The following is a 55,399-nucleotide window of genomic DNA, read 5'->3' as shown; positions in this document are numbered from 1 at the left end:
ATACAACATCTCTCGATTTATTACCAGTTAACAATAAATGCTAACTAGCTAAAAGAGCAATAATTAAAGAATGTCTTAACTTTGGTTCCAAGTTACTCAGATAATCACTGGCTTTTATTGGTTGATGACTTAATTGTTGTAGTCCTCGCATTCCGAGAGCAATTTCTTGAGGATGCTGCCAAATCCAGTGACGTAAGTTATCTTTTTGAGCAAGGGCTTGTTCAACTACTTCCTGTCCAAACCAGGAACATAACCAATCTGATTCACCCTGAATGTAAATCATGACTATCATTATCTGTTGTTGTAATAATAGAAGTGTAATCGTTAATTTGGGAACGAACTGTATTTTTTTCTACATTTATTTAGATTTAGGTGCGATCGCGTAGAGATTAAGCGCTAAAACCTCCTTGCTGACTGTGTTTTCCACAAGCCTATATTTTTGTATCTTTTGTTACTCAGGTTTACAAAAAGGGCGGCGATCGCTTGAAGATTAAGTTAGATTAAATTTAGTTATGTAGAGACGTTGCTGGTAACATCTCCACAAATTTCGCGAATTTCGCTAACTTGTTGCTTGTAGCTATTTTCATCAATAACTGGGACAAGATTTGCCAGAGAAATAGGTTCAACGAGATCGATCCAAGATTTACAACCACCATATTCTGGACGATAATCGATCGTTACAGATTGAGGTAATTTATAAGTTCGTAAAAGCAAAATGTAAAGCGGTTGACGGGGCTTCCAATTGTAGCGAGATAGCACAAATTCTTCCTTCCAAATGTGATATGCTAATAAGGCTTCAACTGTTACAGCGTCGCTAATTGGCAAAATATCAGTAATTTCCGCCCAACTACCAATTCTAACTTTTTCTGGATGCCAACCAGAAGCAACTGGTGTTACTTCGACTGCGTAATCTGGTTTCAATAAATGGGGTTTTTGATGTTCGTATGTCGGGTAAAGCAAGACTTGCCGATTTTTTACTTCAAAGCGATTTCCTACTTCGCGAATTCCCCCTTTACGCAAGAGCATAATTGTTTTACCTTGTTCTAAGGCGTTAACGGCACTTGCCCATTCTTTGAGAGCATGAGTAGTATGAGATAGCATAGTTTTGCTATTTATTTTAACCACAGATAAATAGGGATAAACACAGATATGTAACTATTGTAAGTCATCAAGATGGAAGATGAATAAATAAATTGTCGAGATTTCGCTATCTGAATTGTGGAGACGTAGCATTGCTAATTGTAGAGTAAAGACGTAGCATTGCTACGTCTCTACAGATTAATCGTAGTTAAGTCAAAATTGAATATTAGATAGACTAGAATACACACCGATTAATAAATCAGCGTTTATCTGTGTTAATCTGTGGTTAAATTAACCAAAAAAAACAACATCCTCATGATAGATTCGTATTAATCCTAAAGATGGCAAAATCAATTAGGAATGTAAGCTAAAGACACGCAATGCAAACAAGACAACTTGGGAATTCTGATGTCCAAATTACACCTATTATCCTCGGTACTTGGCAAGCAGGTAAAGCTTATTGGGTGGGAATCGAAGATGATGAGATAATTAAAGCGATTCGTGCAGCTTGTGATGCAGGAATTACGACGATTGATACTGCGGAAGTCTATGGTGATGGTTATTCTGAGAAAATTGTAGCAAAAGCCATTGAAGATAGACGATCGCGCGTCGTAATTGCGTCGAAGGTATTTGCGAATCATCTTAAGTATGACCAAGTGTTGGCGGCTTGCGAGCGATCGCTAAAAAATCTTCATACTGATTATCTCGATTTATACCAGATTCATTGGCCCTCTGGCTCTTTTAATTCGGAAGTTGTCCCGATTGAGGAAACCATGAGCGCATTGAATAAGTTGCTCGAACAAGGTAAAATTAGAGCGATCGGCGTGTCGAATTTCTCTTGCGAGCAAATTGCAGAAGCAGCGCAATATGGACGCATTGATAGTTTACAACCTCCTTATTCGCTTTTCTGGCGACAAGTAGAAGACGATGCTATGCCTTATTGTATCGAAAATAAGATCTCGATTTTAGCTTATTCTTCTCTGGCTCAAGGACTACTCACAGGTAAATTTACAGCCGAGCAAACTTTCCCTGATGAAGATGTAAGATCGAAAAATAAGCTCTTTCAAGGGGAAAATTATCAAAGAGCATTAGCCGCAGTTGAGAAGTTGCGTGCGATCGCCGAACGTCATAATTGTACTTTAGCGCAATTATCCCTAGCTTGGTTAATCGCTCAACCTCAGAGTAACGCGATCGCGGGTGCAAGAAATGCTAGTCAAGCTACTGATAATGCTCAAGCGGCTCAGGTACAATTATCTGATGAGGAATTACAAGAAATGGATCGGATATCTCGTGATGTTACCCAACATCTTGACAAAAATCCCGTAATGTGGAATTTTTAGGAATTAGGCACTGGGGATTGGGGACTGGTAAGTGGGTAATTAGGGATTGGGAGAATTAGGAAAATTGGGAATGTGAGATTTAACTTAGAGACAAGTAGCGACCAAGATGGTCGCACTACAACAATTTCCCAATTGCTGATATTTTGATTAAAATGCCGAATAGTTTACCCACTCCCCAGTCACCAATCACCAATCACCAATCCCTAAAGAGGAATTTTCATCACAAACTCAGTTTTTTCTCTAGGTAGAGAATGACATTCAAGTTGACCTTGATGTTTTTCTACCACAATTTGATGGCAAATTGAAAGCCCCAAACCAGTACCTTTACCAGTAGGTTTAGTAGTAAAGAAAGGCTGAAATATTTGTTGTTTTATCTCGGCTGGAATTCCCACACCGTTATCAATTATACGGACAACTGCCCACTTATCTGCTTCAATTTCAGTATTAATACAAATTAGTGGTGGATTTGCTGCTGATAAGTAACCTTGAGCAAATGATTCTTCTAACACATCAATTGCATTAGAAAGCAAATTCATGAATACTTGACTAATCAGACCAGGATAACATTCTACCAAAGGTAACTTGCTATATTCTTTAATTACCTTAATACCTGAATTATCTCCTCTAGGTTTAATCCGATGATGGAGAATTAGCAAAGTCGAGTCAATACTTTCATGAAGATCGTAAGCTCTCATTTTATCTTCTTCGCTGCGAGAAAAGTTACGCAAACTACGCACAATCTCGCGAATTCTTTCAGCCCCTACTTTCATAGAGTCGAGAGTTTTCGGAAAATCTTCAATAAGAAAATCGAGTTCAATTGCTTCAGCTTCAGCTTGAATTTCAGCTACTGGTTCGGGATAATATTGGGCATAAAGTTGGAGTAAATTAAGTAAATCTTGAGCGTATTGACGAGCGGGATGAAGATTGCAGCAGACAAAGTTAACTGGGTTATTAATTTCGTGAGCAACACCAGCAAGTAATTGTCCTAAACTTGACAATTTTTCGCTTTGTAAAAGCTGAGATTGACTGCGTTGGAGTTGTTCGAGTGTAGCTTTAAATTCGCGAGCTTGTGCTTTATATTTTGCTTCAGAAATCCGCAAAGCTGACTCAGTTTCTTTACGTTGAGTAATATCGCTAACAAAACCTTCGTAGTAAAGAATATTTCCAGCTTCATCTTTCACCGCCGTCGCATTTTCACTAATCCAAATAATACTACCATCGCGACGATAAATTTGCGACTCAAAATCAGAAACTTTACCTTGAGATTGGAGAATTTCAATAAACTCCTGACGACGTTGGGGGTCTACATATAATTGAGAAGCAATATCAGTGAGATTGTCAAGCAGTTGTTGCGGAGAAGAGTAACCGTAAATTTTTGCTAAAGCACGATTAGCAATCAAATAGCGTCCATTGGGAGTAGTTTGAAAAATTCCCACTACTGCATTGTCAAACAAACTGCAATATTGTTGTTGAACGTCTGGTAATTGTTGTGGTGCGATCGCTTGCTCTGCTTTTGATTTTACTCGTTCGCTAAATTTATTCTCCACAGCTTTTTCCTGTTTCATCCAACTGCTAGGAGCAGCAGGAGGCAAATTTTTTTGAATATACATCTCACATCTGCTCTCTTTAACACTCGTCGGCTACTAACAGTTTTGCTAATTTACAACTAATTTTCCGTGATTCAACTTCTCCTATTGTGGTGATATTTATAACCATATTTCGTGATATATGTCAAGACAGTTAGTGAGAGAAAACCAAAAACTTAGTGATTTAGATCGCAGCAAAAATTGTCATAATATCATCAACAGCAAACACAGTAGTGCAAGCAAATGTCAAAATGGCAATAATTGTGAAATCAATCAGAGCGGAATGTGGCGAACAAAACGAGCGCAGAAGAAAAAAGCAAGACCAAGACTAGGAGTAGGTACCCGACAGTGGGGTATTTCCTGCATAGTAGCGATCGCGATCGGACAAACAATTTACCACCGAGTCGAAGCAGCCACCCTAAAAAAGTGGGAATTCGATCCCCAGACAAGTCAACTAGAAATCATGATTGAAGAAGGGACAACACCCAACTATTTTCTTTTAGCCGATCCCCTACGCTTAGTCATCGATCTCCCCAACACTCAGTTAGGTAGAGTACCAACCACAGCCAATTACCCTGGTTTAGTCTATCGAGTGCGAGTTTCTCAGTTCAGTGAAGATGTCACCCGCATCGTTTTAGATTTCTTTCCAGAAGAAACATTTAAAGTCGAACAAATAGAGTTAAAACAGTCCAGCAGCGAATTAGACAACACCCAGTGGATCTTACGTCCCTTGGTTAGCCAAACCATTGAAAACCCCAGCCCAGTTTTTTCCACAATCTTACCACCAGCGAAATTTCCCCGCACCGGAGAACCAACAGTGGTCGTTCCACCCCTACATAGCAATACTCAGCCATCAACAACACCAACACCACCTCAGAATTCCTCTTCACCCGAACGAGGATTGCCAACCATCGAATTTGGTCAACCACTACCCAAAAAACTGCCCACCAAGTAATCTTAAATTGCGTCAATGAGTAGCGATCGCACCTGACAAGATAGATTATTCAGTCTCAGTTATGCTGGTTAAACAGCCAGATCCTGCTTGCTTCGGAGAAACTAAAAAAGGAGGTATTTTTGCCAGAGGTGAGATTTTTTTAGCTGACCAAGGATTAAGCTGACTCAATTTATGGTTTGAGACTCATGAGCGAACTCAAGCTACGCTTAAACATGGAGGGAAATCCCGAAAGCACAGTCAGGGTAGATCGAGACGAATTTATCGTCGGTCGTTTGCCAGAGTGCGATCTATGTTTGCCATTTTCTGAAATTTCCCGCGCTCATGCTCGTTTTATCAAACGATCTGGCGAGTGGCAACTGGAAGACTTAGGTAGCACCAATGGCACCATGTTGAATAGGTTTCAGATTAACTCTCCCCAAAAACTAAGTCACGGAGACGTGATCCAAATGGGGAATGTATTTTTGTTTGTAGTTTTGCCACCCCATTACGAAAGCCCATCTCCACCAGGGTCAGCAAAAACCGAATTAAAAACTATTCTCCGTTCTGCTGAAGAACTACAACGTCAATGGATTGAAGCCGAAGCATTTGACGACAGACAACAAGTACAACAAAAAGCGATCGCGCGCCTCAAAGATTTGGTCGAAATTGCCAAAAATCTTAATTCTGCTGAATCAATCGAAGCGATTTTTCGCCAAGTCCAGAAAGTTGTTTTTCGCGAACTTAACAGTATCGAGCGATTAGCATTATTAATCGATGTTGACGGCGATGGGAAACTAAAATTACTCAACGCGGCGACGAAAAATTCTACTAGTCGTTCGTCCTCTTCCAACAAAGAAAGTAGTTGGATTAGCCGCACGATCTGTCAAACAGTCTTTACCGAAAAAGTAGCGATCAAAACTGTTGACGCGCAATCTGACGAGCGCTTTACTGGAGAACATAGTATTCTCGCTCAAGGAATTCGGGGTGCTTTAGCAGTTCCCCTCTGGAATGAAAGTCAAGTAGTAGGGGTACTGTACGCCGATGCTCAATTAACTTGGAACGATTCGCAAGTCTTAGAAGACGAGGATCTTAGCTTTTTTTCTGCTCTCGCCAATCTCGTCGCTTCTAGCGTACAGCGTTGGCTGTTAACCCGCAAACTCCAAGGACAAGAAAAAATTCGCCAACAACTAGAACGCTATCACTCACCCGCCGTCGTCCAACAACTCATCGCAGTTGGAGCGCTGGAAAATGGTCGTATTCAACCACAAGAATCAGAAATTACGGTTCTCTTCGCAGATTTAGTCGGGTTTAGCTCGCTTTCCGAACGTTTATCTCCCTCACAAATTGCCGATTTGCTCAATCGTTTCTTTGAAGAAATGCTCAAATTTGTTTTTGACGCAGGCGGTACTCTCGATAAATTTATTGGCGATTGTATCATGGCATTTTTTGGCGCACCCGAACCCCAAGCCGATCACGCCGATCGCGCGATCGCTGCTGCTTTGGGAATGCTCGAACATCTCGATCGTCTTAACGCTGATGGAGTCTGGCCCGAACCTTTGGAATTACATATTGCTATCAACAGTGGTAAAGCTGTCGTCGGAGATGTGGGTAGCTCTCTACGAGTAGATTATACAGTCTTGGGGGGAACAGTTAATTTGGCTTCTCGCATGGAAGCTATCTGTCCTCCTGGTGAATGCGTTATTAGCGAAGCTACTTATCGACGTTTGAAAAACCGAGATCCATTTGTCAAAATGGGCGATTGTCGTTTTAAAGGTATTGACCGACCTATTCGCGTTTATCGGACGATACGTCGAGGGACTAGGGACTAGGAATTGGGGACTGGGGACACCGGAAGACGGGGGAGACAAGGGAAATAAGGAGGAATTAGGGGATAAACTGATAACTGGTAACTAGGAACTGTTCACTGTTCACTGGTAACTGATAACTGTTCGCTGAACCCAATCCCTCTTTCGCCAATTCTAGAAACTATCAGATTCAGGTCTAGCACCGGGCGCTCCGGGAGTATTCAGGAAGAGATTTCCGGCAGCATCATTTTGATAAATACAACTAATTTTGGGATCGCTTTCTAAAGCACCTGTATAACCGAAAGTATTCATGCGGTTTTTACAATCGCGTACTTGTTCAGAAGTTACCAAATTTTGTCGCTCTAAAATTGACCAGTTGTTGCGACGCAGTACGCAACCCGGACGCATCGAAGGTTGACTTATAAAGACGTTAAACGGGTCTAAGGTAACAAAAACCCGCATATTAGTAACGATCGCGCTGGCACCAAAGTCTCGACAAAGCTCTGGATTGGGGGCTTGTTGGTCGATCTCGATGCTGGAGTGAATGCTTTCGGGAGTGAAGTTTGTTGCCGAACTAAAAACAATGCCAATACCAATACCGAGAATAAATATGCCTCCTAAAATCGCCATTGTCAAGTAATTTAAATCAAAGCCAGAGTTATTACTGGCAGAAGATGTTCTGGGAGATTCGGGTCTGGGGGGAGTGTATCTGGGTGGTTTAGTACGTCTCATTTTGCTAGGGTGATACTTCTGTTGTTTGCTCTTTTTTTAGTATGCCTATATATTTTCCTCTTTGACTGGTCGGTTATGCTTACTCATCAAATTTCTATTTGTACGTCTTTGGACAAATGCGATCGCACCTACAAGACAAATTATAATTAAGATTATTGCCCACACTACAAAAACTCCCTTTCTCGAGATTAGCTCTCAGCGAGATCGGTTTCAAACTCCTCTCCACCGATGAAAGTTACGCAATATTCAGTAAAATAGCAAGGTTAGAAAGACCTTCGCCTATTAATTAGTTTAAGTTAGTGAAATCTCAATCATCATTCTTACTGGGTAAAAACTTTAAACCCAGACAATTACAGACTATTGTGGCAGACACCCTGACGGTTTTCTGGGGAGAGTGGTTAGATTTGCGAGTGCGACTGGTACAGATTGCTGCTACTGGCTTGGTTTCTCCGATCGTTTATATTATTGGTTTTGGTTTGGGTTTGGGTAGTGCGCTCGATCGCGCGATCGAGCCTGTAGCGGGAGATACCTATTTAGAGTTTATCTTACCGGGGATGGTCGCGTTATCTTCGATGACGATTAGCTTTGCGGGAACAACTTTTTCTATTTGCGGGGAAAGGTTGTACGCGAAAACGTTTGAAGAGTTATTGTTGTTACCAGTACATCCGTTAGCGCTACACTTAGGTAAAATGTTTGCCGGAATCCTCAGGGGTTTAATGACTGCGGGTTCGGTGATTTTAGTAGCAATTTTATTTACTGGTAAAATTGGCAGTTTTCTCAATCCCTTATTTTTGCTGTTGCTGGTGTTAAATTGTGCAGTTTTCGCTGGTTTGGGGATACTTATCGGCTTGCAAGTAAAGTCTTTGGAAAGTGTAGGCTTGTATAATAATTTCCTAATTGTACCTATGTCTTTTTTAGGGGCAACATTCTTCGATCCAGCAACTCTACCAGTGGTTTTGAAGGTAATTGTTTATTGCTTACCCTTAACTTATACTAGCGTTGGCTTGCGAGCGGCGGCATATTTACCCTTATCAGAATTTCCCTGGTATTCAATCCCGATTTTATTCGCTGCGGCGATCGCTCTTTCCCTTGCTGGTGCTTATCAATTTTCTCACCAACAAGATTAGCTTGTCTTATTTGAAGAAGGTTTCATGACTTTAATTAATCAGAAACAAGAATGGTATGAATATCCGATCAAGGTACAACCTCACCACACTGATTATGCAGGAGTAGTTTGGCATGGTGCTTATCTTACTTGGATGGAAGAAGCGCGAGTAGAATGTTTGCATTCGATCGGTATTGACTTTGCCGATCTTGTCGCTTTGGGTTGCAATTTACCTGTAGTTGAACTTTCCTTGCGCTATCACCTACCTTTACAACTAGGCACGATCGCTCTTGTCAGGACGCGAATGGGAAAAATGGAAGGTGTGAGAATTCACTGGGACTATCAAATTCAATCGCGCGATCGCCAACAATTATATCTTACTGGACGAGTAACTTTAGTCGCGGTTGACCGAGAGAAAGGCAAAATTATGCGACAATTACCTTCAGTAGTAAAAAATGCTTTGGTGAAACTTTCTCTGTAAATAATTGATTTGTCAACTCAGATTGAGAGTAGCACCGAGAGCGAATTAATTTAATCGGGCGCTTTTGCTGTTTTTCCCAAGCCAGCTTTTCCCTAATTATAATCCTCGCCATGAATGCGCGAGGATTATCTTAATTTAAGACGATTATCTGCCCGGATAAAGAGGAAATTTACGATAACGGTAGACTAATCTAGAAGTATATTCCCCCATTGCTGTAGAGATGGGCAAAATAAGTTTGGAGTAGTAACTATGTTTAACTTTAAATTAAGTAATCTTTCTGGCAGTTTTGCTGGGGTAAGTTTAGCTACGGTGCTAGGTTTAACTGGAGTTAGCTGGATCGGGATCGAGGCGATCGCGCCCCAAGTCGCTCAAGCTTATACTGCTCGCTTGGATGTAGAATTAAATCGTCAAGAAGGCGAAACTTATCAAACTATGTTACGTCGAGCCGAGGCGGTGGCTAGAGCGGCAGCACAGCGAGCTTTCGATAGCGATATCTTAGTTAATGATGTAGCGGTAACGATCCTCGGAGAAAACGAAGGCGCGATCGCTCCTATTTTACGTCTCGATGTCTCTCGTCAGTCTTGGCGCAGGCAACCCGATCCTCAAGTTTGGGCGACTTATTTTCCTAATGTTGAGTCTTTACTTGATTTTGAAAGTGTCGCTGTTAATGAAGAAAATGAAGCCGTCGATGGGGATGTTTCAGAAACCGAAGCTACTGACACTGAAAACAATCAGCCGGGTTTACCCAACTCGCCATTACAACCAGAGCTTTTTGACCCACCTAATGCTACCACAGGAGACAATCCCACTTCACCAGAATTACGCGATCGCCCGACAACTACTACAGGTAACAGCGATTCAACTCCAGAGGGCTTTACCAATCAACCAAATACAACCGATTCTGTAAACCCTAATCCACCCACTCTGAGGGATGTACCCACTACTACTACCAACAACCCTTAAGTTAATCAAGTAGATCGCGTAAAATAGAAAGGTTGCCTATTTACAATCATTAATCATGGCTGTTCCGAAGAAGAAAACTTCAAAATCTAAACGCGACAAACGCAAAGCTAATTGGAAGCGCAAAGCCGCTTTGGAAGCCCAAAAAGCTTTATCCCTCGGTAAATCTGTCCTTACAAAACGCTCAAACAGCTTTGTCTATAGGGGTGAAGAGGAAGAAAGCGACGAAGAATAACCTTATTCAGGAGCCAAATGAGGCTCCTTTTGCTTTATCTTTTCACTTTTATGTCGGTAGAAGTCCCAAATTAAACAAGCACTAGACGTCAACCATCAACAAAAGACTAGATCATGCTAGGTAAATTTTTTCAGAAGCCAGACCCAGAATACAGCGATCGCGTTCCTCCCGGTCAATATTTAACTAAAGGTTTTCCTGTGCTTACCTATGGTACAGTTCCCCGAATTAGCACTGATGAATGGAAATTACGAATCTGGGGTTTAGTTCAACCAAAAACTTTCAGTTGGGCAGAAATTATGAATATGCCCCAAAGTGAGTTTACTAAAGATTTTCACTGTGTAACTCGCTGGTCGAAACTTGATGTTAAATGGAGGGGAATTAAAGTAACTGATTTCATGAAAAATGTTGAGCTTGACTCCAAAGCAACTCACGTTTTACAACATTGCTACGGTGGCTATACTACTAATTTAACCCGAGAAGAATTCATTAGAGAAGATAACTTTTTTGCTCATACTTTATTTGACGAACCTTTACCAGCAGAACATGGCGGTCCTATGCGAACAGTAGTCCCTCATTTATATGCTTGGAAAAGTGCTAAATGGATCGAGGGTTTAGAGTTTCTCGACCGCGAGGAGTTAGGTTTTTGGGAACGCAATGGCTATCATCGACGTGGCGAACCTTGGGCTGAAGAACGCTATAGTTTTTAAGTTGATAATCTGAAATACTTGACTATTTACTATTTCTTAGGAAACCTAGTTAGCCAGGCGAGTTAACTTCAAAATATTTAGTGGGTTTCCCTTTGATTGTGCTTATTTCTAGGGTATTTTAATTGGCAAATTGGCATGAAAAAGGATACCGCCACTCAAACGGTATCCTTGATTTTCTCCCTAACATCATGAAACTCAGGACTTACAAACTACATTGCTGAAAATGTACCCGAATTTATTAATTTAATTCAAACCAAGATAGTGAGCTTCGGCTTCTAGTTGATTAACTAATTTGTCGTCACCTTTAGCTCTGGCAACTTCTAAACGATGTTGTAAATTTTTCCGTAAGCTCTCCCGGTGAATGGATGGAGCTTTTTTCAACATTTCCTGACTTAATCTGTTCATAATGATTGTTTTTATGTTCTTACTGAAATAATTCCTATTTTTAGAATAGCATTTATTTGGAAAATAGTAGCAAATGTTACAGAATTTTTATAAATTAGGAGAATCAATTACACGAGAAGATCGCATCTGACGCAAGTAAGCAGCTCAAATAAAATGACCGACAGACTACTAAACTCTTAAACTGAGTCGAGGAAAAAATTTTTTCCTGGCTGGGCTTTCCGTCCAGTTTATGGTATAATGGAAACAACTTCGCCAGCTTTCGCCTTGACAAATCCTATGAGTGAAAACAAAATCATTGCGCTACTGAGTGATTTTGGCTTGCAGGATGTCTATGTTGGGGTAATGAAAGGAGTCATAGCTCGAATTAATCCTCAGTTGCAAGTAGTCGATCTCACGCATCAGTTACCGCCTCAAAATATTGCGGCGGCAAGGTTCTGCTTGCTCGATGCTTATCGTTATTTTCCGGTGGGAACGGTTTATGTGGCAGTTGTCGATCCTGGGGTGGGGAGTCAGCGTCGGGCTGTGGCTGTGGAGTTTGCTGAAGGGTATTTAGTCGCACCCGACAACGGCTTACTCTGTGGTGTTTTAGCCGAGTCGCCAGCTATAACGGCAGTAGAGTTGACAAATTCGCAATATTGGCTTTCATCGCAACCGAGCAGTACATTTCACGGACGAGATATTTTTGCACCAGTGGGGGCGTATTTAGGTAGTGGAGTGAGTATAGCAAAATTGGGAGAAAAAATCAACCCCTCGACGTTGGTGCAGTGGGAAAATCCCCCATATCAGCCCACAGAAGCGGGTTTTGCGGGTTATATTCAATACGTGGATGTTTTTGGTAACTTGATTACGAATATTCCTGGTGAAATGGTAGCAGGAAAAAGTTGGTCTGTGGCGATCGCCGATCTAATTATTTTAGGTAGTCAAACCTACAGCGATACCGAAGTTGGTAGTATTGTGGCGTTAGTTGGTTCTCATGGTTGGGTAGAAATTGCAGTTAATGGTGGTAGTGCGAAGTCTAAGTTACAGCTTGACTGGGGCGGTTTGGTAGAAGTAATTATTAAGTAGGAGTTGTGTGTCCGAAGCAAAAATCCCTCTCCAGATTAATTTTTGCTGGTTGGAAAAGCTTAAAATACTTAGTTAAGGTAAAGTTAAATTGCGATTATGCCTTAAACTATAGCTAATGCCATCAAATCAAACCGCTTTATTAATCGTCAATCTTCATTCTCGCAACGGACAGCAACATCGCAGTGAAATTATCGATCGCTTGAAGAGTCTGGGGTTTAGTTTAGTCGAAGCTTCCACCGAAAACCCTCAAGAATTACCTAATCTGATTCGTAGTTATAGCGATCGCGTAGATTTGGTTATTATTGGTGGTGGTGATGGTACTCTCAACCTAGCTATTGAAGGTTTATTGGACACTAAGTTACCTTTAGGAATTCTACCATTAGGAACTGCCAATGACCTCGGGAGAACTTTAGGCATTCCTCGAAATTTAGCCGCAGCTTGTGACGCGATCGCGCAAGGAAAAAGGAAGCAAATTGACCTCGGTTGGGTTAATGGTCAATATTTTTTTAATGTTGCTAGCTTGGGTTTAAGCGTCAAAATTACTAAACAATTGACGAAAGAAGCCAAGCGTCGTTGGGGAGTATTTGCTTATGCTGCAACCGCGCTAAAAGTTATTTCTAAATCGCGACCTTTTCAGGCAAAAATTACTGTTAATGGCGAAACTGTAGCAGTAAAAACAGTACAAGTTGCAGTAGGAAATGGGCGTTATTATGGTGGTGGAATGCAAATTGTTAGCGATGCTACTATTGACGATCGACGCTTAGATTTATATAGTTTAGAAGTTAAACATTGGTGGCAAATTGTTGCTTTATTTCCCGCTTTGTGGTCGGGTAGACATCCTCGTTGGTTAGGTGTTCGTTTATTAGAAGGTCAAGAAATTACCATTGAGACAAAAAAACCTCGTCAAATTAATACTGATGGAGAAATTACTACTAAAACTCCTGCGAATTTTCGAGTTATTCCTCGTGCTTTATCGGTAATTGTACCACAATAAATTTTGGCTACACATCATCATCTTGTAGAGACTAAAATGCAACGTCTCTACATCACATCTGGAGAGTTTTCTTTAACCTTTCATATACAATAAATTGGCGAAAAATTCAGTTACAGATAAACATTTTCGCGATTTTGTATCGAAGGAAAATTAGAGAGACGTTGTCGAAAACGTCTCTACAATTACTACGCTACAAGTCGCTTGCGAGTCATCAGTAATAAAAGCGCGATCGCCATTAATCCCCAAATTGTCCCTGGTTCCGGTACGCTAGTAACAGCGAGAGGATTATTGGGTTTATTCAAGTCTTCTTTACCATCTTCTACCGCGCGATCGAAACGATCTTCGGATGCTTCTGCTTCTCGTAATGCTTCTCGTTGTTCATCGTTAACTAAGACGATCATTGACGAGTAAGGAGTGACAATTTCGTATCTTTTTGCAAGATCGTGCATTGCATCAAGTTGAGTTAATTCTTCACCTGTAGTCTCTTTACTTAAGGCTAAAATTAACTGTCTTGCGGCTATCGGTTCTAAACCTTTATCTGATGATACCACGGAATCCGACTTTTCTACCGCCCAAGCATAATTATCTACTACACTAACCACATTTTCGCCTCGCGCAGTTTTCGTTGCAATTCGTTGCAAAACGTCAGTTAATTCTGTCGCGACACCCCCACCACTATCTTGAATTTCTTTTAAGATAGCATCTTCATAAGCAGGTGCTAGCGAGTCGAAATGTACCAGCCACAAAGGTGCAGAAATTTTCGGAACATCTGCGCTTTTCTCGGCAAGTTCGTAACTACCTGAGTCGGTTAACAAAATTACGCCATCATAAGCAGTTTCTCCTTGCAACTGCACGAATTGTCCTAGCATTTCTCGCTCCTGAATTGTCCCATAAAAAGTGAGATTGCGCGGATTAAATTTGCGGAGGTCGTCAATTCTTTGTGGTTCTTTTCCGGCTGAGGCAGTAAGATACAAATCGGCATCATTATTGCTAAATTTACTATCGGTATAACCGTGTTTATCTAGCCAGCGCCAAGTTTGTTTTAACTTCTCGCTAGTTGTTCTCATACTCCGAGAAGTATCGAGGATAATAGCAAACCGCTTTCCGGAAGGTAATTCGTAGTCAGAGTCAGTTAAAGGTTCGGCGGTAACTTGATAACTATTGACTAAATTTATGTGATGTGATTGCAATTTTTCTTTCTCAGTTGCCGGGAGAGATGCTTCTAACCAATTATCGGCAAAACCCTTGATTTCTTTAGCATTACGAATACGCTTAGTTCGTTTTGTCCAAAAAATATTGCGTCTTTCTGCTAGCTTCGGTAATTGCCAAGTGTTATCTTGGCGCATAACTTGATAAGTAAGCCAAAGGTGCATTTCTGTAGGTCGATCTCCTGTCTCCCAAGTAGCTAATTTAGGAGGAACCGGAAAAGCGCGCAAACGATATTGTAACGGTCCTACTTGTTCCAATAAAGCAGGATCGACAGGACGCGATCGCCTTACTTGAGAATTATATACTTTTTGGGCAGCGCCGCGTGGAGAAACTTGGAAAGGAAAGCGGAGATCGCGGCTAGGAGTATCGCCCAACCAAACACCAGTAATGACTGCACTTTCGGGTAAAGAAAAGTAATAGAAAATCTCTTCGACATCATCAGTCTTATTTTCGTAGACTTCATGGATTTCTATATTCGCCCAATCTCCATGTTCCTCTAAATTAACTTCTTGTTCGCGCAACCAAACTCTTCTTTCCTCAATATTCAAAACTCCAGCTTTGGCTTCGTCAATAATTGCGGTAGACTGAAGCGCGTGTCTAACTGCATTTCGTTCCCCTTTTTGAATTGAAGTATCAAAAAATTCGGCATAAAGTTTTTCCGCTTTATCGGTATCTTTGTTGTCACCTTGGTATAAAAATGGCGACAGCACGAAATTGTAACTATTTTGCAGTGAATCGGCTAATTCTTCCGGTAAATCAAACACATTTTGATACATAACCTTGATGTGATTATTCTTAGCCACGGGGGAAAGATAGCGATAAGGAGAAAGATAAGCATTAGTCAAACCTTTACGGATAATATCCGACTTCGCCAAAAGTGTCACGCGAGATTTGTCTGTGGCTGCGGGCTTTTCTAATAATTGAAATGCTTCTAGTTGTGGCTGTTGGTTGAAAGCAACTAATAAGACTAATAAACAACTTACTACCGCACCAGAAACTTGTACTGTACGCATTTTGCCATACTGACGAGCAAAAGCGCGCAAAATACGTTGTCCAGAGTGAAAATATAAAGATACCAAAGCCGATGGCATCCCGACAAATAAAGTACAACTAAGTCCGAATAAAATCGTCCCTATTAATGTCCAAAATGCAGTTTCAAAGGGGTAGTTAGTCAAACTCCACCAGAGACTTTCTAACCAATAAAACTTGAAAAATGCTTGAAGCCAAAATCCTGCCGCCGGAACAGCGTAAAATAACAATATCGTTCCTGCATAAATACCCACAAGAATCATTATCGTCTGAGCTGCCGCTTGCAACCAATTAATTAACAGACGACGTTCATCATATCCTTGTAATAATTCAAACAGAAAAGCAGCAATAGACGCGATCGCACAACCTAAAATTAAACTACTTGCCGCAGTCAACTCCCGGAATACAAATAAGCGTAGCAGACAAAGGACAAACAAAGGAGCCTCTACGCCATAAAATAAACGCATCAACTCTGGCGGACGGTTGCGAAAACGAGCTAAACCAAGTATTGTACAAATGGTCGGAATTGCGATTAAGGCGATCGCACTGAAGAAAAATTCTGCTTCTACTTCCCCTGCTAAGGTAGCCTGAAGTAAAGGAACCGCAATCCAAGGTAAAATTCCGATATATACGATTGACAGAAAGGTTAAATTCCAAAGCCAAAAAATGCTCTGGAAGAAGATATTGAGAATTGTTTTCATCGCGGAAACTCTCCCAAAGGTTAATTTTGCGTCTCGGTATCGTCTGTAGCAGACTCTCTATATATCCTTCATGGCAAAATTAGAATATTTGGGAAATTAGGGATTGGGGATTGGTGATTGGGGATTAGGGATTAGGGATTAGATATTAGGGATTAGGGATTAGGGATTGGGGATTAGGGAGACAAGGAGTATAAACTGATAACTGATAACTGATAACTGATAACTGATAACTGATAACTGATAACTGATAACTGATAACTGTTCACTGAACCCAGTCCCTAGTCCCCAGTCCCCAGTTACCCAGTTACCCAGTTACCCAGTTACCCAGTCCCCAGTCCCCAGTCCCCAGTCCCCAGTTACCCAGTCCCCAGTCCCCAGTCCCCAGCCAGTGAACAGTGAACAGTGAACAGTGAACAGTTTACTCTCGAATCCCCAGTTATTCTAATTTCACCTTGCTCAATTTCTTCTCTTGATAATCCTGACTGATAACTGATAACTGATAACTGCTAACTGAAAACCCTAGTCCCCAGTCCCCAGTCCCCAGTCCCCAGTTACCCAGTCCCCAGTCCCCAGTCCCCAGTTACCCAGTTACCAGTCCCCAGTCCCCAGTTACCAGAAAAATGAAATACCACCATATCGGCTTTAGTCGAACAGACTTGGGCAGAGAACCAGTTAAAATAGCATTATTATCAGGAGAGCCAGAGCGATCGCACTACATTGCTCAAAATTATCTCCAAGATGTTAAACTGCTCTCGGAATATCGCGGACTACACAGCTATCTCGGATATTTAGCCAATGGTATACCTATTCTCGCTGCTACCAGTGGCATTGGCGCACCCTCTCTTAGCATAGTCGTCAATGAGTTAATTTCCGTGGGAATCGAGAAAATTATTCGCGTCGGAACTTGTGGCTCGATTCAACCTCACGTCTTAGTTGGTAATATTGTTATTAGTCAAGCCGCATTGTGTAGACAAGGTGCAGCAAATGAGATCGCACCTCTAGAATATCCCGCTAGTGCCGATCCTTTTATTACAGTAGCTTTAGTAGAAGCTGCGCGAGATTTAACGATTAACTATCATTTAGGTGTAACTGCTTCCGTAGATACATTTTACGAGGGACAGGAGCGAATTGCCTCTTCTGCTAACCCTCATCTTTTGCGTAAACTAAAAGGTATTACTGAAGAATACCGCAACTTAGGTGTTTTAAATTACGAGATGGAAGCCGGAACTCTGTTTAAAATGGGGGGAGTGTATAATTTTGCTGCGGGTTGTGTCTGTGGGGTTGTCGCTCAACGTACTGTGGGAGAAGATATTATTTTGGAAAATAAACACCTAGCAGTGGAGACAGCAATTAAAGTAGCATTAAGAGCAGCAGTAACTATTTTCACTGACTGAATTATCGGAATTAGGGATTGGGAATTCAAGGGTAAACTGGTAAATGCGGCTACACGATAATTGAATTTATGCTTACTTCACAAGTAGAACAAGTATATCAAGGTCAATTTGGAGAATTTCAGATTACCGATCGCGATCGCCTCGGTGTTATTATCTATCGTACCGGATTGGCGATCGCAGCAATTAGCTTTGCTCTTGGTAGTTGTTTACTTTTTTGGCAACCTACCTCTACGATTGTCTTAACTACGCTAACTTGGCTATTTGGGCTTTTTTCTCTCGGATTAGGTGTGAGTCTGTTGACCATTCATATCTATTTAATCCCACTACACCGTCTCCTGCAACTTTTTTGGGCGATCGGTACGATTAGTGCCTTTATCATAGAATTGCAATATAGTCAACCATTAGCCTTATTTGTTTACAATCATCCGGTAACTTTATTCGGGGTAGGCTTTATTTTCGCTAGCTTAACAGGTATTTATTTTAAGGAAGCTTTCTGTTTCAATCGTCTAGAAACTAAATTTCTCACACCGCTAGTACCTTTACTATTGCTCGGACATATAGTAGGAATTTTACCAGTCCAGGTAGAACAACTTTTACTCGCTAACTGGAGTATTTTGTTTCTCATTTTCGCATTGCGTAAAGTTATCCAACCTATTCCCCCAGATATCGGTGACAAATCAGTCTTTGACTATCTCAAGCAACAGCGTCAAAATTAGAGTATCATCGCCTCTGAAGTTCTATTCGGGTTAGATTAGCTCAAATATCTTGACAAATCAACCTTTTTAAGGGCAAAATCAGATATTCTCCCAGAAGAATTTTCTGGCTAGGGAAATTAAGATTTGCCCTAATTTGTCATTTATGAGCGATATTTTTCCAGGAAATTGCCAAAAGTAAATTTGCCAATGTATCTATCTGAGGTAGTAAATAATCAAGCAGAAGAATATTCATGCTGGAAAAAATAATTTAGATTATTACTAATTTCTTAATTATTGATTAAAAAAGTTGTTGTAATTTAAAATAAATTAGGGTTCCAGTTAGTCAACTCTCGGATAATTTAATTACCTTGACTCCAGGAAACTATAGTATTAAGCTGTTAGGTACTTACGCAGTTCGGTAATCTTACTGACTAGATGAAGCTAGGCTGAACTTTCTAATTTTTATTAGCTTAACTTTCGCGAGAGTAAAGTGCTGAGGCTGTGTCAAGAAAAGTAGAGAAGCAATTCTTGGTGTGAGGACGAACGAGTGGAACAAGTAAAAATACTCAATTGCGTAATAGATAATATGTCCCAAGCTACCCTCTTGGAAAAACTAAAGTTTGGGGGAGTAGTTTATTTACCTAATGTAGATCATGTAATTAATTTACAAAAAGATCGGGAATTTTATCAATCCTATCAAGCAGCTAATTACATAATTTGCGACAGTCAAATTTTAATGTATGCTGCGAAAATTTTAGGTACGCCGCTAGTAGAAAAAATTTCGGGGGCAGATTTATTTCCCGAATATTATCAGGATCATAAAGATGACCCAGAAGTAACTATTTTTTTGCTGGGTGCTAATGATGAAATCTGCATTACTGCCCAAAATAAAATCAATCAAAAAGTAGGCAGAGAGATGGTTGTAGGCTATTATTGTCCTGATTTTGGCTTTGAGAAAAGCGAAACAGAAAGTCAAAAAATTATCGATTTAATTAATCAATCAGGGGCAACAGTTTTAGCCGTAGGAGTAAGCGCCCCGAAGCGAGAAAAATGGATTTTCAAATATAAAAATCGTTTCAAAAATATCAAAACTTTCTTCGCAATTGGGGCAACAATTAACTTTGAATCAGGACATAGCAAACGAGCGCCAAAATGGATGTGTAATGTAGGCTTAGAATGGTTGCATCGTTTGTTATCTGAACCCAAGCGTTTATGGCGACGCTATTTAGTTGAGGATTTGCCTTTTTTCTGGTTACTGTTGTTGCAAAAACTCAAGCTTTATAAAGATCCTTTTGTGGGAGATAAAACTATTCAAATTGTCCCATCTCCGTCTGAATTGTATTTGGTTCCTGGAGAAAAATCAAAAGCTAAACCGGTTACTTTAGGTGGGGGAAAATAAGTTAATAACTTAGTAGAGATGTTGCCGAAAATGTCTCTACTATTTATTGTTCAGATAACCACGATTGAAAGATTAAAATACTCCATAGTTCGTAACCCCAATTTTTTTCATGAGCGAGGTGTTCTTGCCATTTTTGACGAATAGGTTGAGGGTGAAAAAATCCTTGTTCCATTAATAATTTTTCGTCGAGTAAAGATTCCGCCCAGTCGCGAAATAAGCCTCGCAACCAATTATGAATTGGGATACCAAAGCCTTTTTTTGGTCTTTCAATTAAGTCTGGTGGGACATATTGATATAAAACTTGTCGAAGTAACCATTTACTTTTTCCTTCGCGGAATTTCAGGTTTTGAGGTAGTTGCCAAGCAAACTCGACAATGCGACGATCTAATAAGGGAACGCGGGCTTCTAAACTTACGCCCATGCTAGCGCGATCTACTTTGGTAAGAATGTCGTCAGGGAGATAAGTTTTTTGGTCGAAATACATCATTTGTTGGGGAAAAGTAAGCTGATTTAGCCAGAGTTGAGAGTTGTCGAAAATTGTGGTTGGTTCGCTACTATTGATAACTATGTTGGTGGGGTTTTTCCAATAAGAAAGGCGATATTTGTAGAGGGTTTCTCGATTGGTTGTCGCGATCAGATCGGCGAGGGTATGGAGTTTGTAACCGAGGGATTTTTTCGGGATTGTGGCTGTTAAGAATTGACTGATTGATTTTCGGAGGGGGTAGGGTAGCCATCGGATCGCCTGCCAGCGATTTTGGGCTTTAAAATAGCGATCGTAGCCGTAAAATAATTCGTCGCCGCCGTCACCGGAAAGGCTGACTGTGACTTGTTTGCGGGCTAGTTGGGAGATTAAAAAAGTTGAGATTTGTGAGTCGTCGGCGAAGGGTTCGTCGTAGAGTGAGGGTAGTTGGGGGAGAATGCCGATCGCGTCTTTCGCATTCACATATAATTCGGTATGATCTGTACCGAGATGTTTGGCGACGGCTTGGGCATATTCGGCTTCGTTGTAACTATTTTCCGCAAAACCTATCGAAAAGGTCTTGACAGATTGGCTACTCATCTGCTGCATTAAAGCAACTACGGTCGAAGAGTCCACACCGCCAGAGAGAAACGCCCCCAAAGGCACATCAGCAACCATCCGCAGCTTCACGGCATCCCGCAACAAATTATCTAATTCGGCGATCGCTTCGGTATCCGAACCCGCAAAACCTTGACTCACACCAGTTTCAGCTACCCTCTTCAGATCCCAATAACAAATTGGCGAGTTCGCTGCACATTTTTGGTCAATTGTCAAGAGGGAGGCGGGAGGTAATTTGTAAACATTTTCATAAATCGAGTAAGGCGTAGGCACATAATTGTAACGCAGATAAAGAGCCAGAGCATCCCGATTAATTTTTGCTTCAAAACCGGGAAAAGTTTGGAAAGGTTTAAGTTCCGAAGCAAAAACAAAAGTAGAATTAATCCAACCGTAGTAGAGAGGCTTGATCCCGGTGCGATCGCGTCCCAAATGCAAAACTTGTTCTTGACGATCCCACAATGCAAAAGCAAACATTCCCTTAAACTTAGAGACAGCCTTAGTAACACCCCACTCAGCAAAAGCAGCCAGCATCACTTCCGTATCCGAATGACCGCAAAAATTGTGTCCTAGTTGGGTTAATTCAGCGCGTAGAGGTAGAAAATTGTAAATTTCCCCATTAAAAACGATCGCATAGCGATCGCCTGGAGACACCATCGGCTGATGTCCCAAAGGAGAAAGATCCACGATCGCCAAACGTCGATGACTCAAAGCCAAACCTGCGGAGTCATCCACCCAAACCCCGCGATCGTCCGGACCGCGAAGTCGCAGACAATCCGCCATCCGTAACGCGATCGCCCCGAAATCCTCGCGATTACAACTGTTCGCTAATTTTCCTTCTCGATCCCAAAAGCCACTAATTCCACACATAGATTTCTTGGTAATTGGTTGTTAGGGGTTGGGTACTGGTAACTGATAACTGTTCACTGTTCACTGAACCCAGTCCCCAAATCACAGCCTTTCCCGGAGAATACGACGTTTTTGACTACTAGCGGTTAACTGAGTTGCCACAGCTTCAATTTGCTGATAAAAAGATAAAGGAAAGAAATAAAGCGCAGCCGCAGCCGAGAAAGTGAGGATCGTACGCAAAGGTTCCTCAAAGCAAATCCGAGGATGAGTAGCGATCGCCTTCCACACCAAACGTAAAGCCGCATCTCCATCATGCAATCTAATTGCTTTCCGGGCTAAATAACGTAAATGATAAGCCTTAGAAAGACTTTCCCAACAAGCAATTTGTTCGGGTGCATAACTACGAACTTTTGACAAAACTTTCTCCCAACTTTCCAGTTTTTTGAGATAATTAGCACTCAACCCTTCCGAATTAATGCGATAGAGAGTCAAAGGTTCAGGAATACCTTCAATTAACCAATTAGTTTTAATCGCAATCCTGAGTAAAAATTCTGTATCGTGAGAACGAGTTAACTCTTCATCAAAATAGAAAACTTCGCTTCTACCATTTTTATCATGATAATAACCAATTTCCTCAAAAACTTCTCGCCGAAATGTCGCCGCCGAACCATTACCAACTGGATTACTGCGTAACAAAGAAAAAATATTTATCCCTCGTAATTGGGGCATCAAATAGGTTCCTAATTCGTTTCCCGCCTCATCAATTAACGCCGAACGACTGAAACTAACTCCTACTTCCGGACAACTCTCCAAATGGTCAACTTGTTTAGTTAATTTCTCAGGTAGCCAAATATCGTCCCCATCGAGAAAAGCGATATAAGTGCCTCTAGAATTACGAATTCCCGTATTCAAAGCACTAGGTAAACCTTGATTTGCTTGACGAATAATTTTGATCCGAGAGTCACAAAATTGCTGACAAATTTCTATGCTACGGTCAGGAGAACCATCGTCAATAATCAGCAATTCAAAGTTAGGATAAGTTTGTGCTAAAACAGATTTAACTGTATCAGCAATATATTGCTCAACATTGTAAACAGGAATAATGACGGAGACAAGTTTCATTGGTTGGGGACTGGGGACTGGTGACTGGGGATTGGTGACTGGGGATTGGTGACTGGGGATTGGTGATTGGGGACTGGTGACTGGGGATTGGTGACTGGGATTGGTGACTGGGGACTGTTAAGTGATAACTGATAACTGGTAACTGTTCACTGGTAACTGTTATTGTTGTTGTTCTTGGAGAATGCGACGTTTTTGACGAACTGCGGTTAATTTAGTTGCCGTAGTTTCGAGGCGATCGTATAGAGACATAGGCAGTAAAATTAGAGCATAAGCAGCAGCGAGAATGAAAAAAGTTCGGCGAGGTTCTTCAAAAATAATTTGCCAGTAAGTAGCGATCGCGCGATGACATAAATCCACTGCTGCTTTACCATCATGAAGGCGAATCGCTTTGCGAGCCAGATACCGAAACTGATAAGCTTTAGAAGGATTTTCCCAAGGAGCAATTTCTTCTGGAGCATAAGCCCGAATTTTTGACAGCACAGTTTCCCAAATTTCTAATTTTTTCAGGTAATTAGCACTTAATCCTCCAGAACTAACCCGATAAAGCGTTAAAGGTTCCGAAATCCCTTCGATTTCCCAATCTGTCTTAATCGCAATTCGCAACAAACACTCGATATCCTGGGAACAACTCAACTCTTCATCATAGTAGAGATACTCCGGGGAATTATCCCTCCGAAAGCGAATCTCTTCGAGAACTTTTCGTCGCAATACCGCCGCCGAACCGTTACCAAGGGGGTAACTGCGTAAAATAGAAGGAACGGTAATTCCCTTTAGCTGCGGCATTAAATAAGTTCCCAAAGGTTTCCCGGCTGCGTCAATCAAAGCCGAACGACTAAAACTAACGCCTACCTGGGGCGATTTTTCTAGATGTTCCAGTTGTTTAGCCAAATTTTCCGGCAACCAAAGGTCATCCCCATCGAGAAAAGCGATATACTCGCCTTTAGCATGGCGAATTCCTGTATTCAGCGCCGCAGAAACGCCTTGATTTGCTTGACGAATAATTTTAATCCGAGAATCGTCAAACTGCTGACAAATCTCCACGCTTCTGTCAGGAGAACCATCATCGACGATTAGTAACTCAAAGTGAGGATAAGTTTGAGCCAAAACAGATTGCACTGTAGCCGCAATATAGCGCTCTTTTTTGTATACAGGAATGATGACTGAGACAAGCTTCATTGGTTGGGGACTGGGGACTGGTGACTGGGGACTGGTGACTGGGGACTGGGGACTGGGGACTGGTGATTGGGGACTGGTGATTGGGGATTGGGGACTGGGGATTGGTGACTGGGGATTGGGGATTGGGGACTGGGGACTGGGTGAGTAAACTGCTAACTGTTCACTATTCACTGATAACTACTAACTGTTCACTATTCACTGATAACTGGTCACTGATAACTGGTCACTGATAACCGGTCACTGATAACTGGTCATTGATAACTGGAAACAATCTTACTCCGACGCGAATCAGTAGTAATAATTAATTCCCAATCCCCAATCCCTAATCCCCAATCCCTAATCCCTAATCCCTAATCCCCAATTCCTAATCCCTAATCCCTAATCCCCAATTCCTAATTCCTATCTTTGAGAATACGACGTTTCTGAGTTTTACCTGTTTGTTCCATGACGAAACTTTCGAGACGTTGATAGAACTTTTGCGGTAACAGCCACAAAGAATAAGCCGCAGCTAAGGTAAGGAAAGTGCGCCGTGGTTCGGCGAGTATAATTTGGGGATAAGTGGCGATCGCCTGATGAGTTAGTTTAACTGCACTGCCTCCATCGCGCAAACTTACTAATCTTCTGGCAACATAACGCAGTTGATAGGCTCTAGTTGCATTTCCCCAACGAGCAATTAACTCTGGAGCATAAATTTCGGTTTTTGCCAGCATAGTTTCTAAGTAATCTAACTGCTTATAAATATTGGTCGAAGCTCCGGAAAAGTTTACCCGGTAAAGGGTTAAGGCTTCGGGAATGCCTTCAACTTGCCAAGAGGTTTTCAGGGAAATTCGCAGCCAACATTCAATATCTTCTTGGTGGTGAAGTTGTTCGTCAAAATAACAATCTTCCCAGTTACCCTGATATTCTTTCTGGTATTTTATGTCTTCTAGGGTCTGACGGCGCACTACGGGAGCCGAACCGTTACCCACGGGATTGCGACAGAGAATATTAACCGGAGCAATGTCTTTTAACCTCGGCATTTGATAAATTCCCAAGGATTTGCCTTCCTCGTCGATAAAAGCCGAACGACTAAAGCTGACTCCCACTTGAGGATTATTCTCTAAATGCTCCACGTGATAGGCTAACTTTTCTGGTAGCCAAAGATCGTCGGCATCGAGAAAAGCGAGATATTCACCTTGAGAGTGGCGGATACCATTGTTTCTCGCCGCCGAAACGCCTCGATTTTCTTGCTGAATAATTTTAAGGCGGCGATCGCTAAATTGCTCGCAAATTTCTCTGCTGCGATCGCGCGAGCCATCAATCACCAGCAAAAGTTCAAAATTAGAGTAGGTCTGCGCCAACACCGACGTTATACTGGCAGCAATATACTTTTCTACTCCGTACACTGGAATTACAACGGAAACGAGTTTCATATCAGTCCCTCGATCGGGTCAAGCTGCTGATTGGCAAACACAATCTCAATATTTACACCCATCCCTTGACAAAAATAAAATTTCGTGCTACATAATTTCAAATTCGTGGTAGTAGGCTAGATCCTGATGGAGATTGTAAAATACAAGCGACCTCAATTTACTTTTTCATTAATAAACATCACAAGCAAATTTTTCTCTAGAAACAAGCTAACAAAACCGCCTCTAGCACAGAGAAGGAACTGGAAAACCCAAATTAGAGACGGTCGAGAAAGTCAGAAAACAACAGACTTAGTGAATCAAAAAATTCCCCATCCTCAATCCCTAACCGCCAATCCCCAAATTTAAGTAGATTTGTAAATTATACTAATTCGAGCCACAATGTCAAAAAAAATCTTCGGCATAATTTTTTTAATTTCTTGTTTATTATCAATCCTCTTTTTTGCCGACTTTAACCACCAAGTAGAAGCAAACCGAGGTACACCTTGGCTGCAAGTCACGGGTAGAGATATTCAAGATCCCCAAGGAAATAAAATAATTTTACGTGGTATTGCTTTACCAGATTTAGCTTTACATCAGTATAGAATCGAAGAAAGTCAATCAAGCAAATCACCCCTAGAACTAATTGAAGAAATGAGCGACCCTAGTCGTGGTTGGTATGCCAACGTTTTCCGTTTAATGGTTAACCCCAATCGAAGACTAGGATACAATGAAAACCCCCAAGGATACTATGAAAATTTTCTTAAACCTGCCGCCGACAAATGTTTAGAAGAAAAAGTTTATTGTATAATCGACTGGCATTATGTTAAAAACCCAGCCGAATATGCCGATGAAACCCGCAATTTTTGGCGCGATATCGCCCCCAAATTTAAAGACTATCCCAACATTATGTTTGAAGTTTTTAACGAAAACAAAACCAAAACCAGTTGGGCAGAATGGAAAGAAATTGTTCAACCTTGGGTAGACTTAATTCGCGCCGCCGCCCCCCAAAATATTATCATCGTTGGAGCGCCCCACTGGAATCAACATTTCTTCGATACCTCAGACAATCCTATTACAGGTGGAAATATCGTTTATGCACCCCATATTTATCCTGGTTTAGCCCAACAATTTTGGGACGAATGGATTTTTGATTTTGCCGACAAACTACCAATGATCGTCACAGAATGGGGTTTCAGAAACGGCGCAGATTATCCTACAAGTGGGACAATTTCTGACTTTGGTATTCCTCTCAAACGGAAAATGGATCGCTACAATATCGGTTGGACTGCTTGGGTAGCAGACTACGAATGGATGCCAGAAATGTTTGACCGCAACTGGAATCTTCTAGTTGGCGAAGAATACATGGGTGGCTTTGTTAAAGATTACTTAAAAGAAAAGAACTCATGAAACCACAAAACTTTGAAGAAAAAGTAGTTTGGTATTTATTACTCGGCACTTATATCGTTTATTATTTAGGCGCCCAACCCTTGGTAATGCCCGCCGTTGCTTGGCTTCTTTTTCTTTATCTTGTTAAAAAACTTTGGTGTCAAACTCCAGATACTCCCCCAGAATCAAGAATTACAATTCCCTTTTCTGTGTGGATCTGGGTAATCTGTTTACTGGTAATGTTTTTTGGTGTAATTATCGCCCATGTCCAGTTAGATTTAGGTGCGGGAAGACTAATTAGATCTTTAATTAAATGGAATCGAGAATGGGCGCTTTGGGCATTATTTCCCCTCATTGCTTGCCTAAAAATTCGCCCGCAATTACTTTATCGTGGCGTTTGTATTCTCTGTTTACAAAGTTTTCCCTTGATTATACTTTCCTATGTCGCCTTTTTTGCTGGTTTACCAGGAGAGTTGTATACTTCCCCAATTTCCGCATTAGGAGGAGACTCGGATTTTTATCGCGTGGTACTTTATATTTTCGACGCTGATAACAATCAAATGCGTACTACTTTATATTCGCCTTGGGCGCCAAATATGGCAATGGTAGGAATGATGTTTTTCTTCATGGTACGTCAAGAAACTAATAAGAAGTTGCGCTTTCTAGCAACAAGTATTTCTGTGCTAATAATTCTTACACCTATTTCGCGACTAGCTACGGTTAGCTTTCCTTTCATTCTCTTTGCAAGTTGGGGATTAGTTAATTTAGGTAAGCCTATTCTGCATTTCGCTAGCGCTACTTTATGTTTTCTCGGCGGTATTTTTGGTGTTCCTTTGAAAAATTTTATGGAAGTATTTATCGAACGCTTCCATAGTGTTAGGGAAAACTCATCTGATTTAAGAATAACTTTAGTGCGAATGTCTCTAGAAAGATGGTGGAAATATGCACCAATTTGGGGTCATGGCTATATTGAAAAAGAAGGACCAGCTTATACTTATGGTTTCCCAATTGGTACTTCTGGTTGTGGGAGTTGGGTGAATCTTCTCTACACTAAAGGAATAGTGGGTTGCACTGCTGTGGCTATCCCGATGCTGTATACTTTTATCGAGTTATTGAGAAAGGCACAAAAAAATGTAACTGCGAGGGTAGGTTTGAGCGTGTATTTAGTGTTTTTATGCTTTTCTTTTATCGAAGAATTGGATATTTTGGCGCACATATATTGGCCCGGAATTTTGATGCTTGGTTTGGCATTAACTGCTAAGGAAAAACCTGTTTCTCAACCGGTAAATAATCAGCATAATGGGTTATTGGCTTTACCTGCTAAAAGTAGTTAATTAGCAAGAATACATTCTGCGGACAAGACTGTATAACCTTCGCCTTGAAATACGGCGCAAGATTGGGTTAATCTAGTTAGCGCAGGCATAATTCCTTGAGCTAATCTGACTTCAATTGTCTCAGCGAGGGGAAACTGTTCGAGCCAATTTTGTTCGCTGAGGTATTGAGGTGTGGTAAAGTGATCTTCTAGGAAGTAAAAGTCTATTCCGTAGTTAGAAATTAAGTCTTTGATATCTTTTAAATCCGGACTATAGCTGGCTTCAATTAACTCGATAGTTCGTTGACGATATTGGCGATAATACCCTGTATGATAAGGTATTCCTGCTTCTCGATTTGTGAGTACGGAACGTTGGGAAAATGTAGGTATATTATTGGTTTCTAAACTTAAGGAGGCGATGAGACTGTCTTTGGGAGTTTGGGCAAAAAATTCGTATAATGTGGGTGCGTTACCAAGACGATATATCGTTTTGGGAAAGTCTTCGTTGGCGATCGCGGGAAAAATTGCTATTCCTGCAACTAAAATTAAGCTACTGAATGCTATAATTGTCTCAGCACGAATATTTGCTAGTTGGCGCTGACCGTAACGACAAACTACTCCATCGTAGAAAATTGTTAAAGCTATACCCATTACCAAGGCTAAAATAATCCGTAAGCTGTGTTGAGTGTAGCGACTTGGTAAGTGTAGTTTATACAAAGTTAAATGAGCTAGACAAAATACACCTAAAGATGCTAGTAATAATTGCGGTAATAAAACGATCTTTTGTTTGATTTGCCGCAGCATTGGTAACTGGGAGCGGTAATATAGCAATAAGCAAATTATTACCACGTCAACTACACTCAGCAAAAGTAGCAATCTACTCGCAAAAATACTGCTCCGACTAGCTAATAACCAAAATTCCCCAGGGTTGTTGAGGAAAAATTCGGCTCGTCCTCCAGGCAAAAATTCTGGTAAAATTTTAGCATCTGCGGCGGAGATTACTGGACCATATTCGGAAGTAGTTAAAGCGAAAGGTAACAAGACTATAAAAGCTATACCTAACCCAGTTAAGCAAAACCAATAATCTTGACGAGAACGAGATAAGCTTATTTTACCCAGTTGCCAGCGAAATAATCGCAGTAACAACACTCCGCAGATAATAAAGATACCTTGAGGGTAGAATAAACCCAAAAGCGCGATCGCCGCCAGCGTGGCTACTAATTTTCTTTTGAGTAAATAGTAGCAGAATGCCAGCAAAAATGGGTAAATGAAGGCTCTCGGTGTTGCGGAAACTAAATCTTCCTTCGTCCATACACTGAGGTTAAAAATCAATGCCGAGAGAAAACCTGCTGCGGGGACGGGAAAAATTTCTAAACAGATAGCGAATAAGAATCCCGTAGCGATCGCAGCTAACCCTAAAGGCAGTAACTTATTAAATAATAGCGGATCGATCCCTAATGCCGCAGCAAGTTTATATAAATTAGTATAACCCAGGGGCGCTACCGATTGAAAGTAATCGGCAATTAAGTCATCAGGAAATAACTCCGCATCAACAAAACGTAACATCCAAAAAACGTGCTGTCTTGCATCATCTTGGACAACATACTCGCTACTAAAAGCCTGCTGCCAGGCTAACAAACTATATCCTAATGCTACCACGATACTCATACTAAACCACAAACTTTGTTGTCTTTGTAGTAATTCCGAGAAAAAATCCTTTACTGTTGTTCTAATTTCCACAGTTGTATCTCCGTATCGCGAAGAGATTCTAATTGGTACTCTTTTTCCAGTATTTGTTGGAGACTCTCAGAAGGATTTAAAACAAATATGTTGCGAAAATTTTCGTCAATTGGGTAGTAATTTGCTTCGACAAATAACTGTAAATGCACTTGGTCATTTAGTAAATTACTGAGAGACAAAATGCGAGCTAAATCAGCATCACTAACTACTAAAGAATTAGTAGCTTGGTTAATTATCGGTGCTACTTGCACAAGTTCGCTAGCTTCGCCTTTACTCCACCAAACCTCTGCTTGAGAACTAATTATACAAGAAAATATCCCCAAAGAAATCAAAGCGAGAAACACACCTCGCCCGAATTTTTGCTCATTTACTTTTTGGGAACTCATTTTGCTCGCTAAAAAGTAAACTACTGCTAAGTGAATACCCAGATAAAAAGGAATTATATACCTCGCTGTCGCTGAAAATAGCCTCCCAGAAACTAAACCAAAGACTACTAATAAATCTCGTCCGACTAAAATAGCTGTGGTACAAATAATTAACGTTAAAACGAATAGCCACACTTCTCGAGAACTGTTACGAACCAGAAAATAACAAGCATATATAACCAGAATTGTCAAGAAAAATATTAACGGAATAATCGAAATTGCTTCGCTTAAATTAGTGCTAGAGTCGAAGCCAAAATCAGCGAAAAGACGGCTTAAGTTACCTAACCATCTTTTCAAAAAAGTAAACAATGTTGGTTGCGCTTCCGTCCAACCTTTTACTTGGCGATCGAGATGAGATAAGCTAGTAAAAGCTACTACAATCCAAGGGAGAAAAGCGATTATACTCGCTAAAGTTGTTAAGAAATAAGCCAGCAAGGTTTTACTGAAATGAAAACCTTCTCTGAGAATTACATAAATTCCTTGTGCGAAAGCAACTAAACTAAAAAATAGATGTGAGTAAAAACCCACAGTTAAGGTTACAGCATAAGTCAACCAACTTAGTTTATTTTTGTGCTGCATGGCTTGTAAAAGTGCGGCACTAGAAAGTAAAATTGTTACCGTCCATAAACTATATTGTCTTGCTTCTTGAGCATACAAAACGTGGAGTGGAGAAACAGCTATTAGCGCTACACCTAACCAACTTGCGAAATAAGAATCAAACAACGAGTAGCACAACCAAAACATCGCCGGAAAGACAAATAAACTAATCGCGGCTGCGGCACTTCTGAGGGTAGCAATAGAAGTACCAAACCATTCTCCCCATAGCCGCGCAAACAAATAATAAATTGGTGGATGTTCGGGATAATTTACTAAAGAATTGTTGAGAAAGTCGAGGGTATTTGTCTGGGAATCTATTCGCTGCAATTCATGTAATTCTTGGACGGTAATCACCTCACCACCGAACAATTTTTCTTGAATTTCTCCTCGGTTGTCGTAGTCAGTAATTCTATCTAAAGTAATCCACTCATCAATCCAAGGAATTTTGCGGTCAATATTGACAAAACGAAACCAAATTCCCCAGAGTAAAACGACAAAAATAAACAAATGGAAACCACTTAATTTAAATTTTTCCTGCCAAAAGCTAATTTTCATAAATACGAACTCAACTATATTTTACTAGCTTTAAAAGCATAACGAGTTGCCCAAACAGTAAATCCAGGTATTGCTACCAAATGCACCACTAAAACTGTAACTGCTACTCCCATTGATTGCCATTGTACGCCCACTAGCAAACTAAGAGTAAAAATCACCGTAAAAATTATATTCCAACGCAAGTCTAAATCGGGTCTACCTAAAGCGACGAGTAGCTGGGAAGCTGCATCACCAAAGGGACGTGGAATTGCCGACAAACAAATTATCATTAAAATAGGTATGGCTTCAATCCATTTTTCGCCAAAGACAATGGGAACATAAAAAGGTGCTAGGTTAGATTGTAACAAGACTACGGGAATAATAATTAAAGCAATGATTTTAATGCTTTTATAATATTGTTTCTGTAATTCATGCCAATCAGTTCGCAACGAACATAAATGAGGTAAAATTGCGGACTTGATTGCACTGATAATGCTTAAGCTAATCCCCAAACCTGCATTAAAAGCAAAGTAATAAATCCCTAACTGGCTAATTCCCAGAAAACGACCAATCAACAAATAATCTAAGTTTTTGCGTAAGGTGTCTAACAACTCTACACCGAGAATACTACGCCCAAAATCAAAGATTTCCTTCCAGCGATGGATGTTAAACTTTCTCCTAGGTCGCCAAGGTTGATAAATAAGGTAAATATAAAGCCATAAAGGAGCAACTAATATTTGTGGTAAAACTATTGCCCAAATGCCCATTCCAAGGTAAGCTAAAATTAAAGATAAAATATTGCCTGTTGAAATTCCGACTGTATGTGCTAGCGCCCGAATTTGTAAGCGATTTTCTCGTCTAATCAAACAAGAATTGATATTCGAGAAGGGAATCATTAAATAAGTTAAGCCTAAGGCGCAAATTGGGAGAATCAAATTATTATCGCCGTAAAACCAAGCCACCGGAAAAGCTGCTAAACATTGAATGACAAACAAAGCTGAAAAAACCACCCAGTTAAGCCAATAAGCAGCATCGCACAATTCAGGTAATTCTTCTGCGTCAGCTTGAATTAATTTAGCAGCAATTCCGTTGCGGCTAAAAACTTGGACAAATTCATGGGTAGCTAAGACAATAGCAGCTAAACCGTAGTCGTATTTGGAGAGAAAACGTGCTAAAACAAAAGTAGTAAGTAGTCGAGAAATGCGAATAATTATTTCTGAAGCACCCAACCAACTGAGATTGCGAATAAACTGATTAGCTAAGGATTGCTTTAGCTTATCTTGAAACTTTTTGAGATATTTCATCTGCTCACACCAGTAGGGCTACAAAAGTTGAGGATACTTTTGTGGTTTTAACAATTATGCTATACTTTTTGGGCAGAATTACTAAATTTTAGTTAAAAAGGCGGTTAGGTGTGCGACCGTAAGATAAAAATAGTCTTCAGGAGTTGGGAGTGAGAAGCTTAGTTTTGTCGTAAACCAGCAAAAATTAGTGGTGAGGAGTAGAGATGAAATTGGATGCACGAACAACTAAAATTAAATTACCAAGCTTTTCGATTATTTTAGAAACGGAAAATCTTTCTACAGCAGATTTGGGTGATTTGTATCTGTCTCTAAATTCATTGGTAGGACAAAATCCTTCCCCAGCAGAGGCGAATGAGGTTATAATCGTTGATAGTGGGGATACACCGCAAGAGGTATTACAAGAGTTGCGATCGCGTTTTCCTTGGTTAAAATTACACCAGGCTCCTCCAGGAATTAGCTACTATCAAGCAAAAATGGAAGGCGCAAAAGTCGCTACCGGAGACATAATTGTTTTATCCGACTCGGATTGCGTTTATTCTTCCAATTGGCTGTACGATATCTTAGCAGCTTTTACGGAAAATCCGCAAGTGAATGTAGTCGCGGGAGAAACAGCTACTCGCGGGGATAACCCTTACGGTTTAGCGATGCACTTTGCTTACATTTTTAATGGTTTTTCCGGACGAAAACAAGCTTACGAATCGACAAGATATTATTGCAATAATGTAGCATTTCGTCGCGATTTTCTCCTCGCTAATCCGATTACTTCTGGTTTACCTCTGTATCGCGGTAATTGTTCGATTCATGCAGAAAGTTTAATCCGCCAAGGCGATTATATTTTAAGATTACCAAAAGCTCAAGCTACTCACGCACCTCCGAATGGTTGGAATCATTTTTTCTGGCGTTTTCTGTTAATTGGTAGAGATAATGTTTTGATGCAGCGTTTGTTAAATGATTTTGATAAACAGCCTCAAGCTGTTAAACTGCCAGTTAAGTTGAAAACTAGAATTGGTAATCTTTTCCCAATTTTACGTCGAGTTAAAAATGTCCGATTTTTGCAATTAATTTACTTACCGATAGCAATTCCAATTGCTTTGGTTTCTTGGTTGCTAATTTTTTGCGGTCGAGTTATTACTTATTTTAGTCCTGATTATTTGCTGGATGTTTATAGTGAGGTTGAGGGGACTGTTTATGAAGAAAAACCTGTGTCTGCTAGTAAGGAATTGAATTTACCAAAAGTATAGTTGGTAGTCGGCGCTTTAGCGCTGTAAGATGAGGACTAAAGTCCTTACTACGAACTGAGAAATTAAGTTGGTAGTCGGCGCTTTAGCGCTGTAAGATGAGGACTAAAGTCCTTACTACGAACTGAGAAAATCAAGTTGGTAGTTAGTGCTTTAGCGCTGTAAGATGAGGACTAAAGTCCTCACTACGAACTGAGAAAATCAAGTTGGTAGTTAGTGCTTTAGCGCTGTAAGATAGAAAATAAAGTCCTCACTACGAACTGGAACTGGCTTTAATTTTAGTGTCATAAATTGCGCGAAACTGACGCAATTTCCTGACCAAATAATTTGATAATTGTGGTGGTAGTAACTGAATAAGCACCGATTTTAAGACTAAGCGAAGAAACTTAAAGTTTAATAACAATTTTGGATTTAATTGGCTGGCTTGTGCTAATCTATTAATTGCTTGTAAACCAGCCTGCGAATCTCCTTGACGGTCGAGATACAATCGAGCAATTAATTGATAAATATTAGCTAAAGTTTGCGGTTTTAAATATTGGTAATCTTCGCCAGCATTGTGATAAGCTTTTTCTACTACCAGCAAACTATATTTTTCTCTGGCTTCTATATTAGCCGAAATCGAACCAGGAAATTGACGGTAAAAAGTTTGATATTTAGGAACTAAAACAAACGGATATTTAGCTGCTAATCTTAGCCAAAAATCCCAATCATGCGCCGATTTTATTTCTGAATTAAATTCACCGACAGACTCAATTGCTTGCTTGCGAATTAAAGGAATTGAACCACAAACCAAGAAATTAACTAACAACATTTGCTGGTAAACATTACCTTGATAAAAAACTGGTTCCTGGTAATACAAAAAATTACCGTTTGCGTCGATAAAACTAGCCCAACTGTAAGCTACACCCGCTTCAGGATGCTTTTCTAATGCCTCTAATTGAAGCTGTAGCTTGTCCTTTGTCCAAAGGTCGTCGGCATCCAAAAAAGCAATAAACTCGCCTTGAGCAAGCTTTAAACCACGATTCCGGGCGGCGGCTGCACCTGCATTATCGCCAGTAAAAACTTGCAAACGAGGTTCGACAATAGCTTGGAGAATGGTTAAAGTACGATCGCGCGAACCATCGTCAACAACAATTATCTCCCAACGAGCATAAGATTGTTGTTGAACCGATCGAATTGTTTCTAAGATAGTTGATTCGGCATTATAAGCAGGAATAATCACCGAAACCAAAGGCTGCATAAGTTAACGTTTCAGAACAGGTAAATTAACAATTTCGCTTGGTTGTGGCTTTTGCTGCTGTTGTTTGTGGATTTGGTGCGATCGCCACCACAAAGATATCATTCCGGTAGTTAAAAAGAAAGAACACATTGCCGTACCCAACCAAACATACTTTACTTTCGGGGCAGTCGGTTCATCTGGTAAACTTGGCTGGATCAGTAATTGAGTTTGGGGATAAGAAGAAGCAATCTTCGATTTACTCAAATCCAACTTAGTTAACGTCGAAGTAAACACCGCTTCCGCAATTTGCACATCGCGACGCAAATTTTCCAATCCTGACTCTTGCTGCGCTTGCAATTTTAAACGACTTTCCAGTTGTTCGATTTGACGAGTTAACTCTTGCGCTTGTAAAGCCAATCCTTGCTGCTGAGATTGTAGCGAAATCAACTCTTGAGAAAGAGTATCTCGCGCACTCGCTTCACCACTGTTAGCAAGATCTGGTAATTCTAGAGTAGAGCCATTTACAGGTTGTCCTAACAAAGCCGCGCTACGTCTTAACAAAGCCGCTTCCGCAGTATCTTTTTCTCTCTGTTTGGCGATTACCGTCGGATTAAGAGGTAAAAACTTCGATTGTAAAGTTGCCAACTCGGTACTAGCGCGATTATAATCAGCCAAATGCTGCTGAAACAAAGGATCGGATTTAAGGACAAAAGAATCGTTAGCTTGAGTAGTAGATAGCTCTAAATCTTGAGATAATTGTTGAAAGCGTCCGCTAACCTGCTGTAACTGAGCCAAAGTTTCCGCTCGCAGTCGGCGTAATTCTTCAATATTAATTGAAAGATCCCGTAACTGCTCTGAGGAACTCAAACCCGAACTAGCTTTATACTCAGATAAACGCTTTTGCGCTGAGAGCAAATTTTGTTGTGACTCTTTAAGCAAATCCTTTAAACCACTATCTTGCTGTTCAATTTCCTGAAGTCGCAGTTGTTCGAGCTTAGTTTGGAAAGCATCTTGAAAGGCGATCGCCTTTTCTTGGGCTTGTTGAGGACTATCTCCGCGAATCTCAAACCGCATCAAGGTTGTATTATCCACAATTTTAATCCGAGGTTCGCCAAAATCCTCTTTCGGTAACTCCACCTGACTAGCGGCTGAAGTAATCACCTCATCACTTTCAGCAATAAACTTATAATTTTCCCTCGGATCGTGATTATCATGACGATAAGGCGACTCACTTTGAGAATCAGCACGTCCAATTCCCGGTACTTCCACACTCGTCGTCGCATCAATTCCCGGAAGACTAATTGCCCACTCGCTAGTATAAGTCGGCTCAGTAACTTGTAGATAAGTAATCGCAGCGCCCCAAACCAAAGCATTAGACAATAACCCTAAGAAGAAATAACCCTTCCCAGGATTGTGCGCTTTGATTGCGTCAGGATTATAGCGGGGAATTACTGGAGATTCAGTCGTAGTCATCGATCGATTATCTTCGCGCTAAGAGTACAGAAAAAAATAAATACACAGCTTGTCAAGGAAAATATACTCCTAAGATTAGCACTCTGGTTGGAGAAGAGACATTGAGTAAGCAGCGAGATCCATTTCCAGCTTGGTCATAGTTTTTAGCTTTTAATTGATTTTACTGCCTACGAAAGTGGCAAACTGTTTAATAGCGACTATATTAAATTGAGCTATATGAATCAATCTACTGACATAATTATTATTGGTGGTGGCATAATTGGACTTTCCCTAGCCGTAGAATTAAAACTGCATTCTGCTTCAGAATCAGTAACAGTCCTCAGCCGCAATTTTTCCGAAGCTGCGGCTCATGTAGCCGCCGGAATGCTTGCACCTCAAGCAGAAGCAATTGACTCTGCACCAATGTTAGATTTGTGTTTGCGTAGCCGCGCCATGTATTCTGACTGGACTAGCAAACTCGAATCGCTCACCGGAATCGAAACCGGATATTGGCAATGCGGCATTCTCGCCCCAGTTTATCAGACTCCCGAGCAAATTACAGCTTTTTGGCTAAACAAAGATGCTATTCATCAATTTCAACCAAATTTAGGTTCAGAAATTGTCGGCGGTTGGTGGTATCCTGAAGATTCCCAAGTAGACAATCGTCGCGCCTTAGCTACAGCACTCAAAATTGCGGCGATCGCGTTAGGTGTAGATTTACGCGAAAATGTCGAAGTTCAAGCCATTCCCCAACACCAAAGTCAAGTTACCACACTCATAACTAACCAAGGCGAATTTTCTGCTTCCCACTACATTCTTGCTGCGGGGGCTTGGGCTGGTAATCTTCTTTCAGTGCCAGTTTATCCGCTCAAAGGACAAATGCTCTCCGTGCGGGTTCCTAACTCATTTAGCGAACTACCTCTCCAACGGATACTTTTTGGAGATAACTGCTACATCGTACCTCGTCGAGACGGCTTAATCGCGATCGGCGCTACAGTGGAAGATGTCGGTTTCGAGCCAGAAATGACTCCTGCGGGAGTAAATACCTTGTTAAATCGAGCAATTCGACTTTACCCCCTCTTAAAAGATTTTCCCATTCAAGAGTTTTGGTGGGGATTTCGCCCGGCAACTCCCGACGAATTACCCATTCTCGGTGCTAGTCCCCTAACAAATTTAACCTTTGCTACTGGTCACTATCGTAACGGCATTTTACTTGCACCAATTACCGCCAAACTGATTACCGATTTAATTTTAGAAGAAAAAAGAGATCGTCTCTTAGAAGCGTTTCGTTGGGATAGATTTGGTGATTAGGGATTGGGGACCCTTGGATTGGGGATTGGGTAATTGGGAATTCGGGATTGGGAAACAAGCAGGACTTGGAAGAGGGGGATAAACTAGTAAATGCACCGTACGTGATAACTGAACCCAGTCCCCTCCTCCCCACGCTAGTTAACGTGACATCTCCCACTCTGAATTAAAAATTACAGAGTGGGCTTCCAATCAAGCTAAACGAAAACAGCCGCTCCCGTCAAAGGCAAGAAAGCATCTTCAATCACCGAAGTTGTACTACCGCTACTGACAACCACATCAAGTAACTCACTGGTTGGATTATCAAAACTTGGCAGGATACCACGAATGCGATTATCCGAGACAGACGTGATATTTGCCAACTCGCCTCCAATCGTCACACTCGTATCATTCGGGTCAAAATTGAGACCACCAATCACAAACTCATTACCACCCACAGCCGGAGCGCGCCAAGGGAAGATATCATAAGCAGAAGGATTAACCGCCGTCGGGTCAACAGGTGTAGCCACAGTCAAGTTATCTTCTTGGTAGTCTACACCAACAATCGCACCGCCCGGACCAATTATTACATCAAGCCCATCTGCCGCATGGTTCCCGTAAATATCCTTAACCTGAGTTACACCATTATCGCCCGTAAGTGGGTCTACATCACTACCATCCTGATTCAATGCTATGTTATAGAGTTGACCATTGTACTTTTGAGCCAAAAGCGTGCCGCGCATCCCTCCTCCAAATGCCTCCGCACGATATTCAGCAATCCCGTTAGTAGAAGGACTAAATAAGGCAAGGGGCGACTCGAAGGCTGGATTTTCAGGATCGGTTGCACCATAATACACATTCTGCACCGGATCTGTCTGACCACGACTACGGTTGGGATGACCGTAATATTTACCTTCTTCGATCGCGTGCAATTGGTCGGGTTCGGACCCGCCACTAAAAGGTTCTTGGGTCGTTGCAGATGTAGACTTCTGACCAAAACCACCATTAGCACCATTATCTGTAGCATACAGCTTGTTATTAGTTCCCCAAACTAAGTCATAGGGGTTGCGTAGACCACTAGCGTAAACCGAGATATCCACCCCAGGTACAACAGTTGCCTCATCGCCCCAAGTTTGGCTATCTGCCGGGTCAAATGTGAGTCCGTCTGGGGGAACAAAGTCATCAGGTAGAGTATATTCGATCGCACCGTTAAAATCAGGCTTGCTGATTTCTGCTTTGAGAATAGCAGCCGAGAAAGGTGATTCAGGAATGCCACCGATCGCACTAGCCTCAATCCCAGCGTTAGTATTACCACCGACAGCAATGTAGAGATCGCCGTTGTTATCGAAGTCAATACCATTAATCCCGTGATCGTGATTCGAGACAGGTAGCCCAGTGATTAACGGTGTTAAGCTTGAAAAATTAGGACCTTCGAGGAGCGAAACTTGACCGCTATAGGGAGAAAGTTCAGTTTCGGGGAAAGCACCACCACCATTGGCATAAAGTTGGCTATGGGTGACGTAAATGGTAGGTGAATCAGAAGTATCGTAGGGATTGAAAGCAATTCCCAAGATACTAGAGTTGGATAAACCTTGGAGAGTGTTAACCTGCTGCGTGTCGATAACGTTGTAATCGTCATCAAACTCGTAAATTGTGATTTTGCCGCCGTAGGCTGAACCCACGTAGAGACGACCATCGGGACCCCAAGCTGCGGTGCTGGGATTATTAGAGGAAATGGTCTTAATTATTTCAAATTCAGGTTCAACTCCGTCATCATCCTTCACCTGCACGGGTCGATCTTCAATGCTGATGCCGTTGTAATCATCATCTTGGCTGATTGCAGTATGGCTGATATACACGGTCTGATTCGGCTCTTCAATTTCATCATCCACAGCCGTTAGCGTAATTGTTTGCGGTTGATTCCAGTTGCTCGGAGTGAAGGTGACACTGTTGTGGCTGAGGGAAATTTGGCTATTGTTCCCATCCAGATGAATCGTCACATCTGATGATGGCTGGGAGTTAAGCTCAATTGAATACTGGTAGCTATCTGACCCTTCAATTCCTCCTTCATAAATAGTGTTATCGGGGTCAATATTTTCCAGAATGACGTGTGGACCTGAGATGGGGATAAGTTCGATCGCCGAAATTTTAGCGTTGTCTTTGCTCGCTACAAAGTTTAGATTGAGAACTCCATCCTGAACCACTACTTGAGGAATTGAGCTGGTGTACTCTGTATCGTGACCTTCAAAGAAGGCATTATCTGTTACCGAGTAAATATCAAGGTCGTCAATCTCCAGTATGCCTTCTGCTGAGACATCAAAAACGCGCTGGTTGAAATCTTCCCAGTAAATTTCTGCAAAATGTAATTTGACCTGGTATGCCCCATTATCCACGGGAATGGCATAGGAGAAGTTAGTACCAAAGCGCTCGGTTTGGTAGATTGGATCGTCTTCGATACCGTCGGGATGGACGATGTCATCAGTAGTGCTGTAAGTACCGCCACCGATAAAGTGTTGATCTGCTTCCCAGACATTACCAAGGGGATCGGTATACTCTGAACCGCCAGCGTTAATCCGAATGACGCTTGGGTTAGGAGGTTCTATATCGGTATCGTTATCACTAACACTCACATCGATCGATATGGGACTGAGCGAACCGTAATTATTGTCAGCACTGGCGATCGCGTGAGTAATTAGATCGCTGTGAGTTGCTGCTTCGTCCTCTGTGTCGTCTACGGCGCTGACGGTGACAAGCTGGGGTAGATCCCAATTTTCTGGCGTGAAAATAAGCTGAGTTGGGTTAGTGCTGACTTGCCCATTGTTGCTTAAAGTCACTGTCACTGTATCGCTGGGAGCTGTTTTGAGGGCGACGCTATAGCTGTCACTATTACCACCTTCGGTTACATCAGTGCTACCATTCGTCTCTTGAATCTCCAATCCTGGGTTAGGCTCGCTTAGACTAATTAACTCGATCGCTGAGAGTTTGGCGTTATCTGTCAATGTGGAGAAGTCCAGATCTAACTGACCGTCGTTAACTGTCACATCTGACTGATAGATATAAGCCGTATCTGCTCCAGCAATGTCGTACAAGTCTAAATCATTGAGAATTAACTGGTCTTCTATATAAGTGTCAAAAACCCTTTTGTTTGAAGCGTTCCAGTAAATTTCGGCAAAGTGCAGCTTGATTTGGTAATCGCCGTTATCGACGGGGATGTCGTAAGCTAGGTTTTTAGCGTAACGCTCGCTTTGGTACAGTACATCGTCGTTAGTACCGCTAATATTGCGACCGATGCTGTAGGTCTTGCCATTAGCGTAGAATGAATCTGCTGCCCAAAGATTACCATTGCTATCGGTATACTCACCACCACCGACATTGATGCGAATCGCATTGCTCGGTGGTGGTACATTGCTATCATTATCATTAACTGCAACGGTGAGCGATGGTAAACTGAGCGAGCTATAGTCTGGGTCAGTGGTGTCGATTGTGTGGGCGATTTGGCCAGTGTGAACATCAGCCTCATCCACGTTATCGTCAACTGCTGTCACCGTGATGGTTTGGGGCTGATTCCAGTTACTCGCATCAAAGCTAAGTTGGCTGAGGTTGCTGCTAACTTGCCCGTTGTTACTCAGATTAATAGTTACTTCCGATGTCGGGGCTGTGGTGAGAACCAGACTATAGTTTTGCCCGCCGCCACCTTCGCTAACAGTTAAGTTATCTGGCTGAATAATAACGTTTGGTGTAACCTTGACGAGCGGAATTAACTCGATCGCTGAGAGTTTGGCATGATCTTTTAACGTGGAGAAGTCCAGATCTAACTGACCGTCGTTAACTGTCACATCTGACTGATAGACATAAGCAGTATCTTTTCCAGCAATGTCGTACAAGTCTAAATCATTGAGAATTAACTGGTCTTCTATATAAGTGTCAAAAACCCTTTTGTTTGAAGCGTTCCAGTAAATTTCGGCAAAGTGCAGCTTGACTTGGTAATCGCCGTTATCGACTGGGATGTCATAAGCTAGGTTTTTAGCGTAACGCTCGCTTTGATACAAGGCATCGTCGTTAGTACCGCTAATATTGCGACCGATGCTGTAGGTCTTGCCATTAGCGTAGAATGAATCTGCTGCCCAAAGATTACCATTGCTATCGGTATACTCACCACCACCGACATTGATGCGAATTGCATTGCTTGATGGGGGTGGAGGAGTGTCATTATCACTTACGGCAATGTTTAACGATTCAGGACTGAGTGAGCTATAGTCTGGGTCAGTGGTGTCGATCGTGTGGACGATTTGACCAGTATGAACATCAGCCTCATCCACGTTATCGTCAACTGCTGTCACCGTGACGGTTTGGGGTTGATTCCAGTTACTGGCATCAAAGCTAAGTTGGGTGAGATTGGTGCTAACTTGCCCGTTATTACTCAGATTAACAATCACTTCCGATGTGGGCGCGCTGCCAAGGACAACGGTGTAGCTATCACCAGCGCCACCTTCGGTGACTGCAACCCCATTCGCCTCAATAATTAGAGATGGGTTTGCCGGGTTCGAGTCAGGCAGATATTCGAGAACGGAAATTGTCGAAAGTTCCCCAGTGACTCCGTTACTATCTTCGATAACGGCGACAAGGTGGTTTAGCCCGCCTTCATCATCCGATCTTGTTAGCGTGACGGGAATATCTAGGGTGCCATCTGCACCGATTGTGCCGGAAAACTCGTTGACCCCGATCGCTGTATTAGCTTCAAAGGGATCGGGATCGAAAACGTAGCCGTTATCTGTAAATAAAGCTCCTTCGACGAGTAGCAAGCGCACCTTTTCACCGCTTGGACCACTAATCCGCGCTATCTGGTTGGCATTGTTGACAATGCTATTAGAACCAGTGACTCCGACTATTTCTAAAGTTGGGGCAACGGGTAGTTGCGCTTGAACGTAGGCTTGGGAACCATCAAGACTGTCTGGTTTGCGGAAGGTTCTCGCTGTAGTAATGCTGCCGTCCTCGAAAGTGATGGTGATGGTTGCACCTGTTAGTTCTAAACCGGAAATACTAGCAGATTCACCCGGACCGGGTGCGGGCATCCCGCGCACGCTGGTGGGGTCATTATCGATCGAGAAGGAAAAGTTTTCTCCTGGATCGAAGTCCGTAAAATTAATGTTGACAACGTCGTAGCCATCGTCATGAAGGCTGTCGTAACTGAAGCCGTTGTACCCGGTTCCTCCTTCGTTGTTGACTTGAAAGTCTTTACCAACAGGATCGCCTGCTTGACCATAGGGATCGAAAACTAGATCGGGGAATATTGCTGTACTTAAATCCAGAGAAATATTTGCTATTTTAAGACCATTTTGCGATTCGTTTTTGAAGCTGAACGAACCATTATTATAAGTGCTGTTATGAATGTTAGATCCGGGAGGATCGATTTGAAAAAGCGCTTTGCCGTTAGCCATATGAGGTTCTCCAAATTATAAATTTATTTTCAAGAATTCAAACAGGAACTTTTGGTTTTTATAGAGAAAATTGCTAAGTTTATTTTAGTCAATTAATTCTAATTACCGTATCTTGAGGGTGCAGAGAGAACCTATATGCGTTGGCTCCTAAAGATTCCCAATTTGGAAGCGAGAATAAAATAGTAGTAGTTTTCACAGTAACTAACTCCCTGGTTAGAAAGAGGTCAGTGCTTTTTTACCTAGAATTTACTTAGGCTTATTTGTGATGATAGATAATTTCACTAGCTCCGAATAGAGTAAAGCAGTATAATTCACCAAATCTTTAAAAAGATTGCTGATATTTACTAGGTTTTTAAAGCTTTCGTGAAGTTGACCGAAATTAACCGGGGAGTTGTAAAGTTTTTTTGAGTAGCGTTTTACTTATTTAGACTGCGCGATCGCGTCTTTGAAGCGAAATCTTAATCGAAGCGATCGCGTTAAATTAGCTCATGGTAATTGGTAGGGTAGTTGGCAGATGAGGAGCAATCCGCTTAAATTAAAGATGTAGCCTCCTTGACCTTCGGTGGAATCTCCAACGTAATATCTGTGATTAGTTTAACTCTGCTGCATCCCACTAAATCTGTTCCGATTCAAAGTTGGACTTTTGAATCTGAATCGGTCATTAAGATTGGTCGGTCAACCGATAATCATGTAGTTATGTATAGTGCTGTGGTGTCTCGTCACCATCTGGAGCTGATTAATAAGCCTGAAGGCTGGGAAATAGTTAATTATGGGACAAATGGAACTTATGTAGAGGGAGAACCGATCGCCCAAGCTGCGGTAGTAGATGGGATGGTGATTCGTTTAGGTGAGTCTGGTCCGAAAATACGCATTCGGATTGGAGTTGCCGACCCTAATGCGAGTCGCACTCAACCTCGATCGCCAGGCTCTCGCCAAAACAAACATAAAGAACAAGTTACATTTATTACCAACCCTCAAAGGGAAAATTCACCTGAATCTCCTTCGGAGTAGGAGCAGGAATGATTACCTACTCCGAGTGACAAAGAGGTTAAAGTTTGAGTGAGTTAACCAAGCGATCGATATCAAAGTATTGGCTCATTAATTGCTGGATACATTTGACTTTAATCGGTTCGGCGAGGCGTACTTGACCGAAGGCGCGATCGGCTATTTCCACTGTAGTCAGAGTGTCAAGATCTACTGACAAAATTGGGATTTCTAAATCTTCTGCTCGTTGAAGGACTAGGGGTTGGGGGGAAACGTGACCAGTGAGAATTAAACACTGAGTTGAGGTTTCCAGAGCAGCTAGTTGTAAGTCGGTGCGATCGCCTCCTGTGACTACTGCCATGTTTCTGCCTTTCCGAAAATATTCGATAGCAGAATTAACATTCATTGCCCCAATTGTCAAGGTTTCGACCATTAAATCCAAGCGATCGCTGCGACAGAGAACTTTTGCCTTAAGTTGTTGAACTAACTCACGAACGCTAACGCTACGCAACAGATTATTTTTTGGTAACATTCCTAAGACAGGAATCCCCTGTGTTTCGAGGAAAGGTCGCATTTCCCGATTAACAGTTTCTAACAATTCTTCGGGGATACCGTTAATTAAGACACCAATTAAGCGAGAGCCTAACAACTGTTGAGCTGCTAAGAGGCTATCCACGGCTAAAAACGAATGATAGCGAGTTACAACTAGAACTGAGGCATCTACTCGTTCAGCGACTTCGAGAGCAGATAGTCCGAAAAGAGTACCTTCAAACAGCGTTCCCGAACCTTCGAGTAACAGTAAATCGCCACTAACTTCGTTAAGGTAAGATTCCAACTGAACATTGTAGTTGGTGGTATCTTCTCCAGATAAACGAAGCGCGATCGCCTTTTCATCGAGAGACAACAAAGGCTCTAGTACCCGATCTTCTGGTAATTTCAGAATTTCTCTGACAAATTTAACATCCTCTTCCCCTGTTTTGTTAGTTTGACTAGCAGGAAGAGTTCCTAGGGGTTTTCCGTAAGCGACGACAATGCCCTTAGCGTGTAACTGATGAATAACACCCAGAATCGTCGTTGATTTGCCGCTATAGGCTTCTGTCGATCCGATTAATAAATTTTTGGCAGATTTTGCCACACCCTCACTCCTTGACTTTTGTGGTTGTTCGGAAAAATAACTTTTTGGGAAAGACCATAGCTAACCTCATGTTAAGTTGGATCATTCATCTCGGCGCAGTAACTTTCGGTAAAAAGTTTGGGGAAAATCTGTCGTGGTATTGCGCGAGCGCTTGTAGGTCATTAACACTTCAATTAAGTAATTCACAAACTCAGAATTTTGCATAGTTACCTCATAGCTCAACTCGGCATTACCATCAAATTGCAAGCGACAGCGAGTCAAATCCGCAGGTAGTTTAGAAACATACCAACTGGCAACAAAAGGAATGCTCTCACCACCTTCTATTTCTCGCTGACCTTCTAAAGAACCTTGTTGATATAGGGTAATCGCATAGGGAAGTAAATTACGCTTGCTGCCTTGAAAATAGGGCGCATAGACGATTTCTTCTGATTTACTGGAAGGCTGAAGTTTGTCTAGAGACATAGGCAAAAATGCTTTAATCGATCGATAACCTCTAGCGATCGCCAATGAGTTTAGCGATCGCCACGAGTTAGCCAATTGAATTTTTAGTAGGGAAAGATTGAGGGACAATCCGTTCTGTGATGTTCCCAAACTCGTCTACTACTGAGATTTTAACCTTGGCTTGCTTGTTTTCAACTTCTCTAACTGAAATCGCTACCCAGTTTCTCTAGAGATTGTGGATTCAGACAGGGGAATCTACCTTACCTGAGATCAAAAAGCCTCAGCTCAATGCTTGGCGTGCAATTCATCTCGATCTTGACCTTTGTTGAGATCTTTGAGCAAATTCAGCTTCATTAACCCCGAGAGAAGGGGAACTTAGGTTATACGCCAATTTAGCAACGGTCATTAACTAAGGTAGCAAACATCAACTTAGTTTGATTATTAATCATGTTTTAAGTTTTGCTAAAATCAAAGCTAATCAAAGAGAACTTCTACCAGCTTTGTCAATGGTATTATCAAAATTTCTCTCCTTTGGGCAGAAAATAAAGGTTTGAATGGGATTTATCGGCAGAATCCCGCCCTAGAAACAAAAATTTGTTTTGATCGCGATGAAAGACTTTTGTCCCAAGTTATACTCAACTTAGTAGGAAAGGCAACTAAATTTGGCAATTCAACAAATAGCTAGCGATCGCGAATATTTTTACCTCAGATTTACTATTCAATTCACAAGCATCGGCATTGCTAAAAATAAACTTGACAAAACTGCCAAACTTTTGCACAGGTAGTTTCTAGAAAACAAAAACTAAAAAGAAGCCGCTCGATTATTCAACTAGGTAGTTAGCGCAGCCAAGAAAACCCAAAAAAGTTGTTAAGACGCTGGAAAAGCAACTCAAATAGTGTAATAGTAACACCATTTTAGTCTAGAGCCAGCTACAATTTTAACCAGAGTGCAGGCAACTATTTAAATTTTGGTCCAGCTATGATACAAAAAAAATCGGGGCAACAAGAGATTATTTTAATCGTTGATGACAATTCTAGTAACATTGCCATACTCGATGAGTTTCTTCAGCTACAAGGATATCAAGTACGAGTAGCGCAAGACGGCGAAAGCGCACTGGAAATATTAGAACGCGAGTTACCAGATTTGATTTTATTAGATGTCATGATGCCGGGAATAAACGGTTTTGAAACTTGTTCTCGCTTGAAGCAAAATCCGGCTTGTCAAGAAATTCCAGTTATTTTTATTACCGCCTTAGGAGATTTGTCAAACAAAGTTAAAGGTTTTGAGGTAGGAGGAGTTGACTATATAACTAAGCCTCTCCAAGTGGAAGAAATTTTAGCAAGGGTAAAAACCCACCTAAAAATTAAGCACTTACAAACAGCACATAGTCAACACAATCAGCAGTTACAAACAGAAATTCAACGCCGTCTTAGTGTAGAAGCATCCTTGCGGGAAGCACAAATTAATTTAGAAGAAAAAGTTCACCAAAGAACCTCAGAACTGCAAAATATTAATTATTTACTATCAAGAAAAATTTCTGAGTTACAACAAACCAAGTTGGCATTGCAACAAGCGTTAATAGCTGCGGAAGCTGCTTCTGCTGCTAAAAGTCAATTTTTATCAAATATAAGTCACGAATTGCGTACTCCCTTAAATGCTATTCTCGGCTTTAGTCAAATTTTAGTGCAAGATGTAACTTTAACTGAAAAGCAGCAAGAATATTTGGGAATTATTAACGCTAGTGGCGAACATTTACTAAAATTAATTAACGACATTCTTTCTAGTGCAAAGATTAAAAACAATCAAATTATTGTCCAAGAAAACAGTTTCAATTTGGCAGATTTTGTGAGCGATATCGCTACGATGATGCGAGTTACAGCAAGTGCTAAGGGTTTAGAATTAAAGAGCGAACTGGATGCTAATTTACCTGGTTACGTGCAAACTGACGAAAGTAAACTCCGCCAAGTTCTCGTTAATTTGCTCGATAATGCGATTAAATTTACTGATTCTGGTACAGTAACGTTACGAGTAAAGGTAGAAGATCGATCGCTACAAACAACAAATAACTTTTCGCGACTTAAAAAGCATTTTCTCGTCTTTGATGTGGAAGACACTGGTGCGGGAATTAGTCTCGAACAAAAAGAAAGTTTATTTGAACCTTTTGTCCAAACTCGAACTAACCGTCAACCTTCAGAAGGAACTGGTTTAGGATTATCAATATCCCGTGAGTTTGTCAAATTTATGCAAGGAGAAATTACTGTTAATTCTGAGTTGGGAAGTGGTTCGGTTTTTACTGTCGCTATTCCACTTAAGTTAGCTAGAGCAGCCGATGTAGAAATCAAAAATTCCTCAAAAAAACAAGCGATAGCCTTGCAACCAAATCAACCTGATTATCGTATTTTAGTTGCTGATGATTTGCCAGTTCACGGTCAGTTACTTTTGGAAATTCTCGAACCTCTCGGCTTTAATGTTAAAGTAGCGGAAAATGGTCAACAGACACTCGATTTTTGGCGTAGTTGGCAACCTCATTTGCTACTTTTGGATCTGCAAATGCCTGTTCTGAATGGATACCAAGTTCTCCAACAAATCAAGTCTGCCACCTCAAAACAACAGCCAATTATTATTGCTTTAACTGCTAAAGTTTTCAATGAAGATCGACAAAAGGCTTTGGCTGCTGGCTGTGATGATTTTATTAGTAAGCCGTTTCGAGAAGAAACTCTTTTGAGTAAGATAAGCGAGCATCTGGGCGTGCGCTATCTCTATAAAGAGGATTTACCTTCTAATTTGATTTCTGACTTGTCTTTACACTTAACTAAAGAGGATTTACAGGTTATGTCTCCTGAATGGATTGCTCAAATTTACCATGCTGCGCTGCTTGCTGATGACGAACAAGTCCGTGAATTGATCGCCGTAATTCCTGAAGAGCGTAGCGATATAAGTGAGGCTTTAGTTAATTTGGTTAATAACTTTCGCTTTGATATCGTTATTGACTTAATTGAAGAGAGTTGAGATTTTTTTGGGAAGAATTTTCCTAACTAAAAAATTGTTTAACAGCGCTTTCTCTTCGGTATATCCTCAGTTTTTTTCGCCGAGATAGAAAATATTTTATCATCTAAGTTAGACAGAAAAAAGTGGGTGAAAATATGAGCGATCGCGACAATGGCTTTGAATCTCAAGTTACAGATTTATTTGACTACGAGGAGTTCGTAGGTTCGGTTGCTCAACTACTGGCGGAAAGGTTAACTCAAAACGATCTAACTCGTCCGGAACGAGAATTTATCGGTTCTCGTGTTTATCCTCGTCATGGTACTTTAGTAGCTGTCCGTCAAGGTTTGAGTGTTACTACTGTTTTTTTCTTAATTTATTGCTTGGTAAATACTTTTACGCAAGTTTTTAGTAGTTCACCTAATTTTATTTTATCAGTTTTAGCTATTTTAGCGGGATTAATTTTAATTGTTTTACTGGTTTCCGAGGTATTTGTTGGTGCTGGGGTTGAAGTAGAAAAGGAATTCAAACAAGAAGATGATGTGGTTCGCGAATATAAATTTATTCCTTCTTTGAATCGACTTCCTTATCTGTTATTGCCGATCGGACTTGTTTTTTTTACAATAATTTTTGGATTTTCGAGTCTTTATGCCGAACTTTTTCGCCAAAATCCAGGTAATTTTTGGGGTTTAAAAGATGGTTTTTTATCAATCTATTTTTCGGTAGTTACTTTTTCAACAGTTGGATATGGAGACGTACATCCGGCTTCATTATGTTCTCGCACGGCGGCAATGTGTGAAATCTTTATCGCGATGTTTTTTAGTTTAGTGGCGCTATCAACTACACTTTCTTGGGTGACAGCTAACGAGAGACAGCAACATGAAGAATTTGTTAAAGAGCGGATTCAAGAAATTCAGAAACGCCGGGCAAGTCAAGGGAAAGATAAATAATTAATAAATTAAAATAAGTTACACAAGCTTGGTAGTTATTTTCTAGCTAAAATTTTTAGGAAAACAAGCTTGAATAGTTTTGCTTGCCAAAAACCAAATAGGGAAAATTGAATTTATGCAAGATTTATTGCTAAACATATTAGGTAGCAGCTATTTCCTGCCTCATGGAGAGTGTTATGGGTGGAATCCTAACTTAGTGTTTTTGCACGTCACCTCCGATTTAGCGATCGCGGTGGCTTACTATTCAATTCCGCTAGGATTATTATACTTTCGGCAAAAAAGACGGGATCTTCCTTTTCTGAACTTATTTATCTTGTTTGGCGTTTTTCTTGTCGCTTGCGGAACCAGTCATTTCCTGGAAGTGATAACTTTGTGGTATCCTGCTTATTGGTTTTCTGGTGCTTTAAAAGCGGTTACTGGGACGATCTCGGTTTATACGGCAGTGAAGGTGGCGACATTAATGCCTCAAGCTCTAATTTTACCAAGTCCGGAAGAATTAGAACTAGCAAATCGGACATTAGCTGAAGAAAACGAAGCTCGCAAGCAAGCGGAAGCAGAAGTTCGGACTTTAAATGCTGAGTTAGAAGCAAGAGTAGCACGACGCACGGCTGAATTAGAAGCCCAGATCCGGGAGCGATCGCAGGTGGAAATGGCGTTACAACAAGCTGAAGCTAAATATCGCAGTATCTTTGAAAATGCGGTGAGTGGGATTTTTCAGACAACACCAGAGGGGCGCTATTTAAGTGCTAATCCGGCTTTAGCGAAAATGTATGGATATGATTCGCCAGAAAGATTAATTCAGCAATGCACGAATGTTGAAGAACAACTTTATGTTGACATAAATCAGCGTCATCATTTTATTCAATTAATTAACTTATACGGTGCAGTACAAAATTTTGAGTTCCAAGTATATCGCCGCGATGGTAGTAAAATTTGGATTTCGGAAAACGTGCGTGCGGTGCGAGATTCTCAAGGTAAGCTACTTTATTATGAAGGTTTTGTTCAAGATATCAGTTTACGCAAACAAACTCTTTCCGCTTTACGCCAAAGTGAAGAGAGATTTCGCTCCTTAGTTAATAATTTACCAGGAACAATTTATCGTTGTCGCGGCGATCGCGATCGGACGATGGAATTTATCAGCGATGCGATCGAGGAAATTTCTGGTTATCCTAGTAGTGATTTTCTTCACAATCAGGTTCGTACTTTTTTGAGTATTATCGATGCTGAGGACTTAGAAACAGTTGAAACTCAAATTTGCCAAGCTATTGAAGCCAAACAGCCTTATGAAATCGAATACCGAATACGGCGCTCGGATGGCAAAGTAAGATGGATTTATGATAAAGGTCAAGCTGCTTTTAACGAAGTAGGAAAAATCCTTTACTTAGATGGAGCCATTGTTGATATTAGCGAACGCAAACGAGTAGAAGCTCAATTACAAGCCAGCGAAGCAAAATTGCGTCAAGTAATTGATTTAGTTCCTCACTTTATTTTTGCTAAAAACGAACGAGGAGAATATCTTCTGGCAAATCAAGCTATAGCTCAAGCTTACGGAACAACTGTCGAAGAATTACTCGGTAAAAAAGATGAAGATTTTGCGCGATCGCTACCAGAATCAGCTCAATTTTGTGCTGATGATTTAGAAGTAATTAACAGTGGCAAATCCAAACATATTTACTCAGAAAAGTTGACTGATACTGAGGGAAATTCAAGAACTTTGTTGACGACAAAAATTCCCTTTTTTGTCGCGGGACTAGCCACGCCCGCAGTTATGGGTGTTTCCATTGATATTACCGATCGGGTAGAAGCAGAAATCGAATTGAGAGAAAGCGAAGCTGCTATTCGCGCTTTGTGTGAAGTGACTGCTTCGAGATGCCAGAATTTTGCTGAATCCATAGAAAATTTACTAGCAATGGGCAGAGAACAATTTAATTTAGAAATTGGGGTTTTAGCCAAAATTGAAGGCAATAAATATCAAATAACTGCTGCCCAATTACCGAATAATTTACGCGCCCAAGGGACAATTTTAGACTTACGACAAACTTATTGCCACGAAACATTACTAGCAAAAAAACCTTTGTGTATTATTGGTGCAGGAAACCATCATCATTGGCAAAATCACCCTTGCTATCGTGCTTTAAAATTAGAAACTTATATCGGTACGCCTGTAGTTGTCAATGGCAAAATTTACGGTACTTTAAACTTTTCTAGTACCCAACCGCGTCAGAAACCATTTAAAGCGATCGAAAAAGAATTATTAAGATTAATGGCGCAGTGGGTAGGAGGAGAAATCGAACGTGCGAGAGCCGCCACCGAATTAGCCCAAGCCCGCGATCGCGCTTTAGCAGGAATGCGGGCTAAAAGTGAATTTTTAGCAACCATGAGTCATGAAATTCGTACACCCATGAATGCCGTCATTGGGATGACAGGATTGCTATTAGATACAGCTCTCAACCCCGAACAACAAGATTTCGTGGAAACTATCCGTAATAGTGGCGACGCACTGCTAACAATTATTAATGATATTCTCGACTTCTCAAAAATCGAATCTGGCAAATTAGAATTAGAAGAAGTTTCTTTTGAATTAAGAGTTTGCGTTGAAGAATCTCTCGATTTACTTGCTTCAAAGGCTGCTGAAAAAAATCTCGAATTAGCTTACCAAATCGATCCAGAAACACCTCCGACAATTCAAGGAGATGTTACCAGAATCAGACAAATTTTAGTTAATTTACTCAGCAATGCGATTAAATTTACTGATGCTGGTGAAGTCATCGTTTCTGTCACCTCAAAACCCCTGAATGAGTCAGAAACTTATGAAATTTGTTTTGCGGTTAAAGATACAGGAATTGGGATTCCGGAAAAACGATTACATCGCTTATTTAAACCTTTCACGCAAGTAGATTCTTCCACTACCCGTAAATATGGCGGAACTGGACTCGGTTTAGCAATTAGCAAACAGTTGAGTGAAATTATGGGCGGCAAAATGTGGGTAGAAAGTAAGGTCGATCTTGGCTCAATTTTTTACTTCACGATCGCTGCTAAAGCAGTGCCTAGTTCGTCTCTTGTAGAAGTAATGGTTAGTAAATCGCAATTATTAGGCAAAAAAATGCTAATAGTTGATGATAATGCCACTAATCGCCAAATTTTACTCAAACAGGCAGAATCTTGGGGAGCAAAATCCCTGACAGTTGATTCTGGTGCGAAAGCTTTAGAAGTATTGCAACGAGAAACATTCGATTTAGCGATCGTCGATTTACAAATGCCAGGAATGGATGGCATTACTCTGGCTAAAGAAATCCGCAGAATACCCAGTTTGCAACACTTACCTTTAGTGATGTTAACTTCAGTCGGCAAGCCAGAAAATGGCAAAAAATTTCCCGAATTTGCTGCTTTCTTAAATAAACCGATCAAACAATCTCAACTCTTCAACGTTTTAGCCAAAATTTGTGGCGGACAGTTGGTAAAAATCGAACCAACCTACAAACGACAATCACCGATCGACAAAAATCTTGCAGCAAGTCTTCCCTTACGCATTCTTTTAGCAGAAGACAATATGGTTAATCAAAAGTTAGCATTAAAATTATTAGAACGAATGGGTTATCGTGCTGATGTAGTTAGTAACGGTTTAGAAGTTATTGAAGCCCTCGAACGCCAGCCTTACGATCTGATCTTAATGGACATACAAATGCCAGAAATGGATGGGATCGCCGCAGCCAAAGAAATCTGCCAGCGTTGGGAAAATCATCCTCGGATTATTGCCATGACAGCTAATGCGATGAAAGGCGATAAAGAAGAATGTTTAGCTGCGGGAATGGAAGATTATATTAGTAAGCCGATCCAAATTCAAGAGTTAGTTACCGCCCTGAAAAAATCTCAGCCTCAAGTTAAAAATAACCCTATCAAAGTAGCAAAAATTTCGCCAATAACAATGAAAAAACCTGCTATTGACATTAATGTATTGCAAGCTACACTAGATGCAATCGGTGACAACACTCCTGAATGGTTGGAAATCTTAATTGATTCTTACTTAGAAGAGACTACCAAATACTTAGAGCGAATTCGTACAGCAATTTCGGCTGGCGATCGCGAAGCTACTGCCTATAGCGCTCATACTCTCAAGTCTAGCAGTGCTGCCCTCGGCGCGATGACATTTTATCAACTTTGTAAAGATTTAGAAAAAATCAGTGGTAGCGATAACCCGATCCAAGCGCGATCGCTTTTATCTCAACTTGAAACTGAGTATGAAAGAGTAAAATCTGAACTGCAACAACAGCTTATTCATTAAATAACTAATTATGCCTAAATCTTCTTGTCAAGACTATTTTCTGCGACTCTTATCTCGTCGTGAATACACTGCTTGGGAACTACGTCGCAAAGCTCAAGATAAAGGCTATGAATCTCAAGAAATAACTGAAGCAATCGACTACCTTCAGTCAAAAGATTATCAATCCGATAAACGCTTTATTGAAGATTTAATTTCTTCATCTCAAGGTAAATATGGGAAACCTGTAATCATGAATAAATGTTTGCAAAAAGGCATTTCTAGAGATTTATTTGCCGAAGTTTGGAGCGAAACTGCTGAAGACTTACCAGATAACCAATTAGAGGATTTAAAAGCTAAAGCAATGCGAAAATACAAAATAACTGATTTCAACGATCTTGACCCCAAAACTAAAAACAAATTGTGTAACTTCTTAAGTTATCGCGGTTTTAATCCTTTTGAACTTATTCAGCAATGGAGTAGCGATAGTTTCTAGTCAGTCGGTTAGCAACTTATCTAACAATTATCCCAGGAAAAAAATGCTATTTTAGCTTATCAAATACTTGGATTATGCGGAAAATCAGACTCAATTTTTTTATCCTTTTCCGATAAGTAACCAGCCTTAATTGGAAAAGGAATCTTAATACCTTCCCACTGATAGCGCCGATACAACCTCTTTAAAAACTCATGTCTAACAATTAAATGATCGATAAATTTTTTAACTTTCAAATATATAGTAAAATTAATACTAAAATAGTCAAATTTATGGTAACGTAAAAAAGGTTCAAAATTTGGTACTCCTCCGGGTACATATTTCATCACTTCCATAGCCACTTCCAAAGTCACAGCCTCAACTTTATCCAAATCGCTACCATAGCTAACACTACATTCAATTGGTAGCAACATTTCCTTTTTTGGTAAAGTATAATTTTTGAAAGTAGCAGAAACCAACTTAGAGTTAGGAATAACAATCAAATTCTCATTATATTCGCGAATAATTGTGTATCTCCAAGCGATATCTCGCACATAACCTTCTTCCCCAGTTTCTAATTTAATGTAATCTCCAGGTCTAACTTTTTTAGAAGTAATGATATTTAAGCCAGAAAAAAGATTAGCGAGGGTGTTTTGTAAAGCCAAACCAATGGAAACACCACCTACACCTAAAGCCGTTATTGACTGCTCCCCTCCCTCCGCGTTGCTAAAGGGAGGGGATTCTTAAGCCATCCAAAAATGGACTCTTAAAG

At 40.9% G+C, this 55,399-nt stretch carries 41 protein-coding genes; 22 read left to right on the top strand and 19 right to left on the bottom strand.

Translation table 11 applies throughout. The features are described 5' to 3' along the window. Positions 1–40 precede the first annotated feature (40 nt). Positions 41–283 (bottom strand): hypothetical protein, encoded by a 243-nt coding sequence (locus G3T18_RS13250; protein ID WP_224411037.1) that lies wholly within the window; start codon positions 281–283, stop codon positions 41–43. Positions 284–510: 227 nt separating this feature from the next. Further along, positions 511–1,101, bottom strand: coding sequence for a DUF1802 family protein (locus G3T18_RS13245; protein ID WP_224411036.1), 591 nt, complete (start codon positions 1,099–1,101; stop codon positions 511–513). A gap of 359 nt (positions 1,102–1,460) precedes the next feature. On the opposite strand from G3T18_RS13245, the gene G3T18_RS13240 reads away from it, so the two are divergent. Next, complete coding sequence (locus G3T18_RS13240) at positions 1,461–2,420, top strand: aldo/keto reductase (RefSeq protein WP_224411035.1); 960 nt, start codon at positions 1,461–1,463, stop codon at positions 2,418–2,420. A 203-nt stretch (positions 2,421–2,623) separates the two neighbouring features. Here G3T18_RS13240 and G3T18_RS13235 read toward each other — a convergent pair whose 3' ends face one another. Then, on the bottom strand, positions 2,624–4,030 hold the full coding sequence (locus G3T18_RS13235; RefSeq protein ID WP_224411034.1) for a sensor histidine kinase: 1,407 nt from the start codon (positions 4,028–4,030) through the stop codon (positions 2,624–2,626). Between the two features lie 118 nt (positions 4,031–4,148). On the opposite strand from G3T18_RS13235, the gene G3T18_RS13230 reads away from it, so the two are divergent. Both G3T18_RS13230 and G3T18_RS13225 read left to right on the top strand, forming a co-directional pair. Then, positions 4,149–4,961 carry an AMIN domain-containing protein gene (locus G3T18_RS13230; RefSeq protein WP_224411033.1) on the top strand — a complete coding sequence of 271 codons (813 nt, stop codon included), beginning with the start codon at positions 4,149–4,151 and terminating at the stop codon, positions 4,959–4,961. 185 nt (positions 4,962–5,146) lie between these two features. Continuing rightward, on the top strand, positions 5,147–6,769 hold the full coding sequence (locus tag G3T18_RS13225; RefSeq protein WP_224411032.1) for an adenylate/guanylate cyclase domain-containing protein: 1,623 nt from the start codon (positions 5,147–5,149) through the stop codon (positions 6,767–6,769). Positions 6,770–6,919: 150 nt separating this feature from the next. On the opposite strand, the gene G3T18_RS13220 is transcribed toward G3T18_RS13225, so the two are convergent. Next, positions 6,920–7,375, bottom strand: a complete 456-nt coding sequence (locus G3T18_RS13220) for a DUF3172 domain-containing protein (RefSeq protein WP_318013967.1) — start codon at positions 7,373–7,375, stop codon at positions 6,920–6,922. Positions 7,376–7,839: 464 nt separating this feature from the next. On the opposite strand from G3T18_RS13220, the gene G3T18_RS13215 reads away from it, so the two are divergent. The 5 genes from G3T18_RS13215 to G3T18_RS13195 all read left to right on the top strand — a co-directional run bounded on the left by G3T18_RS13215 (position 7,840) and on the right by G3T18_RS13195 (position 10,965). Then, positions 7,840–8,604 carry an ABC transporter permease gene (locus G3T18_RS13215; RefSeq protein ID WP_224411030.1) on the top strand — a complete coding sequence of 255 codons (765 nt, stop codon included), beginning with the start codon at positions 7,840–7,842 and terminating at the stop codon, positions 8,602–8,604. Positions 8,605–8,628: 24 nt separating this feature from the next. Beyond that, on the top strand, positions 8,629–9,063 hold the full coding sequence (locus tag G3T18_RS13210; protein ID WP_224411029.1) for an acyl-CoA thioesterase: 435 nt from the start codon (positions 8,629–8,631) through the stop codon (positions 9,061–9,063). Between the two features lie 249 nt (positions 9,064–9,312). Further along, positions 9,313–10,026, top strand: coding sequence for a hypothetical protein (locus tag G3T18_RS13205; protein WP_224411028.1), 714 nt, complete (start codon positions 9,313–9,315; stop codon positions 10,024–10,026). A 55-nt stretch (positions 10,027–10,081) separates the two neighbouring features. Next, positions 10,082–10,258: a 50S ribosomal protein L32 gene (gene rpmF, locus G3T18_RS13200; protein WP_224411027.1), complete on the top strand. Its 177-nt coding sequence runs from the start codon at positions 10,082–10,084 to the stop codon at positions 10,256–10,258. A 113-nt stretch (positions 10,259–10,371) separates the two neighbouring features. Next, positions 10,372–10,965: a sulfite oxidase-like oxidoreductase gene (locus tag G3T18_RS13195; RefSeq protein WP_224411026.1), complete on the top strand. Its 594-nt coding sequence runs from the start codon at positions 10,372–10,374 to the stop codon at positions 10,963–10,965. A gap of 243 nt (positions 10,966–11,208) precedes the next feature. Here G3T18_RS13195 and pirA read toward each other — a convergent pair whose 3' ends face one another. Then, a complete protein-coding gene (gene pirA, locus G3T18_RS13190; protein ID WP_224411025.1) occupies positions 11,209–11,370 on the bottom strand; it encodes an arginine synthesis PII-interacting regulator PirA in 162 nt (53 codons plus the stop codon). Between the two features lie 276 nt (positions 11,371–11,646). Here pirA and G3T18_RS13185 point away from each other — a divergent pair, with 276 nt between their 5' ends. After that, on the top strand, positions 11,647–12,435 hold the full coding sequence (locus tag G3T18_RS13185) for an SAM hydrolase/SAM-dependent halogenase family protein (RefSeq protein ID WP_224411024.1): 789 nt from the start codon (positions 11,647–11,649) through the stop codon (positions 12,433–12,435). A gap of 115 nt (positions 12,436–12,550) precedes the next feature. Beyond that, a complete protein-coding gene (locus G3T18_RS13180; RefSeq protein WP_224411023.1) occupies positions 12,551–13,429 on the top strand; it encodes a lipid kinase in 879 nt (292 codons plus the stop codon). Positions 13,430–13,614: 185 nt separating this feature from the next. On the opposite strand, the gene G3T18_RS13175 is transcribed toward G3T18_RS13180, so the two are convergent. Further along, on the bottom strand, positions 13,615–16,368 hold the full coding sequence (locus G3T18_RS13175) for a TIGR02921 family PEP-CTERM protein (RefSeq protein WP_224411022.1): 2,754 nt from the start codon (positions 16,366–16,368) through the stop codon (positions 13,615–13,617). A 620-nt stretch (positions 16,369–16,988) separates the two neighbouring features. Between G3T18_RS13175 and G3T18_RS13170 the strand changes: the two genes are divergently transcribed. From G3T18_RS13170 to G3T18_RS13160, 3 genes are all read left to right on the top strand, one after another. Next, positions 16,989–17,762, top strand: a complete 774-nt coding sequence (locus G3T18_RS13170) for a nucleoside phosphorylase (protein ID WP_224411021.1) — start codon at positions 16,989–16,991, stop codon at positions 17,760–17,762. A gap of 68 nt (positions 17,763–17,830) precedes the next feature. Then, the gene (locus G3T18_RS13165) at positions 17,831–18,478 is read left to right on the top strand and encodes a DUF2301 domain-containing membrane protein (RefSeq protein ID WP_224411020.1); all 648 of its coding nucleotides are present in this window, start codon (positions 17,831–17,833) and stop codon (positions 18,476–18,478) included. Between the two features lie 565 nt (positions 18,479–19,043). Further along, on the top strand, positions 19,044–19,856 hold the full coding sequence (locus G3T18_RS13160) for a WecB/TagA/CpsF family glycosyltransferase (protein ID WP_224411019.1): 813 nt from the start codon (positions 19,044–19,046) through the stop codon (positions 19,854–19,856). Positions 19,857–19,899: 43 nt separating this feature from the next. Here the strand turns inward: G3T18_RS13160 and asnB are convergent, their stop codons facing one another. The 4 genes from asnB to G3T18_RS13140 form a co-directional block, all read right to left on the bottom strand. Beyond that, complete coding sequence (gene asnB / locus G3T18_RS13155) at positions 19,900–21,801, bottom strand: asparagine synthase (glutamine-hydrolyzing) (RefSeq protein WP_224411018.1); 1,902 nt, start codon at positions 21,799–21,801, stop codon at positions 19,900–19,902. Between the two features lie 81 nt (positions 21,802–21,882). Further along, positions 21,883–22,902: a glycosyltransferase family 2 protein gene (locus G3T18_RS13150; protein WP_224411017.1), complete on the bottom strand. Its 1,020-nt coding sequence runs from the start codon at positions 22,900–22,902 to the stop codon at positions 21,883–21,885. A gap of 159 nt (positions 22,903–23,061) precedes the next feature. After that, positions 23,062–24,249, bottom strand: a complete 1,188-nt coding sequence (locus G3T18_RS13145; protein ID WP_318013966.1) for a glycosyltransferase family 2 protein — start codon at positions 24,247–24,249, stop codon at positions 23,062–23,064. A 221-nt stretch (positions 24,250–24,470) separates the two neighbouring features. Next, positions 24,471–25,490, bottom strand: a complete 1,020-nt coding sequence (locus tag G3T18_RS13140) for a glycosyltransferase family 2 protein (RefSeq protein ID WP_224411016.1) — start codon at positions 25,488–25,490, stop codon at positions 24,471–24,473. 378 nt (positions 25,491–25,868) lie between these two features. Here G3T18_RS13140 and G3T18_RS13135 point away from each other — a divergent pair, with 378 nt between their 5' ends. Both G3T18_RS13135 and G3T18_RS13130 read left to right on the top strand, forming a co-directional pair. Then, positions 25,869–26,876 carry a glycoside hydrolase family 5 protein gene (locus G3T18_RS13135; RefSeq protein WP_224411015.1) on the top strand — a complete coding sequence of 336 codons (1,008 nt, stop codon included), beginning with the start codon at positions 25,869–25,871 and terminating at the stop codon, positions 26,874–26,876. Then, positions 26,873–28,189, top strand: coding sequence for an O-antigen ligase family protein (locus G3T18_RS13130; RefSeq protein WP_224411014.1), 1,317 nt, complete (start codon positions 26,873–26,875; stop codon positions 28,187–28,189). The genes G3T18_RS13135 and G3T18_RS13130 overlap by 4 nt, the downstream gene beginning before the upstream one ends. Here G3T18_RS13130 and G3T18_RS13125 read toward each other — a convergent pair. Genes G3T18_RS13125 through G3T18_RS13115 form a run of 3 tightly spaced genes read right to left on the bottom strand, consistent with a single transcriptional unit; the run spans position 28,186 to position 32,767 of the window. Beyond that, complete coding sequence (locus G3T18_RS13125; protein WP_224411013.1) at positions 28,186–29,907, bottom strand: hypothetical protein; 1,722 nt, start codon at positions 29,905–29,907, stop codon at positions 28,186–28,188. The genes G3T18_RS13130 and G3T18_RS13125 overlap by 4 nt on opposite strands. Further along, positions 29,886–31,484, bottom strand: a complete 1,599-nt coding sequence (locus G3T18_RS13120) for a glycosyltransferase family 39 protein (protein ID WP_224411012.1) — start codon at positions 31,482–31,484, stop codon at positions 29,886–29,888. Before G3T18_RS13120 ends, G3T18_RS13125 begins: the two co-directional genes overlap by 22 nt. 14 nt (positions 31,485–31,498) lie before the next feature. After that, on the bottom strand, positions 31,499–32,767 hold the full coding sequence (locus G3T18_RS13115) for a lipopolysaccharide biosynthesis protein (protein WP_224411011.1): 1,269 nt from the start codon (positions 32,765–32,767) through the stop codon (positions 31,499–31,501). A gap of 203 nt (positions 32,768–32,970) precedes the next feature. Between G3T18_RS13115 and G3T18_RS13110 the strand changes: the two genes are divergently transcribed. Beyond that, positions 32,971–34,008, top strand: a complete 1,038-nt coding sequence (locus G3T18_RS13110) for a glycosyltransferase family 2 protein (RefSeq protein ID WP_224411010.1) — start codon at positions 32,971–32,973, stop codon at positions 34,006–34,008. 250 nt (positions 34,009–34,258) lie between these two features. Here the strand turns inward: G3T18_RS13110 and G3T18_RS13105 are convergent, their stop codons facing one another. Continuing rightward, positions 34,259–35,245, bottom strand: a complete 987-nt coding sequence (locus tag G3T18_RS13105) for a glycosyltransferase family 2 protein (RefSeq protein ID WP_224411009.1) — start codon at positions 35,243–35,245, stop codon at positions 34,259–34,261. A 3-nt stretch (positions 35,246–35,248) separates the two neighbouring features. Further along, positions 35,249–36,697: a GumC family protein gene (locus G3T18_RS13100; protein WP_224411008.1), complete on the bottom strand. Its 1,449-nt coding sequence runs from the start codon at positions 36,695–36,697 to the stop codon at positions 35,249–35,251. A gap of 216 nt (positions 36,698–36,913) precedes the next feature. On the opposite strand from G3T18_RS13100, the gene thiO reads away from it, so the two are divergent. Beyond that, positions 36,914–37,987 carry a glycine oxidase ThiO gene (gene thiO, locus G3T18_RS13095; protein WP_224411007.1) on the top strand — a complete coding sequence of 358 codons (1,074 nt, stop codon included), beginning with the start codon at positions 36,914–36,916 and terminating at the stop codon, positions 37,985–37,987. 194 nt (positions 37,988–38,181) lie between these two features. Here thiO and G3T18_RS13090 read toward each other — a convergent pair whose 3' ends face one another. Beyond that, entirely contained in the window at positions 38,182–43,401 is a 5,220-nt protein-coding gene (locus tag G3T18_RS13090; protein WP_224411006.1) for a malectin domain-containing carbohydrate-binding protein, read from the bottom strand. 585 nt (positions 43,402–43,986) lie between these two features. Here G3T18_RS13090 and G3T18_RS13085 point away from each other — a divergent pair. Beyond that, the gene (locus G3T18_RS13085; RefSeq protein WP_224411005.1) at positions 43,987–44,412 is read left to right on the top strand and encodes an FHA domain-containing protein; all 426 of its coding nucleotides are present in this window, start codon (positions 43,987–43,989) and stop codon (positions 44,410–44,412) included. Positions 44,413–44,449: 37 nt separating this feature from the next. Here G3T18_RS13085 and G3T18_RS13080 read toward each other — a convergent pair whose 3' ends face one another. Then, the gene (locus tag G3T18_RS13080) at positions 44,450–45,520 is read right to left on the bottom strand and encodes a phosphotransacetylase family protein (RefSeq protein WP_224411004.1); all 1,071 of its coding nucleotides are present in this window, start codon (positions 45,518–45,520) and stop codon (positions 44,450–44,452) included. An 81-nt stretch (positions 45,521–45,601) separates the two neighbouring features. Continuing rightward, the gene (gene ebsA, locus G3T18_RS13075) at positions 45,602–46,111 is read right to left on the bottom strand and encodes a type IV pilus biogenesis protein EbsA (protein WP_449868008.1); all 510 of its coding nucleotides are present in this window, start codon (positions 46,109–46,111) and stop codon (positions 45,602–45,604) included. 829 nt (positions 46,112–46,940) lie between these two features. On the opposite strand from ebsA, the gene G3T18_RS13070 reads away from it, so the two are divergent. The 4 genes from G3T18_RS13070 to G3T18_RS13055 all read left to right on the top strand — a co-directional run bounded on the left by G3T18_RS13070 (position 46,941) and on the right by G3T18_RS13055 (position 54,651). Further along, positions 46,941–48,971, top strand: a complete 2,031-nt coding sequence (locus G3T18_RS13070) for a response regulator (RefSeq protein WP_224411003.1) — start codon at positions 46,941–46,943, stop codon at positions 48,969–48,971. A 134-nt stretch (positions 48,972–49,105) separates the two neighbouring features. Beyond that, entirely contained in the window at positions 49,106–49,897 is a 792-nt protein-coding gene (locus G3T18_RS13065; RefSeq protein ID WP_224411002.1) for a potassium channel family protein, read from the top strand. Between the two features lie 115 nt (positions 49,898–50,012). Further along, complete coding sequence (locus G3T18_RS13060) at positions 50,013–54,179, top strand: response regulator (RefSeq protein WP_224411001.1); 4,167 nt, start codon at positions 50,013–50,015, stop codon at positions 54,177–54,179. Positions 54,180–54,189: 10 nt separating this feature from the next. Beyond that, positions 54,190–54,651 (top strand): regulatory protein RecX, encoded by a 462-nt coding sequence (locus G3T18_RS13055; protein WP_224411000.1) that lies wholly within the window; start codon positions 54,190–54,192, stop codon positions 54,649–54,651. 59 nt (positions 54,652–54,710) lie between these two features. Here G3T18_RS13055 and G3T18_RS13050 read toward each other — a convergent pair whose 3' ends face one another. Continuing rightward, entirely contained in the window at positions 54,711–55,292 is a 582-nt protein-coding gene (locus G3T18_RS13050; protein WP_397333945.1) for a mechanosensitive ion channel family protein, read from the bottom strand. Positions 55,293–55,399: the final 107 nt, after the last annotated feature.

This window comes from Oscillatoria salina IIICB1, from assembly GCF_020144665.1.
Classification (GTDB): Bacteria; Cyanobacteriota; Cyanobacteriia; order Cyanobacteriales; family SIO1D9; genus IIICB1.
This window is presented reverse-complemented; position numbering and strand designations above follow the sequence as displayed.

Excerpts from the sequence above, each read along its gene's own strand:
- G3T18_RS13250 (WP_224411037.1), bottom strand. The coding sequence starts at position 283 with ATGATTTACATTCAGGGTGAATCAGATTGGTTATGTTCCTGGTTTGGA.
- G3T18_RS13245 (WP_224411036.1), bottom strand. The coding sequence starts at position 1,101 with ATGCTATCTCATACTACTCATGCTCTCAAAGAATGGGCAAGTGCCGTT.
- G3T18_RS13240 (WP_224411035.1), top strand. The coding sequence starts at position 1,461 with ATGCAAACAAGACAACTTGGGAATTCTGATGTCCAAATTACACCTATT.
- G3T18_RS13235 (WP_224411034.1), bottom strand. The coding sequence starts at position 4,030 with ATGTATATTCAAAAAAATTTGCCTCCTGCTGCTCCTAGCAGTTGGATG.
- G3T18_RS13230 (WP_224411033.1), top strand. The coding sequence starts at position 4,149 with ATGTCAAGACAGTTAGTGAGAGAAAACCAAAAACTTAGTGATTTAGAT.
- G3T18_RS13225 (WP_224411032.1), top strand. The coding sequence starts at position 5,147 with ATGAGCGAACTCAAGCTACGCTTAAACATGGAGGGAAATCCCGAAAGC.
- G3T18_RS13220 (WP_318013967.1), bottom strand. The coding sequence starts at position 7,375 with ATGGCGATTTTAGGAGGCATATTTATTCTCGGTATTGGTATTGGCATT.
- G3T18_RS13210 (WP_224411029.1), top strand. The coding sequence starts at position 8,629 with ATGACTTTAATTAATCAGAAACAAGAATGGTATGAATATCCGATCAAG.
- G3T18_RS13205 (WP_224411028.1), top strand. The coding sequence starts at position 9,313 with ATGTTTAACTTTAAATTAAGTAATCTTTCTGGCAGTTTTGCTGGGGTA.
- rpmF (WP_224411027.1), top strand. The coding sequence starts at position 10,082 with ATGGCTGTTCCGAAGAAGAAAACTTCAAAATCTAAACGCGACAAACGC.
- G3T18_RS13195 (WP_224411026.1), top strand. The coding sequence starts at position 10,372 with ATGCTAGGTAAATTTTTTCAGAAGCCAGACCCAGAATACAGCGATCGC.
- pirA (WP_224411025.1), bottom strand. The coding sequence starts at position 11,370 with ATGAACAGATTAAGTCAGGAAATGTTGAAAAAAGCTCCATCCATTCAC.
- G3T18_RS13185 (WP_224411024.1), top strand. The coding sequence starts at position 11,647 with ATGAGTGAAAACAAAATCATTGCGCTACTGAGTGATTTTGGCTTGCAG.
- G3T18_RS13180 (WP_224411023.1), top strand. The coding sequence starts at position 12,551 with ATGCCATCAAATCAAACCGCTTTATTAATCGTCAATCTTCATTCTCGC.
- G3T18_RS13175 (WP_224411022.1), bottom strand. The coding sequence starts at position 16,368 with ATGAAAACAATTCTCAATATCTTCTTCCAGAGCATTTTTTGGCTTTGG.
- G3T18_RS13170 (WP_224411021.1), top strand. The coding sequence starts at position 16,989 with ATGAAATACCACCATATCGGCTTTAGTCGAACAGACTTGGGCAGAGAA.
- G3T18_RS13165 (WP_224411020.1), top strand. The coding sequence starts at position 17,831 with ATGCTTACTTCACAAGTAGAACAAGTATATCAAGGTCAATTTGGAGAA.
- G3T18_RS13160 (WP_224411019.1), top strand. The coding sequence starts at position 19,044 with ATGTCCCAAGCTACCCTCTTGGAAAAACTAAAGTTTGGGGGAGTAGTT.
- asnB (WP_224411018.1), bottom strand. The coding sequence starts at position 21,801 with ATGTGTGGAATTAGTGGCTTTTGGGATCGAGAAGGAAAATTAGCGAAC.
- G3T18_RS13150 (WP_224411017.1), bottom strand. The coding sequence starts at position 22,902 with ATGAAACTTGTCTCCGTCATTATTCCTGTTTACAATGTTGAGCAATAT.
- G3T18_RS13140 (WP_224411016.1), bottom strand. The coding sequence starts at position 25,490 with ATGAAACTCGTTTCCGTTGTAATTCCAGTGTACGGAGTAGAAAAGTAT.
- G3T18_RS13135 (WP_224411015.1), top strand. The coding sequence starts at position 25,869 with ATGTCAAAAAAAATCTTCGGCATAATTTTTTTAATTTCTTGTTTATTA.
- G3T18_RS13130 (WP_224411014.1), top strand. The coding sequence starts at position 26,873 with ATGAAACCACAAAACTTTGAAGAAAAAGTAGTTTGGTATTTATTACTC.
- G3T18_RS13120 (WP_224411012.1), bottom strand. The coding sequence starts at position 31,484 with ATGAAAATTAGCTTTTGGCAGGAAAAATTTAAATTAAGTGGTTTCCAT.
- G3T18_RS13115 (WP_224411011.1), bottom strand. The coding sequence starts at position 32,767 with ATGAAATATCTCAAAAAGTTTCAAGATAAGCTAAAGCAATCCTTAGCT.
- G3T18_RS13110 (WP_224411010.1), top strand. The coding sequence starts at position 32,971 with ATGAAATTGGATGCACGAACAACTAAAATTAAATTACCAAGCTTTTCG.
- G3T18_RS13105 (WP_224411009.1), bottom strand. The coding sequence starts at position 35,245 with ATGCAGCCTTTGGTTTCGGTGATTATTCCTGCTTATAATGCCGAATCA.
- G3T18_RS13100 (WP_224411008.1), bottom strand. The coding sequence starts at position 36,697 with ATGACTACGACTGAATCTCCAGTAATTCCCCGCTATAATCCTGACGCA.
- thiO (WP_224411007.1), top strand. The coding sequence starts at position 36,914 with ATGAATCAATCTACTGACATAATTATTATTGGTGGTGGCATAATTGGA.
- G3T18_RS13090 (WP_224411006.1), bottom strand. The coding sequence starts at position 43,401 with ATGGCTAACGGCAAAGCGCTTTTTCAAATCGATCCTCCCGGATCTAAC.
- G3T18_RS13070 (WP_224411003.1), top strand. The coding sequence starts at position 46,941 with ATGATACAAAAAAAATCGGGGCAACAAGAGATTATTTTAATCGTTGAT.
- G3T18_RS13065 (WP_224411002.1), top strand. The coding sequence starts at position 49,106 with ATGAGCGATCGCGACAATGGCTTTGAATCTCAAGTTACAGATTTATTT.
- G3T18_RS13060 (WP_224411001.1), top strand. The coding sequence starts at position 50,013 with ATGCAAGATTTATTGCTAAACATATTAGGTAGCAGCTATTTCCTGCCT.
- G3T18_RS13055 (WP_224411000.1), top strand. The coding sequence starts at position 54,190 with ATGCCTAAATCTTCTTGTCAAGACTATTTTCTGCGACTCTTATCTCGT.